General features: G+C 42.4%; 34 protein-coding genes, 2 pseudogenes and 1 riboswitch. Of the genes and pseudogenes, 32 read left to right on the forward strand and 4 right to left on the reverse strand.

Going from position 1 to position 40,644, the window contains the following annotated elements; translation table 11 throughout:
* Nucleotides 1–1,490, forward strand: a 1,490-nt coding sequence (locus AC1DWN_RS09755; protein ID WP_477558707.1) for a hypothetical protein, incomplete at its 5' end; no start/stop codon positions are given.
* Nucleotides 1,491–1,680: 190 nt separating this feature from the next.
* Nucleotides 1,681–3,615: a hypothetical protein gene (locus AC1DWN_RS09760; protein ID WP_477558708.1), complete on the forward strand. Its 1,935-nt coding sequence runs from the start codon at nt 1,681–1,683 to the stop codon at nt 3,613–3,615.
* Between the two features lie 381 nt (nt 3,616–3,996).
* On the opposite strand, the pseudogene AC1DWN_RS09765 reads toward AC1DWN_RS09760, so the two are convergent.
* Nucleotides 3,997–4,308: pseudogene (locus AC1DWN_RS09765) on the reverse strand (sugar phosphate isomerase/epimerase); the annotation flags it as partial.
* Here AC1DWN_RS09765 and AC1DWN_RS09770 point away from each other — a divergent pair.
* The 3 genes from AC1DWN_RS09770 to AC1DWN_RS09780 all read left to right on the forward strand — a co-directional run bounded on the left by AC1DWN_RS09770 (nt 4,302) and on the right by AC1DWN_RS09780 (nt 5,393).
* Nucleotides 4,302–4,811 carry a MarR family winged helix-turn-helix transcriptional regulator gene (locus tag AC1DWN_RS09770; protein WP_477558709.1) on the forward strand — a complete coding sequence of 170 codons (510 nt, stop codon included), beginning with the start codon at nt 4,302–4,304 and terminating at the stop codon, nt 4,809–4,811. The pseudogene AC1DWN_RS09765 and the gene AC1DWN_RS09770 overlap by 7 nt on opposite strands.
* 95 nt (nt 4,812–4,906) lie before the next feature.
* On the forward strand, nt 4,907–5,164 hold the full coding sequence (locus AC1DWN_RS09775; protein ID WP_477558739.1) for a hypothetical protein: 258 nt from the start codon (nt 4,907–4,909) through the stop codon (nt 5,162–5,164).
* Nucleotides 5,049–5,393 (forward strand): anthrone oxygenase family protein, encoded by a 345-nt coding sequence (locus AC1DWN_RS09780; RefSeq protein ID WP_477558710.1) that lies wholly within the window; start codon nt 5,049–5,051, stop codon nt 5,391–5,393. Before AC1DWN_RS09775 ends, AC1DWN_RS09780 begins: the two co-directional genes overlap by 116 nt.
* Before the next feature lie 609 nt (nt 5,394–6,002).
* On the opposite strand, the gene AC1DWN_RS09785 is transcribed toward AC1DWN_RS09780, so the two are convergent.
* A complete protein-coding gene (locus AC1DWN_RS09785) occupies nt 6,003–10,136 on the reverse strand; it encodes an FIMAH domain-containing protein (RefSeq protein ID WP_477558711.1) in 4,134 nt (1,377 codons plus the stop codon).
* 438 nt (nt 10,137–10,574) lie between these two features.
* Here AC1DWN_RS09785 and AC1DWN_RS09790 point away from each other — a divergent pair, with 438 nt between their 5' ends.
* The 4 genes and pseudogenes from AC1DWN_RS09790 to AC1DWN_RS09805 all read left to right on the forward strand — a co-directional run bounded on the left by AC1DWN_RS09790 (nt 10,575) and on the right by AC1DWN_RS09805 (nt 14,348).
* Nucleotides 10,575–11,216: a hypothetical protein gene (locus AC1DWN_RS09790; protein WP_477558712.1), complete on the forward strand. Its 642-nt coding sequence runs from the start codon at nt 10,575–10,577 to the stop codon at nt 11,214–11,216.
* Between the two features lie 408 nt (nt 11,217–11,624).
* Complete coding sequence (locus AC1DWN_RS09795; RefSeq protein ID WP_477558713.1) at nt 11,625–12,194, forward strand: hypothetical protein; 570 nt, start codon at nt 11,625–11,627, stop codon at nt 12,192–12,194.
* Nucleotides 12,195–12,653: pseudogene (locus tag AC1DWN_RS09800) on the forward strand (transposase); the annotation flags it as partial.
* Between the two features lie 372 nt (nt 12,654–13,025).
* On the forward strand, nt 13,026–14,348 hold the full coding sequence (locus AC1DWN_RS09805; protein WP_477558714.1) for an IS4 family transposase: 1,323 nt from the start codon (nt 13,026–13,028) through the stop codon (nt 14,346–14,348).
* A 156-nt stretch (nt 14,349–14,504) separates the two neighbouring features.
* Here AC1DWN_RS09805 and AC1DWN_RS09810 read toward each other — a convergent pair whose 3' ends face one another.
* Complete coding sequence (locus AC1DWN_RS09810) at nt 14,505–16,058, reverse strand: SpaA isopeptide-forming pilin-related protein (RefSeq protein ID WP_477558715.1); 1,554 nt, start codon at nt 16,056–16,058, stop codon at nt 14,505–14,507.
* A gap of 32 nt (nt 16,059–16,090) precedes the next feature.
* A riboswitch (cyclic di-GMP riboswitch) is annotated at nt 16,091–16,171 on the reverse strand.
* Nucleotides 16,172–16,425: 254 nt separating this feature from the next.
* Between AC1DWN_RS09810 and AC1DWN_RS09815 the strand changes: the two genes are divergently transcribed.
* From AC1DWN_RS09815 to AC1DWN_RS09915, 21 genes are all read left to right on the forward strand, one after another.
* Nucleotides 16,426–16,887, forward strand: coding sequence for a hypothetical protein (locus AC1DWN_RS09815; protein WP_477558716.1), 462 nt, complete (start codon nt 16,426–16,428; stop codon nt 16,885–16,887).
* Nucleotides 16,888–17,631: 744 nt separating this feature from the next.
* On the forward strand, nt 17,632–20,127 hold the full coding sequence (locus tag AC1DWN_RS09820; RefSeq protein WP_477558717.1) for an ATP-dependent helicase ComFA: 2,496 nt from the start codon (nt 17,632–17,634) through the stop codon (nt 20,125–20,127).
* Nucleotides 20,124–21,029 (forward strand): ComF family protein, encoded by a 906-nt coding sequence (locus tag AC1DWN_RS09825; protein WP_477558718.1) that lies wholly within the window; start codon nt 20,124–20,126, stop codon nt 21,027–21,029. The genes AC1DWN_RS09820 and AC1DWN_RS09825 overlap by 4 nt, the downstream gene beginning before the upstream one ends.
* 113 nt (nt 21,030–21,142) lie before the next feature.
* Entirely contained in the window at nt 21,143–21,559 is a 417-nt protein-coding gene (locus AC1DWN_RS09830) for a TIGR03826 family flagellar region protein (RefSeq protein WP_477558719.1), read from the forward strand.
* 109 nt (nt 21,560–21,668) lie between these two features.
* The gene (flgM, locus tag AC1DWN_RS09835; protein ID WP_477558720.1) at nt 21,669–21,935 is read left to right on the forward strand and encodes a flagellar biosynthesis anti-sigma factor FlgM; all 267 of its coding nucleotides are present in this window, start codon (nt 21,669–21,671) and stop codon (nt 21,933–21,935) included.
* A gap of 7 nt (nt 21,936–21,942) precedes the next feature.
* On the forward strand, nt 21,943–22,446 hold the full coding sequence (locus AC1DWN_RS09840; protein WP_477558721.1) for a flagellar protein FlgN: 504 nt from the start codon (nt 21,943–21,945) through the stop codon (nt 22,444–22,446).
* A 19-nt stretch (nt 22,447–22,465) separates the two neighbouring features.
* Nucleotides 22,466–24,025, forward strand: a complete 1,560-nt coding sequence (gene flgK / locus AC1DWN_RS09845; protein WP_477558722.1) for a flagellar hook-associated protein FlgK — start codon at nt 22,466–22,468, stop codon at nt 24,023–24,025.
* 21 nt (nt 24,026–24,046) lie between these two features.
* Entirely contained in the window at nt 24,047–25,018 is a 972-nt protein-coding gene (flgL, locus tag AC1DWN_RS09850; RefSeq protein ID WP_477558737.1) for a flagellar hook-associated protein FlgL, read from the forward strand.
* 11 nt (nt 25,019–25,029) lie between these two features.
* Complete coding sequence (locus tag AC1DWN_RS09855) at nt 25,030–25,596, forward strand: DUF6470 family protein (RefSeq protein WP_477558723.1); 567 nt, start codon at nt 25,030–25,032, stop codon at nt 25,594–25,596.
* 98 nt (nt 25,597–25,694) lie between these two features.
* Entirely contained in the window at nt 25,695–26,087 is a 393-nt protein-coding gene (gene fliW, locus AC1DWN_RS09860) for a flagellar assembly protein FliW (RefSeq protein WP_477558724.1), read from the forward strand.
* 15 nt (nt 26,088–26,102) lie between these two features.
* Nucleotides 26,103–26,327, forward strand: coding sequence for a carbon storage regulator CsrA (gene csrA, locus AC1DWN_RS09865; RefSeq protein WP_477558725.1), 225 nt, complete (start codon nt 26,103–26,105; stop codon nt 26,325–26,327).
* A gap of 138 nt (nt 26,328–26,465) precedes the next feature.
* Nucleotides 26,466–27,830 (forward strand): flagellin N-terminal helical domain-containing protein, encoded by a 1,365-nt coding sequence (locus tag AC1DWN_RS09870; RefSeq protein ID WP_477558726.1) that lies wholly within the window; start codon nt 26,466–26,468, stop codon nt 27,828–27,830.
* A 293-nt stretch (nt 27,831–28,123) separates the two neighbouring features.
* Nucleotides 28,124–29,662 (forward strand): flagellar filament capping protein FliD, encoded by a 1,539-nt coding sequence (fliD, locus tag AC1DWN_RS09875; protein ID WP_477558727.1) that lies wholly within the window; start codon nt 28,124–28,126, stop codon nt 29,660–29,662.
* Nucleotides 29,663–29,738: 76 nt separating this feature from the next.
* The gene (fliT, locus tag AC1DWN_RS09880) at nt 29,739–30,113 is read left to right on the forward strand and encodes a flagellar protein FliT (RefSeq protein ID WP_477558728.1); all 375 of its coding nucleotides are present in this window, start codon (nt 29,739–29,741) and stop codon (nt 30,111–30,113) included.
* A 157-nt stretch (nt 30,114–30,270) separates the two neighbouring features.
* Nucleotides 30,271–30,672, forward strand: coding sequence for a flagellar protein FlaG (locus AC1DWN_RS09885; protein ID WP_477558738.1), 402 nt, complete (start codon nt 30,271–30,273; stop codon nt 30,670–30,672).
* A gap of 96 nt (nt 30,673–30,768) precedes the next feature.
* Nucleotides 30,769–31,197 carry a flagellar export chaperone FliS gene (gene fliS, locus AC1DWN_RS09890; protein ID WP_477558729.1) on the forward strand — a complete coding sequence of 143 codons (429 nt, stop codon included), beginning with the start codon at nt 30,769–30,771 and terminating at the stop codon, nt 31,195–31,197.
* Nucleotides 31,198–31,532: 335 nt separating this feature from the next.
* Nucleotides 31,533–31,730: a cold-shock protein gene (locus AC1DWN_RS09895; protein ID WP_028608231.1), complete on the forward strand. Its 198-nt coding sequence runs from the start codon at nt 31,533–31,535 to the stop codon at nt 31,728–31,730.
* Nucleotides 31,731–31,960: 230 nt separating this feature from the next.
* Nucleotides 31,961–32,506 (forward strand): ribosome hibernation-promoting factor, HPF/YfiA family, encoded by a 546-nt coding sequence (hpf, locus tag AC1DWN_RS09900; RefSeq protein WP_477558730.1) that lies wholly within the window; start codon nt 31,961–31,963, stop codon nt 32,504–32,506.
* A gap of 139 nt (nt 32,507–32,645) precedes the next feature.
* The gene (gene secA / locus AC1DWN_RS09905; RefSeq protein WP_477558731.1) at nt 32,646–35,153 is read left to right on the forward strand and encodes a preprotein translocase subunit SecA; all 2,508 of its coding nucleotides are present in this window, start codon (nt 32,646–32,648) and stop codon (nt 35,151–35,153) included.
* 68 nt (nt 35,154–35,221) lie between these two features.
* Nucleotides 35,222–36,329 (forward strand): peptide chain release factor 2 gene (prfB, locus tag AC1DWN_RS09910; protein ID WP_477558732.1). Its coding sequence is split into 2 segments (ribosomal slippage): nt 35,222–35,293 and nt 35,295–36,329, totalling 1,107 coding nucleotides; the frame shifts between segments, so codons are not numbered across the junction.
* Nucleotides 36,330–36,457: 128 nt separating this feature from the next.
* The gene (locus AC1DWN_RS09915; RefSeq protein WP_477558733.1) at nt 36,458–37,363 is read left to right on the forward strand and encodes a YitT family protein; all 906 of its coding nucleotides are present in this window, start codon (nt 36,458–36,460) and stop codon (nt 37,361–37,363) included.
* A 188-nt stretch (nt 37,364–37,551) separates the two neighbouring features.
* On the opposite strand, the gene AC1DWN_RS09920 is transcribed toward AC1DWN_RS09915, so the two are convergent.
* Nucleotides 37,552–38,493 carry an Rpn family recombination-promoting nuclease/putative transposase gene (locus AC1DWN_RS09920; protein WP_477558734.1) on the reverse strand — a complete coding sequence of 314 codons (942 nt, stop codon included), beginning with the start codon at nt 38,491–38,493 and terminating at the stop codon, nt 37,552–37,554.
* 461 nt (nt 38,494–38,954) lie between these two features.
* On the opposite strand from AC1DWN_RS09920, the gene argC reads away from it, so the two are divergent.
* Nucleotides 38,955–40,004, forward strand: a complete 1,050-nt coding sequence (gene argC, locus AC1DWN_RS09925; RefSeq protein WP_477558735.1) for an N-acetyl-gamma-glutamyl-phosphate reductase — start codon at nt 38,955–38,957, stop codon at nt 40,002–40,004.
* Nucleotides 40,005–40,071: 67 nt separating this feature from the next.
* The coding region (locus AC1DWN_RS09930) for a bifunctional ornithine acetyltransferase/N-acetylglutamate synthase (protein WP_477558736.1) at nt 40,072–40,644 on the forward strand (573 nt) is incomplete at its 3' end.

The raw sequence follows: 40,644 nt of genomic DNA on the forward strand, positions 1-40,644 counted from the left end.
GAATAAAGACAGAAGTACATACAGAAAAAGATCTATTAAAAATGATAGGCGATGAGAAAGAGAAAATTCTTAAAGATGATTCATTAAAAAAAATATTTGAAGAAATTGATAAAAAGATAACTACAATCCCACTAAGAGAGTTTAGAGATTATTTATTTGAAAATAAAGAAATCTTGCCTGAACTATCAGACTTGAAGCAGTTTAGAAAGATATTATGGATTTCATATTTGAAGAGTAATATCCCTCTTTATCAAACTCTTATAGATGAATATCAAAGAGGTAAAGTCGAAATAAAAAAAATAATTGATAAGGCGCGAAATGAAAAAACTGAATGGGAAAATGTAATTGAAATATTTAATAGAAGATTTTACGTTCCATATACATTAAAGGTAAAGAACAAAGAGGATGCCGTCCTTAAGGACGAAGCACCAAGTGTGGAATATTGCTATAAAGATATTGATGGAAATATTGAAGATATCAATGGGGATTTGTTATTAAAGGTATTAAGTCAGGGTGAAAAAAGAGCTCTATACTTGTTGAATATTATTTTTGAAATAGAATCAAGAAAAAGGTTAGKGATAGAAACACTATTTATTATCGATGATATTGCGGATTCATTTGATTACAAGAATAAATATGCAATCATTGAGTATTTAAAAGAAATAACTGAAAGTAGTAATTTTTGCTCAATAATATTAACACACAATTTCKATTTTTTTCGTACAGTTCAAGATAGGGTTATGTATAGCAGTAAGTATAAAAATTCATATATGGCTATAAAAGAAAAGGAAAAAATATCCTTAGTTGCTTTAAGATACAATCATATTAGTAAACCATTTAGTGAGTGGAAAGATGACCTGAATGATAGTGCCAAATTAATAGCAACAATTACTTTCGCGAGAAATATTTCCGATCATATTGGTGAAACTGAAATATTTAATAGACTGACGTCACTCCTACATATAAAAACCGATAGCTATTCTTTAACAGTGAAGGATTTAGAGGGGATTTATAAGAACATATTTAGAGATTTGGATACTTTAATATTAGCAAATCATGAAAAAAGAATTATTGATTTGATTTATGAAGTAGCAGAGGGGATTGTTAATTCAGAGATTGAAATAGGACTCAATTTAGAAAACAAAATTGTTTTATCTATTGCAATTAGGTTAAATGTAGAAGTATATATGATTAATAAAATTAATGACCAAGGGTTTGTTTCTGGAATTAGAAAAAATCAGACCGCAGCTCTCTTTAAAAGGTTTAAAGAGATGTTCCCTGATGATGAAAAGAGCATCAAAATTATTGAAAGAGTGAATTTAATGACTCCGGAGAATATCCACTTAAACTCTTTTATGTACGAACCAATCTTAGATATGTCTGAGTTTCACTTAATACAACTATACAAAGAAATACAACAATTGATTGCTCAAGAAGTGTTAACTGAAACAGAAGCACAGGCAGCAGCTGGACAAGATATCAAATCTTAATGTGAGAGATTATATCATTTCTATAAATTGTGTAATTGAATATGTTTTATTCTAGTTTAGAAGTGAAACAGAATGTCACTGTACTTAATTAGAGTGTGGAAGTATGCATTCTAAAGTACCAGGGTTCAGTCAAAATACTATACGAACCATAACATGCTTCCGGTGAGATAAAGAATGGAGTTTGCCTAGTATGAGTAGTATAGCGTTGCAAACGAGTGTTGAAGTTTGGGAGTATTTATTGATGCAAGGGGGATTGGACCCGAAGTATTACGATGTGGCCATTATAGATGAAATGAGAGGGAAGCTAAAACTAAAGTCGAGTATAAAAAATGATTTCAAACAAGAGTTAGAGGTTAACCAGATTGAAGTCGAACAATTAATAATTGCCTTTTTTGAAGTGGCAGCCCCGTTTTCCGTCATGATGTCTGATCTTCTTGTGCAGTTTGAGAAATCGGGAGCGTTTAGATCAGCTAACAATTTGAAAGTGAGGTTTGATTTCGATTCGAAGGTAGACGCTTTGGAGTTTGATTTACAGCATTTTCGGTCCTGGCAAACGCAATTTATTTATGCATTACGACCTGTTAATGTGTACAAGGTCAATGTAGATGATTTCATTAAAATGTATTCTGATTTGCGAATATACTTGGATGTGTCCGGACGTAACTGGAACCCGCAGCATCAGGAAGTGAAGTTCTGGATAAAAGAGTACGACAATGGTTTTCTACCGAAATTCTCTCCTGCCTTCCTCTCGGTCGGAAATGCGGAATTCGATAAGGTGTTTGGCAGTCTGTATGAAGTGTGGCAGCAAGTGTGGGCGGACTGTCTCTATCATCAAATAACTAGAGATTCGATCAGACAGAGCGGAACAGTTAACGATGAATATCTGCAATGTCTTCAAATATTGGAGTGGGATAGATGGMTTAGTCAGTTTCTTCTCATATTAGAGGTTCTTCATAGCAGGATGATAGGTAATGTGGAAGAATCTTGTTTATTGAAAGCAGTCCGTATAATAAATGAAATGTTGGCCTACTTGCCTAGAACGCTTCGCAACAAATCAGTTTTAACTCAGGAATTAATGTCGTTTCTTGAGCTTCCTATCTGGAAGAAACGCTATGATTTATATGCTGCGTGGATATCAACTCAAATGATGACAGCTATAAACGATACAGTTATGAATTATATTCATGAGGATGGAGCAGTAACGTTTTCGTTTGCGAGAACTCATTTGGCTACCTCGCGTAAGTACAACCCTACGCTGGAGTTGTGGTCGGAGTTGCGTACACCATTAGCCAATCCAAAGGGCAAATCACGTTTAAGAAACATTCAACCTGACTATTCATTATTAACAGAAATTTCAGATGCAGAGAGAAGCACTTTGCTTGTAGTTGAGTGCAAGCAATATCGCAGGGCGGGTTCGAAGAACTTTGCTCTTGCTCTGGAGGATTACTCCCGTGGCAGGCCAAATGCGCGAGTGATTATTGCCAATTACGGGAAAGGGAACTCTGATATCGTGGCCAAAGTGGATAAGAGCTTGCGGTCGCGCGTAAAAGTCATTCATGAGATGCGTCCACACTCGTTCTTGGCGATACAGGAGTTTCAAGATTATATTTTGGAGACGATTGCTCAAAAATGCGTCGAACAAGCACCTAAAGCCGTTGTAACTACACCGGAGGTTCAGGAAAAAATTACTACAAAATCTGCTGCGGTACCCTTACGTGTCACGTTATCTTGGGTTGAGGAACCTAAAGATTTGGACCTACATCTTGCGATACTGACACCAGGTAGCATGGATACTCCAGTTACAGTCGATTATCGAGACCGTGGAAGCCTTACGTCCTCTCCATGGGCGAAATTGGGAGAGGATAAGCAAGAAGGATTCGGTCCTGAAGAAATTATTGTCTCTCAATGGTTTCCCAGTGGCGTGTATCATTTTACTGTGAACAACTTCTCTAATGAGATTTCACTTACACAAAGCAAAGCGAGAATCGTCATCTCTCTGAACGAACAACTACCGATAGAAGTTCTTTGCCCTGTTATGGGAGTCGGTGAAACGTGGGAAGTATTCTCGTTTGATTCCGAAAGTAGTCAATTAAGGATTTACAACCGACTGCAAAAGAAATTGTAGAGTGACTTCTCAATAATCAACAAGACCTCGAATCGTGGATTGCATAACCAGGGTCCATTGATGTCGATATTTGTCATAAACTACAAATCGCATCTATAAATGAATCCTGAAATTCACCCTACTTATGATACGCTGAACCGTACCATAAGTAGGGTGAGACTTGTGGTGTTAATTGCTTGAGAGGCGTGTTAAGTTCCCGATTGGTTGTAAAGTGCAGGAGAGGTCAATTTGGGGAATATAGTTACACAGTCTTCACCGAATCTATGAGTAAATTGCTCGGAATCAAACTTTGTCCAGATGCTTTTTTTGGATTGTCTGGGAAGAGTTCCTCTTCTGTAAGTCCATTAAAAATGGATTCCGAAATTATTCTATCTGAACCAGCAAAGGGGTGGCAGGTGTGTGTACCGGAAATCCTCGATGCAGTTCTAGTCCGATTTTGACTCCCGTTCCGCTGCATATTTTCCAGTCTCCTTGCAATAAGGGATAACCTTTTGTTCCCATTGCCATGCGAGTAATTCTAGATAATCATTCGGTCATGGCGCAATAGCCTAATTGGGATATAGAGCACTATCAGAATCTCCTGGGCAACCGGAAAATCCATTAACAACAGGTACTTCAATATGCAAGAGAAATCGTCTTCATAAAATCGTTGTGGAAAATCTGCGAAATCTTTTTTTGAGGATGAAGTGTATTGGGCTTTACAATATTTTGAAATTGTATTATATTTGTATGCGCAAGCAATTATTTTTGGAAGTGAGGTAAGAACCATGCTGGGGACCTATTTAAAAGAATGCCTGTACTTTACCGCGAACCGACTGGGTCGAGTCATTACCAAAATGGCAGAAGATGAGTTTGCTACTAGTGGTTTATCGCCCACATCTGCCTTTTTATTGATGGCTGTTTATGAAAAGGAAGGGATTTCGCAGAAAGAGTTAGGTGAAATTCTCCATCTGCAACCGTCAACAGTGACCAGACTTATTGAGAAGCTTATCATCAAGGGATTGATCACAAATCGTGTGGAAGGGAGATTATCACTTATTTTTTCCACGGAAAAAGGTAAGGCTTTGGAAGAAAGTATCAACGAGTGTTGGAACAACCTTCGTAAACGGTACGCCAAATTATTGGGAGAACAGGAAGGGGATGAACTGTCACTTCATCTTTATAAAGTAAGTGATCAATTAGAAAATATGGAATGATGACTCATTCTTTATTTAGGTCAATAGTTGCTTGTGCAAACAATTATATTTAAAAAACAATGCGAATTAAATACATTACCTAGAGGAGAGATCATATGAACAATGATGCAGTTAAAAAGGTAGCTGTCGAGGATAAGAAGCCAATATTGATTCTTGGCGGCACAGGCAAGACCGGTCATCGTGTGGCAGAGCGGCTAACCGCACGCGGCCTGCCGATACGAATCGGTTCACGTTCGGGTGAGCCCTCATTTGATTGGGAGAAGCAATCAACCTGGTGTCTTTGCCGGAACAGCCCTAGCGTCTGTCGTCCTGACGATCATCTCCTTCTTCAGGTGGGGCGAGGCCGGAACTAACTATCTGCTGGCAGGCAGCTTGATCTATCTCATAGGCTCCTTTCTAGTGACTCTGGTGTTCAACGTTCCGCTGAACGATGCGCTTGCTGCCGTAGATCCAAGTAGTGCTCAGGGTGCTGACTTATGGACTCGATACACGACCAGCTGGACGGCCTGGAATCATGTACGCACGGTAGCTTCTCTTGCCTCACTCCTATCATTTATCCTCGCATTCCGATGCTGGGGCTAACTTATTTCATAACAATAAAAGACAGTTCAAAATTAAGGAGGACTGCCGAGTCAATGGAATCGGCAGTCTTTTTAGCTAGGAAAGGAGTTGAACGATGCACAAGCAATTTTGAAAATTTAAGTGAACCATTTAATAATAAACCACATTGAACAAATCATTCACCATTGAAGGAGATCTGCACCAGGTACGTTTACATGTACCTAAGCAAATATGGAGTGGATACCACACGAAGAAAATCTCAGAAATCGATTACACACGTCCGATTCCGGACTGAGGCACCCACAAAGGTGCCTTTTTGATTTCGCTGTATAGATGATAAGGTGAACCGTACCACAAATAGGGCGGAATTTTTGTTATTAATTCCTTATAGGGAGTGAAATGAGATTATCATTCAGCTAATGAGATGGATAGAACCGCTGCCGGAACTTATACCCACTCCTACGACGATTCATTAACCATAGGCCAACACTCCTCGCAAATTCCTTTATTTGATTTATTCAACAAAAATGAAAGAGCCCCTCAATGAATAACGKGGCTCTTCATTCGTGTCAAATCAACTATTTTATGGTCTTATTATACTGGAGGATCAGCATATACGTGCTGCTCTATCTACTGAGCCTGCCACTCTGCAATCAGAATTTGCACGTTAGCCGTTAATATTGCCTTGGCTTCTGCGCTAATATCATTTTTATTTCCTTTTTTATTCAGGTCCTTCAGGAAATCTTCCAGACTTTTTACCGCTTGTTTCGTTTTCCCTTTGTCATAATGCTTTTCGGCTTGCTCCAACGACTTATTGAGGTCCTTAGCGAGACGTTGCTCTAACTCYCCTGAAGCTACATAGGCGTTTATTTGGCTCCTGATTAGCGTTAGGTCCACATCTATCACTTCTTCGACCCAATTAATCGTGTAATTCAGCTTCGATACACCGTCTGTTCCAGTAACATGAATAATCGTTTGGTTACCGATCACTTCTACCGTTACCGTTGCGCCCGATTGTGTCGGAACAGCAGCTACAGCAGCAGCAGAGGATTCTTCTACTTCATAGCTCAGTACACCTGGCGAGAATTTATCGACAGCAGCTCCATCAATGGTCAACGATACAAGAGTTGCATCTGTTTGAGGAACCGCAATTCTATATACAGATGTACCCGCCTCTGGTACATAATAGATGCTACCGTCAATGCCAAGTGTCATGACGTTGACGAAGCTGTCAGAAACAATCTTATATTGTAGTGTTTCTGGATCAATCGCTATGAGTTTACGTGACAAAGTCGTGTACAATAGACCATCTGGCGCAAAATCCAGCTCATAAGGCAGCACCTTACTTGAATTGTACATGCTTGGCTGGATCATCTTGCTCTTCACAATTGATTTTGTCTCAACATCCATAGCAAAGATCGTTCCGTCAACGACACCCCAGAGCAGCCCGTCTGGTCCGAATTTTAATCCGCCAATCATACGAGGAGTTTCATCGATGAGCAGATCATCAAGTGTAAACTCATCCATTTTCTTTCCTTGGGCTACATCCCATACGAACATTTTCGCTTCTGGTTCACTAGGGTCAACGCCTAGTCCGCCCCATACGGATGTACTTCCGTACAGCAGTCCATCCTTGTATGCTAAGCTAATAATACTTTGGTTTTCAATTACATGATCGTACTGCGTCCATGTATTCGCAGCTTCATCGTAAATAAGGAGCGCACCTTCAAGGAACCCGTAATCTGCAACAGTACCAACGAACAGCTTATTTTCTCCCGAAGTGATTGCAAAAGGCCGATCCTGATGCTGAGTATCAAATTCAAGCTTCGGATTGATATTCAGCTCAACTTCCTTAGTCGGATCATAGCTGTACATGATGGCGGAAACATAAGTTCCATAATACACCTTGTTATTCAAGAAGCCGATGCCTTCAGGCTGCGCGAACGAAGAAATACTAACATCAATGGTAGATGTAACCGGATTGTATACACTCATACCGCGTTGGTATCCGCCCAAGTAGAGGCGTCCGTCAAAGCCTGTTTCCATGGATTGAACATTAACAGGCTGAGCATCAATCTCCAGTTCAATGAATTGCATCCATTTGTCCGTTGGATCGATCAGAATGTACTCGCCGTATTGCGTAAGCATAGCTAATACCGTCTGACCAGCCTTTTCGCCGCTATTCATTTGAATCCAAGCGAAATCCTTAACACGGCCTGTATCGGGAACCGGGAATGGAAGAACGACTTCCGTTACCGCCTTCGCCGCTATATCGTATTGGTAGAATTTTGTTAAGTACTTGAAGTAAATTAAATTTGGATTATAAGGCGCTGGTTCTGAGATCATAGCGCTTTGCTGGAAGCTGGCTTCGACCTCAAGTGTTTCAAGATCCATGACGACGATATTAACGGTGCTTACGGATACAAACAGCTTTCCGCCATGGACATATACATCGGCCATTATTCCAGTTGTACCAGAGTATCCCGGAACGTGAATCTCTGTTTTCTCGCCAGTTGCACGATCAATTCTGAACAACTTAGCCGTCGCGCCAAGGGAGGCATAGATATATTGATTATCAACCGCAATGCCGCGAATATAATTCTGACCGTCATCAACAACACCATAGTTACGGAACTCACCCGTCGTGATGTTATATTCAAACACTTTACCATCGGTTAAGTTATTAAAGGTAGCACCGTAAATTTTGTCATCGATAGCTTCAAGGTCCCAGACCCAGTTATCTGTTTGATTGAATCCAAGCTTCTCGATTCTTTTCTCTACAGGCAAGTAGCGGTATAGAATACCATCCTCAGTTCCTGAAAAATAAACATTTTTCTCTGAATCTAACGTCATTGCCCAGGTTGCTATCGTACTCGGGATGACCTCCTGGAACTTCAGCTTGCCCGTTTCACCGTCAACCACAAAGAATGTGCCTGGTTTACCGTTGGTTACAAAATAAGCTTCATTTTCACCATTTGCATTTGTTTGAACAGCACCCGCTTGGCCTAGGTTTACGTATACCATTTCCCCAAGATTGTCTGGAGCTTCATATTCGCGGTCAAGCGGAGTTTCAGGCTCTAGAATCACATAGGAAATGTCATCGAAATAAGCCTCTGTCAAGCTTGGGTCACCAGAATACATTGCGACTCTTGCATAGAGGGCATTTGAAGGAACAGTGGACATCAGCCTCATCGTTGACCATTTCTCAGTTCCCAAGGATACCCCTGAAAACAAGGATTGATTCGATCCAACCTGTTCATTGCTTGCATTATAATAGTAAATTTCAGTCACGATGTTGTGTGATTGTGAAATCACGTAGACATTGGATGATAGAACCATGGTATCCCCAGGTGTTACAGCAAGCTTCTCGCCTATCACTCGGAAACCTTCCGTTGTAGAGATATCTTTAAAATACAAGCTTCTTGCTCCACTTTTAAAAATATTTGTGCTGAGCGACATAATGCCAGTACCAAGCGCTGTCGTCCAGCCAGGAATGCTTGCATTGACCAGATCCTCTTCAAACCCAGGGTTGGTCAGCTCTGGCTTAAGCTCTGGGTCTGGAGGTAACGGACCCTCTTCACCAACAATGACATCCGCATCATCGGCATATACCCTTGTTAAGCTTGGAAAGCCTGAATACAGGCCTATTTTAATATAAGCTGTTCCTGCAGGAGCGGTGCCTGTAACAGAAAGTTTGTACCATTCACCGACAGGCACAGTATCCTTTCCATAGTTCACAAAATCATTTGCTTTTACCTGAACGCCGACCTCGTTATAGTAATGAATAGCCGGCTGTACACCGTGGCTTTGATCAGCCGCATTTTCTTTATACATATAAATACTGAAGGATATCGGATCACCTTCTGCGGCTGTAATCGCATTGCTCAGCACTCGGAAATGACCGACTGGCTGGGTGCCGGCTGTCTTATCCCAGAAGAGTAAGCTGTTGCTTCCTGTTCTTGCACGCGTAGAACTAAGTTCAATGCTACCGTGTGCGGCTGTAGATTCATCTACCTTCCAGCCTTGAATTTGTCCGTCTGCTAAATCAAGCTCAAAGCCAGGATTAAGGAAGTCTTCTGAAGGCACCTCAAACCCCGGTGTTGGTGTCGGAGACGGTGTAGGAGTAGGAGTAGGAGTTGGTTCAGGCTCTACCGGAACAATACTTACAGACGCATCGTCTGCATAGAGCTTTGTTAGGCTTGGGAAGCCCGAGTACAAACCAACTTTAATATAGGCTGTATTAGCGGGAACCTGACCTGTCACTGTCAGGGCAAACCACCTGTCAACAGGGACCGCACTCTGTCCATAATTGACAAAATCATTCGCCCTCACGTTTTGGCCTGCTGCATTGTAATAATGAATGACGGGCTGAATGCCATGGCTTTGATCCGCTGCAGCCGCTTTATAGACCTCGATTGAGAAGGTTACTTTATCTCCTGTTGTAACCGGAATTCCATTACTCAGCACTCTAAAGCTGCCGTTAGGAGAAGTGCCGCTTACCGTATCCTGAAACAACAGGCTGTTTGCGCCTGTCTTCGCATACTCGCTGCTAAGAGCAATAGAGCCGAATGCAGTTGTGCTGCTTTCCACAGCCCAGCCTTGAATTTGACCATCTACCAGCCCAAGCTCAAAGCTTGGATTAATCAGTTCAGCTGAAGATTGATTTTGTTCATCTGCATAGACCGAGTTAACTGGGAACGCTCCCAAAATAAGCGAAAAACAAAGTACAATGATTCCAATAAGCTTCATTTCTGATTTTTTCATGTGATCACTCCTTAAACCGACTGGTTTTTATCCAATAATTATGCAGAAACCGGGATATAGTCGTTTTCATAATAAGAAGGCTTAGGTACCACCCCTTTCTTTTACATCTTGTTTATATCTGTTGTTGTATTATATAGAAAGAATGTATCATGCGTCTATCGCTGATAACGTCTAGTATTGTCGTAAATTGCCTATAACGGTTTTTAATTATTGATTTATTTCTGACAAGCAGTTTCACCCTATAGATGTTACGGGGAACCTGTATCTTAAATGACGCAAACCTTTGACTGAAAGTAAGAGAGAAACCCTTGAAAAAAATTAGAAGGGGAGGGAGAAGTTCATGAGCAGATACGCCATATTTGGATACGACCCTGGTGGTAGGGATATCGGAATGGTGCTACTGTGTTAATCCTAAGTAGTAAAATGACGGTTCTGCATATGCACTTAAAGGCAACACAATCTGTTGATGAAACATTAGATTTTTACTGTGATATATTGAAGACCTACCCTGAGGAAATGGAAGTGTTAGGAGCAGGGATAGATACTTGTTTAAGTTGGTCTACGAAAGCGGGAGGAAGTCGCCCGATGGACGTATATTTGAGAAACACGTATGGATTAAATGTACAATCACCTAATAGTCTAAGGGGATCCATGCTTACCCAAGGAATGAGCATGTCTATAAAAGTTTGCGAGATTTATGGTAACTCTACTTTTGTACTAAATGAAAGCCACCCTAAAGTGGGGTATTATGCAGAATTCAACAAAACTTATAGCTATAATTTTAGTATGTGGTGGGAGTTAATTGGACTGATTTGTAAATATAATCGTGATATTATTAATAGTGATGATATATCGTGTATTCCATACGCATATTTCGACAATGATCAATTCGAACTTATATATAGTAATGACCATGTATGGGACGCACTGTTTGCAGCTTTTACAGTAGTAAAGTATTGGATAAATCCGGGGAAACAATCGTATAACGATCTAATGATAAATGCCCAAACCAAAAGAACATACAGTGATTTGGTGATGCCAATGGATACAAAGGAATATTCACACTATTTTTGGATTTAGGTAGGCAACCAAAACACCATGCCTTCAGCATTGTGAGAGGTAGATGTCATATTATTCCTTTATTTCCTAATAGGGGTCATTCATATAGCAAAGTATTTTTATCTTTCTCCTCTGCAATCAGTGAGGATTGAACGAAAGTCGATATCATTATGAACGCCCGAAATCTGGATAAATTAGGAGAATAAGACAGCGCATTATGGACGTTGCAGCAATCGGAACGCATCGCATTGCCAGGTCCCTGAGCGTACCCTTTTTCCTTTGTGATACTTTACATGACCTATGCACTTCGTGTAAGTTTTCTGGTAAATCATTAAGTTTAAAAAAGACTTGACATTTCAGAATCACCTTAATAATCAAAAAGGATACCGTTGGTACAGGTATATCTTCTAGATGATAGGTGATTTCCCAATGAAAGCGTTACAGAAACCAAAGTTCAAAGATTTATCACACGGAGAATGCGCAGGGGCTCCCATCCTAAAAACATTATGGGGTCGCTTTGACTTCTCGCTGCTCTTAACCCAGTCTGGCATATTCAAACGTTGCGGTGCTCCTTCGTGGTTAATTTGTTTTCTCTATGTAATCGGGCTGGTTTCAAACTGCTCATTGGTTAACCAAATTGCAGATTTAGCTGAAAGGGACGCATTACTGAAAATCATGTTTAAGTCATGGAAGCTTGCGCAGTATACGTTGAGTCGGTTTTTCTCGGCACAATATGCTTGGAAAACCTTTGTCAGAAAACGCGTAGAGCGATTGCAACAAGAGTCCGAAACCCGTTTGCAAGAAGGGGATGTTGTGAATCTGGATGATACTCACAGTGTTCACCCCTATGCTAAAAAGCTCCCCTTTCTAAGTTGGCTTTATGACCATTCGACTAAGCACTATGTTTGGGCTATGAATCGTGTGGTCATCCAGGCTGTTCTAAAGAATGGATTAGCGTATCCACTTTTCTACAGTGTTTGGCACAAACCAGAGTTCTAGACGCACTTGATGCGCAATATATTGGATGCTACGCCTAAGTCACTTCGAGACGAGGTGAAGGCACATGTTCGCGCTATCTATGAAGCGGCGGATGTCAAGATTGCGCGTTTACTTTTAAAGCAGACGATGAGTCACTTTGAACAGACAGCGTCCAAAGCCATGATCGTGTTAGAGAATGGCTTTGATGACGCGACAGCAATTCTAGATCTGCCAGCTCCCTGCCGAGTTCGCACACGTACGACTAATATAGTAGAGCGCCTAAACTCCGAGATTAGACGTAGAGAAATCGCGATACATATTTTTCCAAACCGGGACTCTGTCATTAGACTTCTCGGTGCATTGCTAATGGAGATGGATGAAAAATGGTCGGTCGAAAAGAAGTATTTGGAGATGAAAGGCTACCATGAATGGCGCAAACGTGCTGTAAAAACAACCAATAAAGCTACACCTATTAAATAGATAATCTTATCGAGGATTTTACACACAAATATGGACTTGACCATAAATGATGATGACTTACAGTATCTAGTCGGAAAGCAATTTAAATTGTTTGCTTTACAACAAAACACCCTTTGTTTGGTGAAATGAGAGTAACGAGCAATCATTTCCAAACAGAAAGGTGAACATGGTTGTCAAATCGGACATTAACAGTACATGGGGCACCCTAATAGGCAATGTCATTAAGTTAAGGCGCAGAGCCAGATATCAAGAAAAAGAGCAGGTTATCGAAAAGATAGCCCGCTCTTTTTTTGCGCGAAAATAAAAAAAGACTTGACAAGCAGTTGAAGATGTGTGGCGTAGCCCCTTGAAAAAAACGAGGAGGTTTCGCCAATGAATGAGTACGCGAATTCGCTAAAAGTAACGCTGACATCCCTCATACGAGAAATGTCATCCGCACCAGCACCCTATGTCAAAAATCCTGAAAAAGATTTTACCCGAAAGAAAAAGTTGCCTTTTGAAACGGTTATGCAACTCCTGATCTCAATGGGTGGCAACAGCCTATATAAAGAACTCTTGGAATCGCAAGGCTATGACGTAAACACGGCGACGACGTCTGCTTTTGTTCAGCAAAGGAATAAAATCCTGCCGTCTGCTGTGGAATTCTTGTTTCACGCATTTACAGAGTCGTATACGGATATCAAGGACTACCGGGGGTATCGATTACTTGCCATTGACGGTTCGGATTTAAATATCGCAACAGACCCTGCGGACAAGGACACCTATTTTCAAAGTCAACCGAACACAAAAGGCTTTAACCTCCTGCATTTGAATGCAGCCTATGACCTCTGCAACCGACTTTACCTGGATGCCATTGTCCAGCCACGAAGGTTGTGCAACGAGGGACGGGCGCTAGCGGCTATGGTCGATCGTTCCCCCATCAAAGGCAAAACCATTGTTACGGCCGATCGAGGTTATGAAAGTTACAACAATTTTGCGCATGTTGAGCGCAAAGGGTGGAACTACGTCATACGGGTCAAGGATTTGGATTCTAATGGCATTCTTTCGGGCTTGCGTTTGCCCTCTAGCGGGGAGTTTGATCGTGACATTCATCTGACACTCACCAAAAAGCAAACCAAAGAGGTCAAGGCTCATCCCGAGATATACAGGTTTGTCCCTTCCACGTCTACCTTTGATTTTTTGGATGTGCAGGAGAACTTGTTTTACCCGATTTCCTTTCGGGTTGTTCGTTTTGTCCTGCCGAATGGCGCTTATGAAACCGTCATTACAAATCTTTCTGCCACTGATTTTCCGCCGGATGAAATCAGATCCATTTATAACATGCGATGGGGCATTGAAACCTCGTTCAGGGCATTAAAGTACACCGTTGGTCTGACGAATTTTCACGCAAAGAAGCAAGAGTCCATCATCCAAGAGATTTTCGCAAGAATGATCATGTACAATTTCGCTGAAATGATGACCTCGCACGTCGTCATTTCACAAATGGATAAACAGCACCCCTACCAAGTCAACTTCACGGTCGCCGTTTACGTTTGTAGACATTTCCTGCGCTCATGGGATGATGAACCCCCGCCCGATGTTGAAGCGCTGATTCGAAAAAACATTTTGCCGATTCGACCCATTCGCCCAGGGCAGAAGAATACGCGCAAAATCCGTTCGAAATCAACAGTTAGCTTCGTTTACAGAGTAGCATAGTTCAGTTCACATGAACATTTTTTTAAGTGGATATTCCATCCGCTTTGTTTGCTGTTCGTTTTTTTCTTTGCTTGCAACAAAAAACAAACGGCACAGGGATTTTCCCATGCCGTTTTGTATTCCATTTTTATCCCCGGTCTTGTCTTTGAGCTTAACTTAATGACATTGCCCTATGAGGTAGTAAGGGAGAGGACTGCTTTCACCTGTTTTTGGCAATGTGCTTAGCGGAACCTCCTCATCATCGATTATCACAGTTGTATCATCAGTAGGTGGCTGTTCATTCTCATCCGTTGATCCTTTGACGACGGTTGTTGGTGATGGTGTAGGTGATGGATCAGTTGTAGCTGATGGAGTAGGTGTTGGTGAAGGTGTGCTCTCAGGTGTAGGCGATGGTGATGTTGTTGTCGTTGCCGTCGGTGTAGGCGATGGTGTTGTCGGTGGTGTCGTCGGCGGTGTCGTCGGTGGTGTTGTCGGCGGTGTYGTAGGTGGTGTTGTCGGCGGTGTCGTCGGCGGTGTCGTCGGTGGTGTTGTCGGTGGTGTTGTCGGTGGTGTTGTCGGTGGTGTTGTCGGTGGTGTTGTCGGTGGTGTCGTCGGTGGTGTTGTCGGCGGTGTTGTCGGCGGTGTTGTCGGCGGTGTTGTAGGTGGTGTTGTCTCTGTTGGACATGGTGTGTTATTGCTTGCTTTTGTTATATTCTTTTCACCCCATGAGACTTTCATATCAAAAGGGCCCTCAATGGCATTTGTTGTGAAAGATATGGATTTATTTTTCAGTACGGTACCGCTGCCGGATTGAAGAGTTCCGATAGCCGCCCATGAGAAAGGCACATCAATATTACTTTCATTTGTTACCGTCCATTCTCGTTGTCCTGAAGGATTGACACAGGCATTTTCTACATTGAGTTTAGGATTGTTGATGACAGTTTTATTCACTGATGAATCATTGGTGACTACAAATTGGGTGCCCTCGGGTAAATTTGTTGTAAAGCCTGGCAATGTAATTTCTTTTAGTTCATATGTGCCGACTGGTAATTTGATGAATTCTAGAATACCATCTTCATTAGTAATGCCTTTTGTGAAAAAGACACCGTTCTTCCATAGCTCAAAGGTAACCCCAGCATGAGGAAGAGATACTTCGGATTCCATATAGAGATATTTATTGATGGTAATCTCTCCACAGCTTCCTTGGTTAACGACTGCTGTCTTATATGAGTCTCCATGACCACCGGTTCCTAATTCCCTTTGTTCTGGTCCGCTATAAACGTCGATTTGGTACGGAGCACATTGGGGCAGGTTAATAGTAACCTCATGCTTTCCAGCTGTATTATATATTTGGGTTATGCCATCAAAAAATATTTGTTTTTCAAGGGGGTGCCCGTTAACGTCTGGAGTTATACCAATAGGGAAACCATACACAGAGAAACTAACTTGCACGCAAGGTTTTATTGTACTGAAATAGGCAGTAGCTGTTCCATCAATATTAATGACTATTCCATTGTCATCTTTATTGTTAGGGAGTTTGGTACCTTGAGGGTGCATTAGTATATCTGTGGATTTAACAGATGGATTTGAGCAGGCGTCGTTAGTATTATTTTGCTCATCGCCTGGAACAGATTCGTCCGCACCTGCTGCCATGACAAGCGAACTTAATGATATCGATAGTATAAGTAAAATAGCAAGCCCTAAAGATAACCTCTTCTTAAATCTTTTCACAATCTCACACTCCCCTTAGATTGGTGGTCGAGTTCTAAGAGGGCCGGTTACACTACTAGCTCCGTATAATCCAAGTGTCCAAATGTAGATTATACATCATCGCTTCCCTAGATATGAAGAATGTACGAAATCCATCTTCTCTCTGCTCCCTTAGCATACGTATATTACATATGCGTGAAGATGTAGTAAAATGATAACATATATTGTAAATTGCTCAAGAGGGTTTATTTGTCGCTTTTTGACTGAAAAAATTAGGTTATTTTTTTGAAGCGGAATAAGCAATTACACATTTTATTATCTTGTCCTTTTACAGGGGAACCACTGGGCGCCTTGTGGCATATAGTGTCACAAAGAGGAGGTGGCCTCGATGTTTGGACTTCTACTTTTGGTGATTGGATGTTATCTATTGGCTGCATTGACGGTGCATCTGGTTTATCGCATTCAGCAAGGACGACTGGAATCCAGTAAGCACTATGTATGGATTGCAGATAGTCGGCAAAAGAATATGGAATGGTATATGCGTTCATTGTTTTCTTTTTCGCGGAGAATGGGGAAGGACGTTCGATTGACGATCGTTGACAGTGGAGTATCCGAGGAAACGCTTGCGATAGTTGAACGATTGGCTAAGGAGAACAATAAAGTGAGGGTATACCCAAGGTTGGTGGAGCCTTTAGCTCAAAAAGAAGATGGTAAGCGCTCACACCTAACACGGACCGATGCTACACAATTGCTATGGTTGCTGCAGGCAGAAGGGTTTGTATCCAGTGCTGACCATGCGGTGCTTGTCGATCTTCATAATCCAGCAGATTTGTCGAAAATGCCGTTCTAGTATATACTATGCGGTAGTTAAATATTTGGAGTGAAGCACACTCAATGACGCCTTTGGCGTTGTTGGGTGTTTTTTTGCGTTTTGGGGGTGTGAGGGAGGGGTGGGTAGGTGAGGGACCGGGCGCCGGGATGTCTTTTGCTGGATTAGAATCGCAAAACACAAAACGCGTAGTACCACATACGAAACACAAAACACAAAACACATTAATTAGTGAGGTTACTCAATAAATTGTGAGACTAATCTCACTAATAGCAGTGGTTTGGGGTATTTATTTGGGTTTAGTGAGTCAAACCTCACTCCCCATGAGGAAAGTCTCATCGCCAGTGAGGTTTGCCTCACTAAATAATAATGGGAGAAATAGAAGCGTTGAGAATTGTGAGGGGAACCTCAAACTTATTGAGATAATCCTCACTAAAGAGAGGCTTTTGCTAAATAAGGGCTACTTTTAAGACAACAAATTGTGACTAGTGTGTTTTTAGTAGGAGTGGGCAGCAAAACTCGGCTTTTTGTGCATAAGTGGGTTGGCATGGTGACTGAGGCAGGTTGGATTGAAATGATATGTCTTTGGGGTTGTAATTAAACCTTTGAACCGAAGGAAAGTAGATTGGAACAAACGATAGCGATCGTCATTCAGGTAAAGGGCTGCGGAAGTGATGATTGATGAGCGTGACGAGGAGGCTTTTGTTCCAGCAGCCTTAGCAATGTCGAGAGGCTATGGAAACGTGAGGAAGTGGAGGTTCAAATATGAGGGCTCATGTGTATATTGTTGAGGTTAATGGAAATTGGTTAGCTAAGTTAACCATTTTTTCGGCAGTTGATCGACACTTTTGGATGGATGGCGACTTCGGAGAGGGAGGAAGATTGAATTCTGCAATAGCTGAGTCAGGTTGGTTGTGGCAGGAGGCATTGCCGCTGGGTATAGCGTACAGGGTGGTGGAACTTTGGGAAGAGCATTTAAAGAAGCACGATTCCAAAATTGGGATGAATCTTAGTAAGTCTGAGCTTAATGAGGCAACTAAAAAGCGGAGACCAATTGAGGCTCTTAATAGGTTGTACAAATGTGTAGAGGAAGCTAAGCGGGAGGCGGACACAGGAGTGGGCGATAAGAAAGGGGAGTTGTGGGAGAAGTTGTTTGGTAGGTGGAGGAATCAGAATGATGGATTTGCTGAGCGTGAGGGGAATAATTTAGTTGCTAAGGCGGAATGGTGGGGGCGGGTAAGAAATGTTAGCGAGCGTGGGGGAGCGGGAAATACGAGGAGTGCGGGCGAGCATGAGATAGTGATAAGTGGGAGGAGTGGAGACGAGCGAGGGGGAGTAGGAAATGCAAGGAGCGGCAGCGAGAATTGGGTGGCGGGAAGTTCGAGGAGCGGTAGTCAGCATGAGGGAGCAGGAAACGCGAATAGCGGAGGCGAGCATTGGAGTGTGGAAAGTGCGAGGAGCGGTAGCAAGCCAATCGGAGTCGGGGATGTAGGGAGTAGTAGTGAGCATGAGGGTGTCGGAAGAGCGATTAGCGATGCCGAGGCGGGGTGGCTTGCGGCAGCAGCGAAGCATGCTGCTAGGTTGCTCGAGGGGCGTGCGCTATTGCGAGGCGAAGTGCACGACTTGCTTGAGGGCGCTAGCCTGCCCGGTGCCGCAGGCAGTTGGAGCGGAGTGCTCCAGCTTGCTGCGCTGCTCCGGCGGGTGCGCCTGCGCGGATCGGTCGCCGCGGAAAGCGGGCGGTCGGGGGTGAGGAAGCGCCGAAGGCGCGAACGCAGCTGTTTGCGCTGCGGGAGTGGCGAGGCGTTGATGCTCCGCACGGCATGTGCCGCGTGCGGGAGGCATTGTGCCTATTGCACAGCATGTATTGCAATGGGAAGAAGTCGTGAATGTGAGCTGCTTATTATAGGGAAACGAGAGTTCCTAGAGGATGGTTTTACTGATGCTGGGAGTGGTAGTAAAAGTAGTACAGGTAGTATAGGTAGTAGAAGTAGTAATGGTAGCAGTAGTTGTAGTAGAGGTAATGATGATAATAGTAATAGTAATAGTAATAGTAATAGTAATAGTCACGCAAGCGGACAAGCTTTATTAGATTTGAATCAGAGGCTCGCACATTGGAACCTTAGTCCTGCACAAACGGCTGCAGCTGCAAAAGCCCTTCAGTTTGTTGAAGAACGGCAAAATGGTTCAGTTAGAGCCGCTTCAAGTGTATCAAATAAAACGGGGCTCTCATTTAATGAGGTGAAGCCTATTAGAAACTTTCTTTTATGGGCGGTTACTGGAGCGGGTAAAACAGAAATGATCTTTCCGCTTGTTGAATCAGTGCTGCTAAGGGGAGGGAAGGCGCTGATTGCGACACCGCGTCGTGATGTTGTGATTGAGCTTGATCCGCGTATTCGGAAAGCTTTTCCTCATGCAACTGTTGTCACCTTGTATGGAGGAAGTGTGCAGAGATGGGAGAGCGGCGATATCACTCTATCAACAACGCATCAATTACTGCGGTTCTATGAAGGTTTTGATCTTGTAATAGTTGATGAGATTGATGCTTTTCCTTTCCACGGAGATAAAATTTTGCAGTATGCAGCGGATAAAAGTTGTATGCCTGGCGCAGCGAGGTTACTATTATCTGCTACGCCTCCGAGCAATTTGCAGCGGGCTGCGAAGCGTGGAAAACTCCCTCACGCAAGGGTACCCGTTCGCTTTCATCGACATCCTCTACCCGTACCTAAGCTGGTAACCACAACCGCTGTAAAACAAATGCTGCTCTCAGGAAAGCTGCCAAAACAGCTTATAGCTGCTATGCAGAATTCGCTTGTACGCGATGCGCAGCTGTTTGTCTTTGTGCAGAGAATCGCACAAACCGAGCCAATGGCTGCATTGCTCCGCAAATTGCTCAAGCATTCTGCAATTGCAGCGACATCATCGCAGGATCCTGATCGCGCGGAGAAGGTACAGCATTTTCGGAGCTGCCAAATTCGTGTTCTCGTTACCACTACCATATTAGAACGAGGAGTTACTATACCAAGAAGTGACGTTTATATTTTGGATGCGGATGGACGTTTGTTTGACGAAGCTTCTTTGGTTCAGATGGCAGGAAGGGCAGGCCGCTCCGCAGACGATCCTTTCGGCAGTGTTTATTTTTGCAGTCGAGAACGCAATCGATCACAGGTAGCTGCTGTACGCCACATACAAGCGATGAACCGCATAGCGCGTAAGCAAGGTTTTTTACATCCAAAAAGAAAGAAAGGAAGAGCGACGCCATGAATCACTCGCTATCTCTATTTTTTCAGCGTGTTCGTTCCGCTTTCACAGCTTCCCTCACAGCCTCCTCGCAGCTGCTCGCTCCAAACTCTGCCGCCTGCTCGGTATGCGGCAAACCGCATAGCCAAGCTCGCAGCGAGAGCAGCCTTAACCACAAGAAGCTGCCGACCCAGCTTCTCCAAACCGTTTGCGGAGTTTGCCTCTCCGCAATACCTTGGCTCACCCGCATTATATGTCCCCTCTGCGGCCGCGGTATTCATTGTGAGGATTGCATTCGCGCAACTAGCCGATCGTTTCAATATAACCGCAGTGCGGTCTATTACAATCAAACGATGAAACAGTGGCTCGCCCAATACAAATATAGAGGAAATGAACATCTTGCACCTGTGTTGGCAAATATGCTGCTTCCGGCTTTTGAAAAAATGACTCAGGAGCTAAGCGGACAAGACAGCTCTTCCACTCGCCAATGTTTTCGACAACCTGATCTTTACTCCAAATGCTGGGATGCAATCACCTATGTGCCGATAAGTGCCGAGCGTGCAGAGGATCGGGGCTTCAATCAAGCAGAGCAGCTGGCATCGCATATCGCAGGCCGATACCGTTTACCGCTCCTTCAACTGCTTATTCGAGATCGTCATACAGAGAAGCAAAGCTTTAAAACGAGATCCGAAAGAATGCGGGATACAAAACAACTATTTAAAGTGAATCATAATGATTTTCAAAAACTGCAACCAAGCCCCATAGACAGTAATAGTACAAAAAACTCACCTCACAAGGGTCTAAGAATCCTGCTTATAGATGACATTTATACAACGGGAAGTACGGCTGAGTCCTGCGCCAAAACGCTCTCCTTGCATGCCGAGCAGCCACTTGAAGTTTATATTTTGACATGGGCGCGTTCATAAATAATTTATTGAACTCTTAAAATATACATAGATTCATAGTGAAAAAGTTAACGCTATCGATTAGAATATACCTAATAAGTCGTATTATGACGAAAATGAGGGGGCTCAGAGCGATGAATCTAGATAATTGTCCTCGCTGCGGAAAGCTTTTTGCCAAAAATTTTAGAGATGTATGCCCGGTGTGTATGCGTGATCTTGATAAAGAGTACGAGCTTTGTTCCAATTATTTGCGCGAATTTAAAGGTGCTATCATTACCGAACTGTCCGATCAAACCGGTGTATCGATCAAACAAATTACGAAGTTCATTCGCGAAGGCCGCATTTCGATGGTAAACGCTCCTAATTTGTCATATCCATGCGAGTCATGTGGTACACTTATTCGAGAGAACCATATTTGCGATAGTTGTCGCAAGCGATTAACGAAGGACAAACAGCATATGAACGAGGATGCAGCGAGGAAAGCGGATATTTTCGCATCAAATGCGTCGAATTTGGTTTATAAGGGACTCGACAAATATAAAGATAAATAAACGAATGAAGCAATATTTTAATGTCTATAAAATTTCACTTGACTGAAGCCGATAATACTTGTAAAGGTATTCGGCTTTTTTAGTTATTGCAAATAATGGGGTGGATAAATTGAAGATAAATGAACCAAATCGAATCGGAGCAATGAATCCTTATCAGAAGCAAAAGGACGCTCATGCAATCGGAGTTAACAAAGCGCGTAAGAAGGACGAAGTTCAAATCTCGGCAGCTGCCAAAGAAATGTTGACAACAAGTCAAGCGAGCGGGGCAGAGAGAACTAAACATATTGACCAACTTAAACAGTCGGTAGCATCGGGTACGTATCATGTGGAAGCCGGCAAAATCGCCGAGAAGCTGCTTCCTTACCTGAAGGAGTAATCCTCTAATGAATGAATACATTCAACAAATTCTAAACGTGTTGCAAGAGCTGCTTGACGAGCATCGGCAATTAATTGCTTATGGTAACGCTAAGACGGAAGCCATTTCCGCGAACAATGTGGAATCCATCTCGTACATTTCAAGCAAAGAGAAGAAAAGCCTTCCGCGATTGCTAGAGCTGGAGCAGCGGCGGATTCTTTTAGTTGGTAAGTATACGGTGGAGCAAAAGATAACAACTCAACGCTCTTTTAGAATGGAGAGGCTTATCCAAGCCGTTTACCATGCTGAAGAGAAGCAGCAGCTTCAATTGAAGTGGAGAGAGCTATCGGCTGTCATGAAAGAATTGCAGGACATCAATGAGTTCAATCAGCAGCTTGTTAAGATGACATTGGAATATTTGCATTTCACTCAGGATTTGCTTCTTGGACCGGAAGAAGAAGAAGTAACCTATCATCGCGCAGTTCAGGGTATAGCCAATAATCGTAACAGTCGTTTTAATACGAGAACATAAGAGAAGAGGACAAAATACGATGGCATCTACATTTCATGGCTTAGAAACGGCAAGGCGCAGCTTGTTTACAACCCAGTCTGCTCTAAATACGACGGGACATAACATCGCTAACGCCAATACGCGTGGTTATTCACGTCAAGTGGTGAACATGACGGCGTCGAGACCAATCGATGCGGTAGGCTTCTCTAAGTCGACTGCGGCTGGTCAGCTAGGAACAGGCGTCGAAGCAAGCTCCATTACACGTATAAGAGAAAAGTTTCTTGATAATCAATTTCGTAATGAATATAAATCACAAGGCAATTTCACCGTACAATTAGACACTCTCTCTAAATTAGAAGGAATAGTGAATGAACCAAGTGATACGGGATTAAGAACGGTAATCTCGAATTTCTGGAATTCATGGTCCGATCTTAGCAAAAATCCGGAAAACGCTGATGGCCGCAAGGTTGTTATGGAACAGACGATGGCGATGGTGGATTCATTTAACTACACAGCAAAGCAGCTTGGTGATCTTAAAACAGACTTAACGGAAAATGCAGCAATCAATCTAGATACCGTTAACTCGATGGCAACAACCATTGCCCAGTTAAATGGTGAAATTCGCCGGATTGAAGGCTTAGGCGATAACGCCAATGACTTGCGTGATCAACGTGATTTGATTACAGATGAGTTGTCGGGTTTGATGAATATTCGCGTAGAAGAGCAATCTAACGGTTATAGAATTACAATGGGTGATACCGAGTTAGTTCAAGGAACAGCGACAGCTACGCTGGATATGGCGGCAATAGAAACGGCAGTTGGTTCAGGTGAATTGAATAGTGGAGCCATATACGGAACGATATATGCTAGAGATCATTTTGTAGAGGGATACATTGGGGAGCTTAATAAGCTTGTTCAAACGATGGCGAGTGGTGAGTTTGAAGTTACACTGCCAAAGGGTTCTGTTCTGCCAGAGGGAACCGTTTTAAATAATGTGACGTATGCAGGAGCAAATCGTACGCTAACCGAAGATACAACGGTTACTGTGAAAGGTTTGAACGGATTGCATCAACTTGGATACTCATTGGCTGGACAAGATGGCGGCCTGCCACTATTTACAGATAGCACAGGTGGAACAACGGGACTTAATGCTGGCAACATCACACTTAATCCAGCAATTTTGGCTAACTCTAATCTCATTGCTACTTCTATGCGCGTAGAATTGAATGCAGATGGTTCAGAGTCAGTAATTAGTGGTAATAACTCATTGGCTGTACTTTTCTCGCAAATGAGAGATACTCGTATGGATTTTGATGCGGGACCGGGTGAGAACAAAAATACGATGGACGCTTATTTCCGTTCCATTGTTGGTCAGCTTGGCGTACAAACAGCCGAAGCAACACGAATGCAAACGAATCAACAAATTATAGTGGATCAAGTTGAATCACGCCGACAATCAGTGAGTGGTGTATCTCTGGATGAGGAAATGTCTAATATGATTAAGTACCAGCATGCGTACAATGCAGCTGCACGGAATATGACAATGATTGATGATATTTTGAATAAAGTTATTAACCAAATGGGACGCGTAGGCTTGTAAAAAACTGAGGCGGTGTAAATGATGTCTTTTCGCGTAACGCAATCTATGATGAATACGCAACTACTGCGTAATATATCTAATAATATGGGACGTATGAACAACCTTCAAAATCAACTTTCTACGGGAATGAAGATTAACAAACCATCAGATGACCCGGTAGGTATCACATTTGCACTTCGCTATCGGAGTGAATTGGATTCAAATGATCAATATATCGAAAATGTAAGTTCCTCTTTATCGATGCTAGAATATACGGATACCTCCATAGGACAAGCTGGGGATATTATGCAGAAAGCAAGAGAGTTATTGGTCCAGGGAGCCAATGGGACGTATGACCAGACAAGCCTAGATGCTATGAAAGTCGAAATCTCGCAGTTATATAATCAGATGGTTGAAATAGGCAACAGTCAATTTAATGGGAAACAAGTATTTAATGGTGAATTAACGGGTGACAAGCCATATCCAACGATGGGAGTAGATGGTACAGTTGATTTAGCAGCTGATCCACCGTTGCTGAAGGCTTTTCAAGTTAGCTCTGATACCGGCTCCATTAAATATGAATTGGGCGCGGGTGTGAGGCTAGGAGTTAATATAACTGGGAATGAAGTTTTTGGTGAAGGAATATCTCCAACAGCGACTCAAGCCGAAATAGAAGGCAGTGACAATGTCTTTTCACTTCTTCAGCGTGCACATGATATGTTGGGTGCGGGTGATCAAGCTGGGGTTTCTAAATTGCTTGGACAAGTGGATACTCGTATGAATAGTATGCTTACAAAACGTGCAGAAGTCGGCGCAAAAGTAAATCGAGTTGAAATTATTCAAAATCGTTTGGATGACATTACGATTAATCTGAAAACCGTTCAAGCGAAAACCGAAGATGCAGATATGTCAGAAGTGATCACTAACATGAAAACAGAAGAAAATGTGTATCAAGCCTCTTTATCTGTTGGAGCACAGCTTATACGTCCAAGCTTGGTCGATTTCTTGAGATAGGGGAGGGCTAAATGCAATTTCCTCAAATTCAAATACATCTGCAGCATGCTAAGCTTTATATTGACGCCGATATTGGAAAACAGCATATTGAGCAGCCACAAGCTACAGTGGACATGGAACAAATAAAACCAGAACAACATTTCCGAACGACCAGAGGGCGGTTGGAAGTTAATCAAGACCGTGCTTGGGATGCTTTAGCACTAGGGAATAGTTTGGAAACGATGAGCAAAATATATTCAAAATCTTCAGACATTGCGCTGCAGGGAATTGCACGTATTGTTCAGAAAGGTGATCAGATGGCGTCTATTCATTTAGGAGGAAATGCTATCGCTCAGATGGCTCGAGACTGGAACCGAAGTTTCCCTGAATTCGATTTTAGCGGTGAAGCCTCCTATGATAACGTTGATCTTCACTATACGCCTAGCGAGCTTTCTATTGATACAACTCCAGGTCGTGTGAATATAGATGTACAAGTGAATAAGCCTATTCACGAATATGAGCGTGGCAAGCTGGATATCTATATGAGTCAATATCCTAAAGTGGATATTATCCCGCCACAAATAGAACAATTTGTTTAGATGTCCATTGTTTGAAACTATAGATCGTCTGCGTTTGACGCATGAGATCTATAGTTTTTATTTTCATAAAAGGGAAGCTTAATATAGGAGGTTATATAATGGATACAGAGTTATTTATTTATCAGTTCGAGCATGGCATACCTGGTTTTGAGCATTTGAATCAATTTTATTTCGAGGAGGTAGGCGATGACCTGCCAATGAAGCTTATGAGAGCTGTTGAAGATCCAGATTTATCATTGCTGGTTGCAAGTCCATTTATATTTTATCCCGATTATGAATGGGAACTTTCGGATACCATTAAACAAGAGCTTCGTATTAATAATGAAGAAGATGTCGAAGTATGGTCTATTATAACGGTACCATCTGATCTAGCGAATGCGACAATTAATTTACTTGCACCAATTGTGTTAAATAGCAGAACAAAACTAGGGAAACAGCTTATTCTTCATGATCATACATACAACTCACGAGCTCCGCTAAATCGAACATAGGGAGGAAGTCAGGCTATGCTTGTTTTATCACGAAAAAGTAATGAGTCCATCATGATTGGGACGAATATTGAAATAATCGTCTTAGGTGTAGAAGGCGACAATGTTAAATTAGGCATACGTGCACCGAAGGAAGTTGACATCTATCGCAAAGAAATTTATATGGTCATTCAAGAGGAAAACCGTTCGGCAGCCACAAGTTCAGTATCTTTCGAGGACGTTTCAAAATTGTTTAAAAAATAAATCTTTTTTTTGAAAAAGCTATAAACAATTGAGTGGGAATTCCGATAAATATATTAGCGCGATAATAGGACGGCCGAACTATTATCGTAAGCTTCCGCAAGGATGCGGAAATACGAAAATTTCAAGGAGGAAATATCAATGATTATTAACCACAATATCGCAGCTTTGAACACTCACCGTCAGTTATCTAGCAACACTGCAGCAACAGGAAAGTCCATCGAAAAATTGTCTTCAGGCCTTCGCATCAACCGTGCAGGTGACGATGCAGCTGGTCTTGCAATTTCCGAGAAAATGCGTGGTCAAATCCGTGGTTTGGACATGGCAGCTAAGAACGGTCAAGATGGAATCTCTTTGATTCAAACGGCTGAGGGTGCTTTGAACGAAACTCACTCAATTCTTCAACGTATGCGTGAACTAGCTGTACAATCAGGTAATGATACAAATACAGATACAGATCGTGGTGAACTTCAAAAAGAGATCACTCAATTGAAAGAAGAAATTGATCGTATTGGTAACACGACTGAGTTCAATACGAAGAAGCTTCTTGATGGACGTTCTGGTAAAAATGCTTTGGTGACTGGCTCCACAGGTACAGGCGGCGCTGCAGCAGTACTCTCTACTGGTGCAAATGCAATTGGTGGAACATATACGGGTCTTACGGTTACTACAGCAGCAACTAAAACATCTGTAGCCGCAGGTGCAGATGTTACAACAGTAAATACTACTGATACAAACCTAGTACTTAATGATATTACTTTCAATTTTGCAAAAGATGCAACTGCAGCAGATATGGCTTCTGCTATCAACGCAAAATCTAAAGAACTTGGATTTACCGCTACAGTAACTGGTGCTGGTTTGACATTTGCTGCTAATGACTTTGGTTCAGGTTATACATTGAATGTAGCAGGTACAGCTAAAACAGTTGTAGGTGTACCAACTGCAGGTAAAGATGCAATCATTACTACTGGCCTGCCAGCTGGTGTTACAGCTTCAGTAAGTGACTCTAAGCATGGTTCAGTTGTAACGCTTAAGGGCGGTGCTCTAGATGGTACTGTAATCAATACTGCAGGAATTACTGCAGGCGATACTTTTGAATTGACAGTTGCTGACAATAGCCTTGATTTCCAAATCGGTGCAAATGAAGGTCAAAAAATTAATGTTTCAGTACAAGATATGCGTGCTGGTGCACTAGGTATTGACAAGATTGACGTAAGCAGTGCAACTACTGCTAGTGCAGCAATTACAACAATCAACAATGCTCTTGAAAAAGTATCTGGCGAGCGTTCAAAATTGGGTGCTTACCAAAACCGTCTTGAGCACACAATCAACAACTTGAATACTTCTTCCGAGAACCTGACTGCTGCTGAATCTCGTGTACGTGACGTAGATATGGCAAAAGAAATGATGAACCAAACGAAGAACAGTATCCTTGCTCAAGCTGCACAAGCTATGCTTGCACAAGCTAACCAGCAGCCACAAGGCGTACTTCAATTGCTTCGTTAATCTTAACGAATTTCAAGGAGATCCTAGACTATCTAGGGTCTCTTTTCTTTTGAGAAGAACGATTTAAAGGGAACTGATAACATATATCATATTTTAAAGCATACATGCGTTTTATGTGAGCTAACATTATGGCTTCTCTTAGGAGAGGTTCTATTTTCGAATAAAAGTATCAGTTTTAGAGGTATTCTATTTTATCAAATCTACTAAACTATACTTTGTTTCAATCCGATAGTATTAGTAGTAGATGTAATTGGAGTGTTTGTAGATGATAAGAACTAACTAGGAGGGGTAATATGGTAAGCTCAATCCGTATGGGAGGCTTAGTCTCAGGTCTTGATACAGAATCTATTGTTAAAAATTTGATGAAAGCAGAGAAGGCTCCACTAAATAAACTTGTTCAGAAGAAGCAAAGCGAGGAATGGAGACGCGACCAATTCAGAGAGATGAATGCTCTCTTATTTGACCTAAAGAACAAAACTTTTGATATGAAACTTCAGGGAACCTATCAGAAGAAGGTTCTATCCTCCAATAATGATACTATCGTGTCAGCTAAACAAAAAGGAACCCCAGGCGCAACGACATATAATGTGAATGTAACAGACCTTCCTGTACCTGCAAAGGCAGCTTCCGTGAAATTTACTGCCAAAGATGTGAAGGATGGAACTACTCCAATTGGCGGTGATGCATTTGATTTTAAGATCGGGTCAGCAACTGGATCATCCACTATTAATGTAACTGCAACTGACACTATTAGCAGTATAATAGCTAAAGTTAATGCTGTTTCATCGACAACGGGTGTTACTGCTAATTATCTACAAGATGACAAATCAATAACTTTTACAACAACGACTAGTGGTGACAGCTCTACTATCTCTATTGATCCTGTTATCGGTGCTGATTTTGATGCCAGTAATAAGCTTGGATTATCTAAGGTTATGATTAATAAAAATTCAGCTGCTATATTTGATCCACTTTATAAATATCAAATCCAGGTCCCAAAGGACGCTAAATTGGCAACCGTAAATATTAATGGTATCCCTTACAAAGTTAATAGTTCAACTTTTACATTTGATGGCGTTGAATTCAACATTAAGGCTATAGGATCTACTCAAATCAATTTAAAACCAGATGAAGATGCTATATACAAATCCATTAAAGAGTATGTAGATAAATACAACGAAATTATAGCTAAGATTAATAAAAAAGTAGATGAAAGCACCAGTAAGGGATATAAACCTTTATTGGCTGAAGAGAAAGAAGCAATGTCGGATAAACAAATTGAACTATGGGAAGAAAAGGCGAAAAGCGGCTTATTAAGTCAAGATTCTACACTCTCAAATGCCCTATCGCAAATGCGCCTATCACTAGTATCCAAAGTAAACGGTACCGGTATAGACACGAAATATGATAGCCTCAGTGAAATTGGAATAACATCGGGTGATTATACGGAGAATGGAAAGCTATATATTAGCGAATCGAAACTGCGTAAAGCTATTTCCGAGAATGGAAGTGGTGTAATGGAGCTGTTCACAAAAGTGAGCACTTCAGCAGATGCGACTTCGAAATTTAGTGAAAGCGGACTTGCCCAACGTATGTACGACCAAATTACCACTACTATGACCAAACTAACTGATAAAGCAGGTAGTATTGCTTCACTTGTAGATAAAAGTGTAATAGGCGAGGGATTGAATAAAATTAATAAGCAGATAAGTAGTTGGGAAACTCGTCTTGCTAAAACCGAAAATCGATATTGGGCTAAATTCACTGCTATGGAAACGGCGATGAGTAAAGCAAACTCACAGAGTAGTTGGTTAACACAGCAAATGGGTTAAGAATGTTAAAAAATGTAGTTACTAGGAAGCAAGTTATGAGTCTGTCCAAGCAATAGGTGTAGAAGGAGAGGAAGTAATGACCGAGGATACCTCTCTAGATTCTCTGCTAAACGACTTCTTGTTATGTACGCTTTCCTTAGAGAAGAGCGTGTTAGAAGATGAGAGTGAGCCAGAGGAATGGATAGAACTTCTGGATAATAGACAGGCTGTTATGGAAAGTTTGTCAAGTCTATTAGCACAGGGGATTCCATTAACAGAAGCTCAGAAAAAAAACTATCTTCAGCCAGCTTATGAAGTGGATCAGATGATAGTTCCAATCATGGAACGTAAGAAAAAAAAGCTGGAATCCGATTTTGTGAATTTAAAAAAGAGTCAAGCGATCAATCAACAATATGGGGAGTCCGGTAATACGTATTCTGCATATGGTGCATTTTTTGATAAAAAGAAATAGACGAAATTATAGGGCTTCTTTTGAAGAGGCCTTATTTTTGTTCACTAATCTAAGTATGTCAAGGAATCAGAGTCCTATTTTTAATCTTCCTCTAATCTATTTACAAATAATAACCGATATATGAATTAGAATATAATCGTTGGAGGATTGATTTGTGATGAGCATGAATACACCGATCACGGGAACGAGTAACTCTGTTGATCGTGTAGCTCCAGTAAGCAAATCCAAGGAAATTATTAAGGAAACTACGCCTCAAACTTCAGAAGCAATATCTACTATTACGAGTATAAGTGACCTTAAAACAGCTGGATTGCGTGGAGAGCATTACACGGTGAGTGACGAGCAGCTAGTTAAAGCAATTGACCGAGCTATTAAATCAATGCAAGGTAAAGCTACCAACCTAGAGTTTACGGTCCATGAGCAGACGAAATTGATTGCGGTGAAAGTAATTGATAGTGAGTCTGGGGAAATCATAAAAGAAATCCCTCCAGAGAAAACACTGGATTTTGTCGCAAAACTATGGGAAATGGCCGGAATTTTAATAGACGAAAAGCGATAATTAATATTATTTAGTTAAGAAGTTTACGTACAATGGTTAAATGAATACTCAAAGTAATTGCCTAACTCAGCAATTAAGTTCATAGGAGGATACAGCATGCAATTACAACAACAGCGCAATAAATACTTGGAAACAACGATTCAGACAGCATCACCGGCACAATTACTTATTATGCTCTATGATGGAGCGATCCGTTTTTGTAGACAAGGTATTGAAGCGATAAAAGGAAATAATTACTCAGAGGCGAATACAAATTTACTGAAGGTACAGGATATCATCAGTGAATTTATTATTACCATTGATCGCTCATCCCCAATCTCTGAGAACCTCCTGAACATGTATGAATATATCAACATGCGTCTAATCGAAGCGAATTTGAAAAAAGATATAGAGCCAGCTGAAGAAGTTCTTGGCCATCTCCTTGAATTGAAGGAAACATGGTACCAAGCGGCCAAACAATCTAATCAGCAAGCAGGACAAGCCAATGGAAGCTCTTATAAGCAATCCCAGTCAACTGTGGTCTAAAAAACGTAGAGCTAAAGTAACTCAATGGATATAGACTATCCAAGTCCATTTACGAGTAAACTACATAAACAGATGATATTAGCTGCCCCCTTGGGTGGCTTTATTTTTTTATATAATGAATATTTAATATTAAAAGTAGTAGAGAGTAGTGTATATAATTTGCAAATTATTCTTAAATTTCGACACAATCCGTCACCCCAAATCCCTTACCCCATCTAAATGAATTCGCTTACAATAAATAGTTTGACAATTCCGTTATGTGGGTGCTATAGTCAAATTGTGGGATATACATTGAGATGTCTCACAGCATTTGAAGATGAAGGGAATGTTTGCACATGCAAGGTAAAGTTAAATGGTTTAACGCGGAAAAGGGTTATGGATTTATCGAGACTGAGCAAGGCGGCGACGTATTTGTTCATTTCTCCGCTATCCAAACTGAGGGTTTCAAGACTCTTGAAGAAGGCCAATCCGTTGAATTCGATATCGTCGAAGGCGCTCGCGGACCACAGGCTGCTAACGTAGTCAAACTGTAATCATCAGGCTATTGTAGCCACATTATAGGATGCACAATTGATAAGTAATAACGACAGAGCTCCGGGAAACCGGAGCTTTTTTTGATCCTGCTTCATGTAGTCGATCCGCCAGCTCCTTTAAAAAACTAGTACTATTATAATGTTATCTGAATATTCTAAATAAACTAAAAAAATTTTGATTTAGGTCGTTACATATGATATAATAAGAGCATGTAAAGGAGGAGTTCCCCATGAAATACAACATTCGAGGTCAACACTTTCAAGTCACAGATTCATTGAGAGACTACGTCGAAAAGAAACTCAGCCGATTGGATAAATACTTTGAAGCACCGATCAACTCCGATATTAACGTGACACTATCTGTCACAAAAGGGAAACACACAGTAGAGGTAACGATACCGCTCACCGGCGTCATGCTAAGAGCCGAGGAGAAGGGCGAGGATATGTACGCTTCCATTGATCTGGTTGTGGACAAACTCGAACGACAAATACGTAAACATAAAACAAAAGTTAATCGCAAATTCCGTCAAGGAAGCGGTGTACGCGCCTTGTTTAGGGAAGAAGGCTCTGCAGTAGGTGTTCTAGAAGAGGAAGATGAACTGGAACTCGTACGTACGAAGCGTTTTGCTCTGAAGCCAATGGACGTGGAAGAAGCGATTTTACAAATGAATATGGTAGGACATAACTTTTTCGTATTCGCGAATGTAGACAATAAAGAGGTTAACGTCGTATACAAACGCAGTGATGGAAAGTATGGTTTAATCGAACAAGATTAGCAGCACTCATCCATAAACCAGTGGGCCTTTTCTCCAATTTGGAGAGGGCCTTTTTCTTTTCCGAGAGCACTCGTTGCGGGGATGTCTACAAACTGTTACAATTTAAGGCAAAGAGGCGTAAACACGAAAGGGGAACACTATGCTCGGACTAGTGAAAAAAATATTCGGTGACCCAAACGAGCGCGAGGTTAAACGGCTCCAGCGTACGGTAGACGAGATAAATGCCATAGAATCAAAATTTACAGGACTATCTGATGACGCGCTTCGTGCGAAGACGGATGAATTTAAAGCAAGAATTGAAAAAGGCGAGACGCTGGAAAAAATTCTTCCTGAAGCTTTTGCAACGGTAAGAGAAGCGTCAAAGCGGACCCTTGGCATGCGTCATTTTGACGTACAGCTAATGGGCGGGATTGTGCTTCATGAAGGCACGATTGCGGAGATGAGAACAGGTGAAGGTAAAACGCTTGTTGCAACGCTCCCTGTCTATTTAAATGCTTTGCTCGGCAAAGGTATTCATGTCGTAACGGTCAATAATTACTTGGCACAGCGCGATAGCGAGATGATGGCACAGCTTTACAACTTCCTTGGGATGTCCGTTGGATGTAACCTGCATGGTTTGTCACATGACGAGAAGCAAGAGGCTTACGCATGTGATATTACGTATGGTACAAACAATGAATTCGGTTTCGATTATTTGCGTGATAATATGGTGCTTTACAGTGAACAAATGGTACAGCGTCCACTTTACTACGCTATTATCGATGAAGTGGATTCCATTCTTGTCGATGAGGCGCGGACTCCGCTTATTATTTCCGGACAAGCTGCTAAGTCTACGGAGCTTTATTTTGCCGCAGATCGCTTTGTAAGCCGTTTGAAGGCTGAAGAGGACTATTTGATTGATATTAAAGTACGAAGCGTTATGCTGACTGAAGCAGGCGTTGAGAAGGCTGAGCGTGCTTTTCAAATTGAGAATTTATTTGACCATGATAACGTGACTATTAATCACCACATACAGCAGGGCTTGAAAGCAAACTTTATTATGAAACGTGATGTCGATTACGTCGTGGAAGAGGACGAAGTCGTCATTGTTGATGAATTCACTGGACGTTTGATGTCTGGACGCCGCTACAGTGATGGTCTACATCAAGCTATTGAAGCGAAGGAAGAGTTGAAGGTTCAGAACGAAAGCATGACCCTAGCAACGATCACGTTCCAGAACTACTTCCGTATGTACCGTAAGCTAGCAGGTATGACCGGTACGGCGAAGACAGAGGAAGAAGAGTTCAAGCGTATTTATGGTCTTGAAGTTATTCAAGTTCCTACAAACCGCTCGATGATTCGTAAGGATATTGCTGACGTTGTGTACAAAACCGAAAAAGGCAAATTTAATGCAGTTGTTGATGAAATCGTTGAACGCCACAGTAAAAATCAACCGGTGTTAGTAGGTACGATCTCCATTGAGAACTCAGAGAAGCTTTCTGACATGCTTAAACGCAAGGGAGTTACCCATAAAGTACTAAACGCGAAGTTCCATGCGGAGGAAGCGGAAATTATTTCACGTGCCGGACAAGCTAGTTCTGTAACGATAGCAACAAATATGGCTGGACGTGGTACTGATATTTTGCTGGGCGATTCGGTAGCAGATACAGGCGGCTTGCACATTATTGGTACAGAACGTCATGAGAGCCGTCGGATTGACAACCAGCTCCGTGGTCGTGCTGGACGTCAAGGTGATCCTGGGTCATCCCAGTTCTACTTATCCTTGGAGGATGAGCTAATGCGTCGTTTTGGCTCTGAGAACATTATGGGCATGATGGATAAGCTTGGATTGGACGAGGATCAACCGATTGAGAGCCGAATGATCTCGAAAGCGATTGAGTCTGCGCAAAAACGTGTTGAGGGCAACAACTTTGATATTCGGAAGGTTGTCTTGCAATATGATGATGTGATGAACCAACAGCGTGAGATTATTTACAAGCAACGCCGTGATATTCTTGGCTCTGATAATATCCGCAAGGAAGTAATGGATATGCTTACGCCGGTTATAGATCGTATTGTAGAAGCACATACCTCGGAGGATATTCCAGAGGAATGGGATTTGCAGGCGATTGTTGATTATGCGCACGCAACCTTCCTGAACGAAGGCTCATTGACCAAAGATATGCTTTGGGGCAAAGAGAAGGATGAGATCACACAATTTATTCAAAAACATGTCGTTGAATTTTATGATCAACGCGAGGCTGAGCTCGGAGAAGAGACCATGCGCGAGTTCGAGAAGGTCGTTGTGCTCCGTGCAGTAGACAGTAAATGGATGGATCACATCGATGCGATGGATCAATTACGTCAAGGTATCCATTTACGCGCATACGGTGGAACAGATCCACTTCGCGAATATCAATTCGAAGGCTTCGAGATGTTTAAGGAAATGATCGAGAACATCCAAGAGGAAGTTGCAAAATATATTATGAAGGCTCGTGTTGAAAGTAACCTAGAGCGTCAAGAGGTAGCTAAGGGCCAAACAACGACAACTAGTGGCGGTGGCGAGGCGCAAGAAAAGCGTCCAGCTAAGCGTGACGACCGTGTTGGCCGTAACGATGCTTGTCCATGTGGCAGTGGTAAGAAGTATAAGCAATGCCACGGTAAATAAAGAACGGCATTGCACGAATGAGCATATGGTAAATAGATGAATGACTATTTTGAGGTGAAGCTGAGGTTATGATAGACATAACGGTGAAACAAGACCTGCGTGAAATGGCCAAGCGGCTCCAAGAGCTCAGGGGGTCTCTTTGACTTAGATCTTAAGCAAGAGATCATTGCCAATTTCGAAGAGAAGATGACGTATCCAGACTTCTGGGATGACAACGAGCGTGCGCAAGGCGTTATTTCTGAGTTGAATGCAGTTAAGTCAGTCGTTGATCATTATGATGGGCTTAATACGGAGCAGGAAGACTTACAGATGATGCTTGAACTGGCTGAAGAGGAAAGTGACGAATCACTTGCTGCGGATGTCGTAAGCGGTGTGCAGGAGTTATTGCGTAAGGTAAATGAATTCGAGCTGCAGCTGCTGCTGAATCAGCCTTACGACAAGCTGAATGCAATCGTCGAGCTTCATCCTGGTGCGGGCGGCACGGAGTCTCAGGATTGGGGACTAATGCTATACCGGATGTATACGCGCTGGGCGGAGAAACGCGGCTTCAAGGTCGATTTGCTCGATTATTTGCCTGGTGACGAGGCCGGCATTAAGAGCGTTACTATTTTGGTAAAAGGCTATAATGCTTATGGCTACTTGAAGGCAGAGAAAGGCGTGCATCGGCTCGTTCGAATCTCGCCTTTCGATTCAGCGGGTCGCCGCCATACTTCATTTGCATCCTTGGACGTTATCCCTGAAATCAACGACGATATCGAGATTGAGGTTCGTACGGAGGATTTGAAGGTGGATACGTACAGGGCGAGCGGAGCGGGTGGTCAGCACGTCAACAAGACGGAGTCAGCGATTCGGATAACGCATATGCCTACAGGCATTGTTTGTGCGTCCCAGCAGGAAAGATCGCAAATTAAAAACCGTGAGATAGCGATGAAGATGCTTCGCTCCAAGCTTTACGAGCGGAAGATCGAAGAACAGCAGAAGCATTTGGCGGAAATTCGCGGTGACCAGTCTGAAATCGCTTGGGGCAGTCAAATCAGATCGTATGTTTTCCATCCATACAGCATGGTGAAGGATCATCGTACGTCTGTGGAGACAGGTAATGTTGGAGCGGTTATGGACGGCGATATCGATCAGTTTATTGATGGATATTTACGTCATCAGATTCGTCATGACTAACACTAAAGTGTAGTATTTGTAATAAGTGATAACTAGTATAGATAACAAGCATAGCTTTAGGGAAAAGGAGAAGAGTTTCAACACTGTTTGGTGTTGGGCTCTTCTTTTTGTGAGAAGTGAGCTACTGAATGGATGAGGAGTTAGAGAAAATGACAGGTACTCCTGTAAAACGAAAAAAAGGTAGTCGCAGCCTAAGTCCGCGATCACAGAGAATTGCGAGCATTATTTGGCTTATTATTGGGTCGTTTATCGTGGCGGCCAGCTTCAATATGTTTATGGTTCCTAACGGAATTGCATCCGGTGGAGTTTCTGGTATTTCGATTTTGGTACATCGGACGTTGGGGATTTTGCCAGCTCTGACGCAATGGGCGATCAATATTCCGCTATTCATTGTAGGATTCATACTGCTCGGTAAAAGATTTGGAGCGAAAACAGCGTTAGGCTCGGTCGTGCTGCCCTTGTTCGTCTTGCTTACGGATAGTTGGCCTTCACCAACGGATAATCCTTTGCTGGCGGCTATTTACGGCGGTATCGGGGTTGGCTTGGGGCTTGGTCTTGTTTTTCGTGGAGGTGCTTCCACTGGAGGATTAGATTTGGCCGCGCAAATTCTCCATCGCTATACGGGATTGCCGCTCAGCTTGGCGGTTGTTTGTTTTGATGGGACCGTTATTATCGCTACAGRCTTTATCATCTCGCCGGAGGTTGCGCTCTACGCCCTTATCGGGTTATTTGTGACAAGCAAAACGATTGATTTTATTCAAAGTGGTTTACAGCTTTCGAAAGTTGCTTTTATTATAAGTGATAAATCTGAAGCTGTTGCAGAGTCTATTTTGAACGATCTGGATCGTGGGCTTACACAGCTCGATGGGCATGGTGGTTATACGGGAGCAGGGAAAACGGTGCTGATGGTCGTTGTCGGTCAGAATGAGGTGCCGAAGCTGAAGCAGCTCGTGCGAGCGATCGATTCAGGTGCTTTCGTTATTATTAGTAATACGGCTGAGGTGCTAGGGCAGGGGTTTAAGCTGGAAAACTAATGTGAGTAAGGCTAAGTGTATGATGGGTACAAGTGTAAGGTGAAAAATTATTTAGGATGAGCGGTTTAGCGGAATTACTCTGGTTTTCTGAGTAGGGATGCTAATGGGGATGCAACTATATAAGTACAAGAAGGATACAAGGTAATGAGCTTATGAGCTTGGGTTTTGGCTTGTATCCTTTAATAAAATCAGGTTTTGGAATGCTTTTGAACAACAGTTAGGGGGAGATCCAGGGTGTCAGCTATCTCTGCAGGTTCAAGCCCTTTATTCAATAGCTTGCGAATAATGAGTTGACGTTCTTCTTCTTTGCCCTCTCTTTTCCCTTCTTTTCTGCCTGCTTCTATACCTTCTTCACGACCTTCTTCGTACCCCCAACGCTTCCACGCGGGCATTAGCTCCATAATCGTCACCTCATCTTCTGGGTATTGTTCACTCAACTCACGTAGAAGGGAATCATCTTGTTCTTTATCAGGCACAAAATATAAGTCAGCTATAGACATGATTAATGCAAGGCGCGCTTGATCTAGCTGCTTTTGAAGTCTTAATATCATTTTCAAATAGGCTAGACGAACGGAACGCTTCTCTTCCTTAGTATACCCCATTTTAGCCAAAAGTGCCGCAGCTACTGGATTATTAGAGTCCACAAATTGTCGCCAGTTTTGCTTGAAGAGTTCAACTTTTAAAAACTGGAAATGTAGGATTGTGTGCTCCGGTATTTCCATCGAGAGAATGTTTTTTTCATCTCGAACTTCGTCCATCGTAAAAATAGCAATTGGAATAATAAGTTTATGCTCTTTCCGGTGTCGCTCAAACAAACGACTGAAATAGATAAACATCCTCTCGTTAAAATCAACTTCCTTGTAAGATTGTGCTTCTAAATGAATAAGTACATAGGCATCGAGTGATTTATAGCGAGTTTCAACTAATAAATCGAGACTGCGCCGCTCCTCACCGACAACATCAACCAGCAGTTCTTGCATCAGAAGCTTAGTATGACTGTGATCTAGCAGATGATTTACATTTGGGAAGAATAACTCAATAAAGTCTGAGAAAAAGGTTTGCAGCAATTTTTTGAAAGCTTCGTCGTGGGGGATGTTTGGCTTCTTCTCAGCGGACGCCTCGTCATTCAAATAATCATTCCTTTCTTTTGTAAGATAGTGTAATATGAATAAGAACATATGTTCTAATATTTGTTATTTTATCATAGATAGCAAAGAAATAGAAAGTGCTACTTAAGGAATGTCCTCTAGTCCATCCTTGAGGATAATTAATAAAAAAGCGTTAGCTCAGTTCCTAAATACTCATCCATAAAATAAAATTATGCAAGCTCCCCCATGCTAACTTCTACTTAAGACTGTATAAAATTGTTCAAATAATCGAGGTATTTTTACGTTGTATTATTATGAATAGGTATGTATAATAATACGAAACACAACGGATATTTCCATCAACTGCCGAATGATGTACAATTATAAATTGAGGAAGAAGACAACCTTTCCGTTAGCGGGAAGAGCAATAGATGGAACTGTCGCATGCTGGGCCATTTTGGGAGAGGCAGGCACGCTTCGTCCAGTTACGGGGAGAGATAAATATGAGCACAAAGTTGAAAATTGCGATTGTGGGTTCGACTGGTTATGGTGGAGTAGAATTGATGAGGTTGCTTGCTTCTCATCCACTTGCAGAAGTGACTTCGGTCATCTCGTCATCGAGCGCAGGAACACCGATTTCGGAGGGTTACCCGCATTTGACTGGTATTCGCGAGGAACTGCTAGATGATGTTGAGCCGCAAGCTATCAAAGCGAAGGCTGATGTTGTTTTTCTAGCAACTCCAGCAGGCGTGGCGGCTAAGCTTGTACCACAGCTTCTTGAAGTAGGCTTGAGGGTTATTGATTTATCAGGTGATTTCCGCTTGAAATCACAAGCATTGTACGAACAGTGGTACAAGAAGCCGGCAGCTGAGGAAAAATACCTCCAACAAGCTGTTTTCGGGCTCGCTGAGATATACGCTGAACAAGTAGTCGATGCTGATTTTATCTCAAACCCAGGATGTTACCCAACCGCCACATTGCTCGGACTTATTCCGGCTGTGAAAGAGGGCTGGATTGATCCTTCTACTATTATTATTGATGCGAAGTCGGGAGTATCTGGCGCTGGCCGCGGTGCATCACTCGGAACTCATTATTCGGAGCTGAATGAAAACCTCAAGGCGTATAAGCTGAATCAGCATCAGCATGTTCCGGAAATTGAAATGGTTTTATCTGACGTTGCCGCTAAGCCAGTAATCACAACATTTACGACTCATCTTGTTCCAATGACAAGAGGTATTATGTCCACGATGTATGCTACGGTGCATGGTGAGCGCAGCGTTAATGATTTTATAGAGCTTTACCGCTCCTACTATAAAGGACGCAGCTTTGTGCGTATTCGTCCTGAAGGACAATGGCCTTCGACGAAGGAAGTATGGGGTTCAAATTACTGTGACATCGGCTTTGCGGTTGATGAGCGTACGGGACGAGTGACGATTGTTTCTGTTATCGACAATCTGGTCAAAGGCGCGGCAGGTCAAGCCATTCAAAACTTAAATCTCATGATGGGCTGGGATGAAACTTTCGGTTTGCAGTTTGTTCCAGTGTATCCATAAATATTACTTAAATAATAACTGATATTATAAATCCATTTTATACACGTGAAGGGGATACACATTTACTATGGGACAAGAAGCATTGTTCTCAGTCGTCGCAGACGGCTCGATAACTACACCAAAAGGATTCAAAGCAGGCGGACTGTATTGTGGCCTCAAAAAATCCACGCGCCACGATCTAGGGGCAATTGTATGTGAGGTGCCGGCTACTGCAGCTGGAGTATATACGACTAACGCATTCCAAGCAGCACCGATTCAGGTTACTCGCGAGAGCATTGGATCAGGTGGCATATTGCGTGCTGTGCTTGTTAACAGTGGTAACGCGAATGCGTGTACAGGTAAGCAGGGAGATGCGGATGCTTATGAAATGCGGTCACGATTTGCTGAGACGATTGGCGTAACGGTGGATCATGTAGCGGTTGCTTCGACAGGTGTTATTGGTGAGCCGTTGAAGATGGATAAAGTACGCAGCGGCATTGATGGTCTACCTGTGAAGCTGGAAGATAATCGTCAAGGTGCAGATGGCTTCTGCCAAGCGATACTAACAACGGATCTTGTTCAAAAAATGGTATGTGTAGAGCTTGAGCTTGACGGCCAGATTGTCCATGTAGCGGGTGCTGCCAAAGGCTCGGGGATGATT

The organism is Paenibacillus sp. P4_A7 (assembly GCF_056402455.1).

What these genes read in the sequence shown, in the direction of transcription:
- AC1DWN_RS09855 (WP_477558723.1), top strand. Translation starts at nt 25,030, where the DNA reads ATGCAATTTCCTCAAATTCAAATACATCTGCAGCATGCTAAGCTTTAT.
- AC1DWN_RS09830 (WP_477558719.1), top strand. Translation starts at nt 21,143, where the DNA reads ATGAATCTAGATAATTGTCCTCGCTGCGGAAAGCTTTTTGCCAAAAAT.
- AC1DWN_RS09885 (WP_477558738.1), top strand. Translation starts at nt 30,271, where the DNA reads ATGAGCATGAATACACCGATCACGGGAACGAGTAACTCTGTTGATCGT.
- secA (WP_477558731.1), top strand. Translation starts at nt 32,646, where the DNA reads ATGCTCGGACTAGTGAAAAAAATATTCGGTGACCCAAACGAGCGCGAG.
- AC1DWN_RS09870 (WP_477558726.1), top strand. Translation starts at nt 26,466, where the DNA reads ATGATTATTAACCACAATATCGCAGCTTTGAACACTCACCGTCAGTTA.
- AC1DWN_RS09805 (WP_477558714.1), top strand. Translation starts at nt 13,026, where the DNA reads ATGAATGAGTACGCGAATTCGCTAAAAGTAACGCTGACATCCCTCATA.
- hpf (WP_477558730.1), top strand. Translation starts at nt 31,961, where the DNA reads ATGAAATACAACATTCGAGGTCAACACTTTCAAGTCACAGATTCATTG.
- AC1DWN_RS09840 (WP_477558721.1), top strand. Translation starts at nt 21,943, where the DNA reads ATGAATGAATACATTCAACAAATTCTAAACGTGTTGCAAGAGCTGCTT.
- csrA (WP_477558725.1), top strand. Translation starts at nt 26,103, where the DNA reads ATGCTTGTTTTATCACGAAAAAGTAATGAGTCCATCATGATTGGGACG.
- AC1DWN_RS09820 (WP_477558717.1), top strand. Translation starts at nt 17,632, where the DNA reads ATGAGGGCTCATGTGTATATTGTTGAGGTTAATGGAAATTGGTTAGCT.
- fliD (WP_477558727.1), top strand. Translation starts at nt 28,124, where the DNA reads ATGGTAAGCTCAATCCGTATGGGAGGCTTAGTCTCAGGTCTTGATACA.
- AC1DWN_RS09895 (WP_028608231.1), top strand. Translation starts at nt 31,533, where the DNA reads ATGCAAGGTAAAGTTAAATGGTTTAACGCGGAAAAGGGTTATGGATTT.
- AC1DWN_RS09825 (WP_477558718.1), top strand. Translation starts at nt 20,124, where the DNA reads ATGAATCACTCGCTATCTCTATTTTTTCAGCGTGTTCGTTCCGCTTTC.
- AC1DWN_RS09815 (WP_477558716.1), top strand. Translation starts at nt 16,426, where the DNA reads ATGTTTGGACTTCTACTTTTGGTGATTGGATGTTATCTATTGGCTGCA.
- flgK (WP_477558722.1), top strand. Translation starts at nt 22,466, where the DNA reads ATGGCATCTACATTTCATGGCTTAGAAACGGCAAGGCGCAGCTTGTTT.
- AC1DWN_RS09775 (WP_477558739.1), top strand. Translation starts at nt 4,907, where the DNA reads ATGAACAATGATGCAGTTAAAAAGGTAGCTGTCGAGGATAAGAAGCCA.
- AC1DWN_RS09790 (WP_477558712.1), top strand. Translation starts at nt 10,575, where the DNA reads ATGCACTTAAAGGCAACACAATCTGTTGATGAAACATTAGATTTTTAC.
- fliW (WP_477558724.1), top strand. Translation starts at nt 25,695, where the DNA reads ATGGATACAGAGTTATTTATTTATCAGTTCGAGCATGGCATACCTGGT.
- fliT (WP_477558728.1), top strand. Translation starts at nt 29,739, where the DNA reads ATGACCGAGGATACCTCTCTAGATTCTCTGCTAAACGACTTCTTGTTA.
- flgL (WP_477558737.1), top strand. Translation starts at nt 24,047, where the DNA reads ATGTCTTTTCGCGTAACGCAATCTATGATGAATACGCAACTACTGCGT.
- argC (WP_477558735.1), top strand. Translation starts at nt 38,955, where the DNA reads ATGAGCACAAAGTTGAAAATTGCGATTGTGGGTTCGACTGGTTATGGT.
- AC1DWN_RS09795 (WP_477558713.1), top strand. Translation starts at nt 11,625, where the DNA reads ATGAAAGCGTTACAGAAACCAAAGTTCAAAGATTTATCACACGGAGAA.
- fliS (WP_477558729.1), top strand. Translation starts at nt 30,769, where the DNA reads ATGCAATTACAACAACAGCGCAATAAATACTTGGAAACAACGATTCAG.